Origin of the sequence: Bacillus sp. FSL P2-0099 (assembly GCF_038007445.1) — a bacterium.
Lineage (GTDB): Bacteria > Bacillota > Bacilli > Bacillales > Bacillaceae_G > Bacillus_A > Bacillus_A mycoides.
Genome location: NZ_JBBOXE010000001.1, coordinates 32501 through 80000, shown reverse-complemented (window position 1 = coordinate 80000; position 47500 = coordinate 32501). Strand labels below are relative to the sequence as shown.

Below are 47500 nucleotides of genomic sequence, written 5' to 3'. Positions count from 1 at the left end.
TTTTAAATACCAAGCTGCATGCTTTCTCATCTCTCTTACGGCAACATTTTCGTTCTTTAAATCGATAAGACGATCTAGATGCAACATACATACATCAATTTTCTCACGCACTGTTGGTTCCGGCATTAACTCACCTGTCTCTAAATACTTTACCGTACGATAAATCATCCACGGATCTCCAAGAGCAGCGCGACCAATCATAACACCATCTACACCAATTTCATCAAGCATACGCTTTGCATCTTGTGGTGTTTCGACATCACCATTTCCGATAACCGGAATATTCACAGCCTGCTTTACTTGTTTAATAATATTCCAATCCGCTTTACCTTCATACATTTGCACTCGTGTACGCCCATGAACCGCTATCGCTTGTCCACCAGCACGCTCAACAGCTCTAGCATTTTCTATTGCGAAAATATGGTCTTCATCCCAACCAATACGCATTTTAACTGTAACTGGCTTTTCAACAGCATCTACAACCGCCGCTACCATCTCATATATTTTATTTGGGTCTAAAAGCCACTTTGCTCCCGCATCACACTTAGTGATTTTCGGTACTGGGCACCCCATATTAATATCAATAATGTCTGCTGTCGTATATTTATCTACGTATTTCGCAGCATCTACAAGAGTTTCTTTCTCTCCACCAAAAATTTGTAAACTTAATGGCTTTTCTCTCTCATCGATATATAGCATATCTAATGTTCTTTTGTTATTAAGTAATATTGCCTTATCACTTACCATTTCAGCACAAACTAAACCTGCACCAAATTCTTTTACCGTCAAACGGAATGCAGAGTTACACACTCCCGCCATCGGTGCTAGTACAACTGGATTTTTCATCTCAATATTTGCAATCTTTAACACCCGACTTACTCCTTCCTTTACGGTCACTTTGGCATCAATTCGTCTATTGAAACGTTTAATGTTTTAGCGACTTCTACTACAAAATCTTGGGAAGGTGATCTATTGCCCCTCTCAACTTCACCTAAAACCGATACAGATACCCCTAATTCTTTCGCAAAACCTTCTTGCGTATAGCCTTTTAGCTTTCGAAAAGCACGAATGCGTCTTCCCCATTTTTCTGCTTCCATACCGTTACTCCCTCTCGCCTTTTCATTTCTTCTACTTGTGAACGTGAAATATCTTGTTTTATATCTTGATTGATTTCTAACAACGGAACGATAACAAAAGCTCTTTCGAACATCCGCGGATGCGGAACAATCAGATTCTCTGCTTCAATATTTTCTTGATTATATAGTAAAATGTCAAGGTCGATGGTCCTCGGGCCCCATCTAATTTCCCTTTTTCTTCCTAGGTCATTCTCTACCCTTTGTGTTACTTTCAATAATTCTTGCGGTGATAAATTGGTAGAAATTTTTATAACTAAATTTAAAAAGCAATTTTGGTCAGTATAGCCAACCGGATCAGTTTCATATACAGACGAAACATCATCAACTTGGATATGCTGGTTTTTATTTAAAAACTGAATTGCTTCAGTTAAATAAGTATAACGCTCCCCAATATTGGAACCTAATGCAATGTACGCTATATTATTCATGGACGCTCTCTCGTAATTTCTACCGCTACAGCACGATAATGTCCTGGTATCGGCGGATCCGGTTTAATTACCTTAATTGTACACCGTGAAATACTCTCATATTGTTTCAATATATCTGTAGCGATATTTTCAGCGATACTCTCTACAAGCTTATACGTTCTATCTTCAACAACTTTTCTACACAGCTCAAAAAGTTCCCCGTAATTGACAGAATGCTCTAAGTCGTCACTTTCTCCTGCGCGTTTTAAATCCAACTCCACCGTTAAATCTACTTTAAATCTCTGACCTAATTTATTCTCTTCTGGGAATACACCATGATAACCGTAAAACTCCATATCATGGATATAAATTTTATCCAATTACTTTACCCCCTTACCAATCATCGCGTCCATCATCTTAGCCATACGCGCCATTTCTTTCACATCATGAACACGGATAAACTCACAGCCCTTTTCAATACCAAGACAAACGGTAGCTCCCGTTCCTTCAAGACGTTCCTCCACTGGTAAATCTAACACATGGCCAATAAAGGACTTTCTTGAAGTACCTAAGAGAACTGGGTAACCCAGTACATTTAACTGTTCTAAATTGCGCATCGCTTCTAAATTTTGCTCAGGTGTTTTCGCAAAACCGATACCTGGGTCTAAAATAATATTCTCATCTCGCACACCAGCATCTTTAGCAATTTTAATACTTTCATACAAATCAGCAATCATATCGGCCATTAAATTGCGGTAATTCATATTATCTCGGTTATGCATTAAGATAATGGGCACATCATAATAGGCTGCAACTTCAGCAATCCTCGGTTCCGCCTTCGCTCCCCAAATATCATTAATAATATGAGCACCAGCTTCAATCGCTTGTTTCGCAACCTCAGCTTTATACGTATCAATAGAAATAGGTAGCTTTACTTCTTTTGACACTGCCTGAATCATTGGAACAACTCGCTTTATTTCCTCTTCTACTGAAACTTTAGCGAAACCCGGACGGGTAGATTCGCCGCCAATATCAATAATATGGACACCTTCACTTTTCATTTCTTTCGCATGTCGCACCGCAGCATCTACTTCGTTGTAACTCCCACCATCAGAAAATGAATCTGGCGTTACATTTAAAATCCCCATAATTAATGTCTTTTCATTTAAGTTCAATGTATATTCGCCGCAGCGCAAATCATAATCCCACTTCAAACTACACATCTCCTCTTCGCAATTCATTTCTGCTCCACAATTTCTCTCTCTGCACTCCATAAAGATCCATAAGTCTTTTTGTAACCACTCCCACTTTACCCGGGAAATCTTTCTCCTCTATACGATAAAGGGGGACAATCTCTTGAATAGAGTTCGTTACGAACACTTCATCCGCTGAAAGCAATTCATCTTTTGTAAAGAAACCTTCCTTTACTTCTATATCTAGCTCTTCAGCAGCCTTTATAATAAACGCACGAGTGATTCCGTTTAAAATCCCTGTTTCTAATGAAGGAGTATATAAAATATCTCCTTTAACAAAAAAGAGATTCGAAACAATACCCTCTGCAACATAACCTGTTTCGGTAAGAAAAATACCTTCCTTATTCACAACATTTCCAATTTCGCGTTTCCCTAAAATATTATTTAAATAATGATGGGACTTCAAGCGAAATGCACCCTCTGGTGTATTTCTCACTTGCTTTAAAATAACTCCTTCTTTTTCCACTACATTCCCTGGAGCTGCTAAAGGTTTTATAAAAACAATAACAGACGGTTCTTCATATACTTCCGTTTGTAATCCTATTTCATCTATACCCGCCGATACATTTAAGCGCACATATGCATGCTTTAACCCATTCTTAACAAGTAGATTCTTTAAAATAAGCATCACTTCATCTTTTGTCATTGTCCATTTGATTTGCAATATATCGAGCGCATCCATTAAGCGTTCATAATGATCATCCAATAAAAAGAGATGACCATTATAAATACGAAATGTCTCAAAAACCCCAAGTCCATATAGGTAACCGTGGTCATAAGGAGAAATTTTCGCTTCACTCGCTTCTACATACGCGCCATTTACGTAAATTAACACGATGTCACACTTGGGCTATATTTGCGAATGAAATTCTGTAGCAATTCTTTCCCGTGAGAAGTCATAATAGATTCCGGATGGAATTGTACCCCTTCAATCGGCAACGTTTTATGACGAAGCGCCATAATTTCACCTTCTTCAGTCCAAGATGTTATCTCTAAACAATTCGGTAACGTCTCTTTTTTAACGATAAGAGAGTGATAACGTGTCGCGGTAAATGGATTTGGGATATCAGAAAAAATCGTCTGCCCATCATGATGCATTAAAGATGTTTTTCCATGCATCAAACGCTCTGCCCTGACAACATCCCCTCCAAATACTTGTGCAATTGATTGATGTCCAAGACAGACCCCAAAAATCGGAAGCTTACCTGCAAAATATTTAATAACATCCATACTGATTCCCGCCTCATTAGGACTACATGGACCTGGCGAAATCATTAAAAAATCCGGTTTCATATTCTCAATATCCGAAATAGTAACTTCATCATTACGCTTAACAACAAGCTCTTGTCCAAGTTCTCCAAGAAATTGCACTAAATTAAATGTAAAAGAATCATAATTATCAATCATTAATATCATTTCTCTCACCTAACCGTTTCTTCGCTACTTTCTTTTGCACGCCATAAAGCGATTGCTTTTTTTAACGACTCTTTATATTCATCTTTTGGATTTGAATCAATTACAATACCCGCTCCAGCTTGCACATGCGCTTGTCCATCTTTAGCAAGTAGTGTTCGGATTACAATATTCAATTCCGTATCTCCAGAATAACCAATCCAACCAATTGAACCCGTATAAATCCCTCGGCGAACAGGTTCTAATTCTTCAATGATTTCCATCGTACGTATTTTCGGGGCACCGGTAATTGTCCCACCAGGAAATACAGCCTTCACCAAATCGAAAGCATCTTTATCTGCTTCCACCTCACCACGCACATTAGAAACAATATGCATAACGTGTGAGTATTTTTCAATCACCATAAATTCATCTACTTCAACAGTGCCATATTTACAAACCCGGCCCAAGTCATTTCGTTCTAAATCCACAAGCATTACATGCTCTGCTCTTTCCTTTTCATTTTCAATTAATTCTTTCGCTAATTCTTCATCCTCTTGCTCACTTGCTCCTCGAGAGCGCGTACCAGCAATCGGTCTTGTACTCACTTCTTTTCCTTGCTTTTTAATTAGCAATTCAGGCGAAGCACTAACAATTTGAAAATCTCCAAACTCCAAGTAACCCATATATGGAGATGGATTAATTTCACGAAGACTTGTATATATTTCTAGTGGATGTGTTTGTAATGTTCTTTCTTGTCTTGTCGACAAGTTTACTTGAAACACATCACCCGCTCCAATATATTCTTGAATACGTTCAACGGCCTTCATAAAGCCCTCTTCCGTAAAAGCGACTGCTTCATTTTTCTTTTCAGGAGATTCAAACGGCATAGTCACTTCGGGGGCTTCTTTCATCCAAAGACCCTTCCATTCATTTAATCGTTCTTCTGCCTCTTCACACTCATCTACATAATGCGTAATAATCCATAATACTCTCTCCTGTTGATCATACACAAACACGTCATCAAATAACAAAAAGAATATGTCAGGTATATTAATATCATCCTTCGCAAGAGAAGAAAGTTTTTCAATATAACGGATACAATCATAACTAAAGTATCCAATTGCCCCACCCTGAAAAGGTGGGTACTCCGGATTATAATCCGTTTTCCATTTCTCCATATACGCTTGCATTAAATCTAACGGATTCCCTCGCTTTATTGTTTCCTTACCACTTTCACTTATATGTAACGTCTCATTCTTACCCTGAATTACCGCTACTGGATCCAGCCCAACAATATTATAACGACCACCACGTCCACTTTCTAACAAAATATGTTGCGGCTTATCCTGAGAAAGAAATTTATATTGCTTAAAGAAATCTAACTGATATGGAATAGAAAGCGCTAAAGATTTTCTTCGTTGCATATCAACACCCCGTCTTCTGTTATCCCACCCTCTTAAGCCAATCAAATCAAACTACATAAAATTATTTATATAGAGAATGATTATACTTGAGGGCTAGTGAAAATAAATTAATTATACTACTTCTTATTTTACATGAAGTTTTCTAGTCATTCACTCTTTTCCTTTTTCCAATCAAAAAAGAAAAAGCATCCTTTTTTAAGGATGCTTTTCAAATCACATTCACTTATGACTCAAATTGATAAAGTGGTGTACTTAAATATCGTTCACCGTTACTTGGGATAATAACAAGTACCTTTTTCCCTTTACCTAATTTCTTCGCAACTTCTGTCGCTGCATAAACGACCGCTCCCGAAGAGATACCAACTAAAATACCTTCTTCTTTAGCCACTCTTCTCGCATATTCGAACGCTTGCTCCGTTTTCACTTGAATAATTTCATCATATACCTCTACATCCAATGTCTCCGGAACAAACCCCGCTCCAATTCCTTGGATCTTATGTGGTCCTGGCTTTCCACCAGATAATACTGGTGAATCCGCAGGTTCTACCGCGTAAATTTTGATATCTTTATAAGCCTCTTTCAGCACTTCACCGGCACCTGTAATTGTTCCACCTGTACCAATACCTGCGATAAAAGCATCTAATTGATCCCCCATCTGTTCAACAATTTCTGGACCTGTTGTTATACGATGGATTTCTGGATTCGCTTGATTTTGGAACTGTTGTGGTATAAAGTACCCATGTTCTTCTGCTAATTCAGTTGCCTTTCGAATTGCTCCGCCCATTCCTTCAGGTCCTGGAGTCAATACTAATTCAGCACCGTAAGCGCGTAATAAATTACGACGCTCAATACTCATTGTTTCTGGCATTACTAAAATTGCCTTATATCCTTTAGCAGCTGCTACCATCGCTAAGCCAATACCTGTGTTACCACTTGTCGGCTCAATGATTGTATCGCCCTCTTTTAATAATCCTTTATTTTCAGCATCTTCAATCATAGCTAACGCGATACGATCTTTAACACTGCTCCCCGGATTCATAAATTCTAATTTTAAATATACATCTGCGCTGCCTGATTCTACGATGCGGTTCAACTTAACGATCGGCGTTTTCCCGATTAATTCTGAAACTGATTGTGCCACTCGCATTCCTGTCACTCCTAACACCGAGTATTTTTATTGGTTTTATCTATATTTAGATTTTGTCAGAAAATTCCCTATTTGTCAATCTATTTGGGCGGCTGATTCTCCACCTAAACTTCTTTATTACAGCTTCTCAATTAGACTTGTAATATCTTCTTTAGCGAATTTATGTCGTTCATTACAGAAGTGACAGTGAACTTCCGTCTCTTCTTCTTCTGCACGAATTTGTTCTAACTCCGCTTTACCTAAACTAATTAGCACACTTTCAATACGCTCACGTGAACATGTACAATTAAATTGAACATCCATTGTTTCTAGCACTTTCACTTTATCTTCTCCAAGCACTTCATACAGTAATTCTTCTGGAGAAAGACCTTGTTCGATTAATTGTGATACTGGCGGGATTTGTTGAAGACGCTCTTCAATAAATGAAATTGTTTCTTCCTGCGCACCTGGCATAATTTGAAGAATGAATCCACCCGCCGCTAATACGCTATCATCTCCATTTACAAGAACACCAACACCTACAGAAGAAGGCGTCTGCTCAGAAACCGCGAAATAATATGTGAAATCTTCCCCTAGTTCTCCTGAAACAATGGGAGATTGACCAATAAACGGTTCACGCATACCGATATCTTTAATTACCGTTACAAATCCTTCTGTACCTACCGCTTGATATACACGTAATTTCCCTTGTTCCGTTCCTTCAAAATCAACATGCGGATTCGTTACATAACCACGTACATCCCCATTTGCATGAGCATCGACTAAGATAGGACCAATCGGGCCGTTACCCTCTACTTTAATCGTTAACTTCTGCTCGCCTTTTAACATAGCACCCATCATTGTACCCGCAGTTAAAGAACGACCAAGTGCCGCTGAAGCTGTTCTCCATGTATCATGACGCTTTTGCGCCTCACTTACTGTATTTGTTGTACGTACACTATAAGCACGAACCTCTCCATTAAACGCTAACGCTTTTACTAAATAATCTTTCATACTTATTTATTCACCCTTCTCATGTTGTAAATTTGCATTACGCTCATATAACATATACAAACCTTTTAACGTTAAAAACGGATCTACAATATCAATTACATTTGATTCTTCTGAAATTAATTTTGCTAATCCACCTGTTGCAATAACTTTCGGTTCTTGCTTAGCTTCTTCCTTCATACGCTTAACAATACCTTCCACTTGTCCAACGTATCCATAAAGAATACCTGATTGCATTGCACTTACTGTATTCTTCCCGATAACACTACCCGGTTTTGTAATTTCAATACGAGGAAGCTTTGCTGCCCTGCTATATAAAGCCTCTGCCGAAATCATAATTCCCGGCGTAATGACGCCACCCATATAATGCTTCTCTTCGTTAATATAACAATATGTAGTAGCCGTACCAAAATCAACAATAATAAGCGGACTTCCATATAAGTGGATTCCTGCTACTGCATTTACAATTCGGTCCGCGCCTACTTCACGTGGATTTTCATATTTAATATTCAAGCCAGTTTTTATCCCAGGCCCCACTACAAGCGGTTTAATTTTAAAATACTTTTCACACATACGCTCTAAAGCGAACATAATTGGCGGTACAACTGAAGACACAATAATACCTTTCACATCTTCAAAAGAAAGACCTTCATGCTCAAGTAACTGCTTTACAAGCATCCCATACTCATCTTCTGTTTTATGACGATCTGTTTCCATGCGCCAATGCTGACGAAGTTCCCCCTCTTCAAACACACCTAGTACCGCATTTGTGTTCCCTACATCCAATACAAAAATCATATTCTCACCACTTATCTTATTTAATCTATATTTGCGCAGTATGTATAAAACTTACAAAAACATCATATCACACATACTTATATAATCAGTTTTTCTATACTCATCATTGTACAAAAAGATTACTCTCTATTTCAATTTTTAATAATAGTTTCATTCAATTTTTTTTGCCACTTAAATTCATTCCACAAAAAAAGGAGTGACTATTGTCACTCCTTTTTTTCTTACTTATCTTCTGTATCTTCATCGTCTTTCTTCATATTGATGTTTACTTTCACATCATCTGAAGATGTTGGACGCTCAGGTAATCTGCCATAATCATATAAATGATTAATTTGCTCTGCATCTAATGTTTCTACTTCAAGTAACGTTTTTGCGATAATATCAAGCTTATCTCGTTTTTCAGTAAGAATTTGTTTCGCGCGAGCATAACAGTCTTTAATAATTATTTGCATTTCCACATCAATTTCATGCGCGATTGCATCACTGTAGTTTTGTTCTGAATGGAAGTCTCTTCCTAAGAATACCTGACCACCTTGTGAGCTACCAAATTGCATCGGTCCAAGCTTATCACTCATCCCGAATTCTGTAACCATACGTCTTGCAATACCAGTCGCACGTTGGAAGTCGTTGTGAGCACCTGTACTTGCTTCACCAAATACAATCTCCTCAGCTACTCGACCACCAAGTAAACCAGTGATTTTATCAAGTAACTCTGGTTTTGTCATGAAGTAACGATCTTCCTTCGGAAGCATTACCGCATATCCACCAGCTTGACCACGAGGGACAATTGTTACTTTATGAACGATATCTGCTTCATCAAGAACAACACCAATTACAGTATGGCCAGCCTCATGGAATGCAACGATATTACGTTCTTTTTCAGAGATAACGCGACTTTTCTTAGCTGGACCTGCAATAACACGATCCGTCGCTTCATCGATGTCACTCATATCAATTTTCTTCTTATCTTGACGCGCAGCTACTAAAGCAGCTTCGTTTAATAAGTTTTCAAGATCGGCACCAGAGAATCCTGGTGTACGAGTTGCAATTGCTCTTAAGTTGACATTCTCATCAAGCGGTTTATTACGAGCGTGTACCTTAAGTACAGCTTCACGACCATTTACATCTGGACGATCTACTGTAATTTGACGGTCAAAACGACCTGGACGTAATAACGCTGGATCAAGAATATCAGGACGGTTTGTCGCAGCGATGATAATAATACCTTCGTTTGCACCGAATCCATCCATTTCAACAAGCAATTGGTTCAACGTTTGTTCACGCTCATCATGACCACCGCCAAGACCCGCGCCACGTTGACGTCCTACTGCATCAATTTCATCAATGAAAATGATACAAGGAGCATTTTTCTTTGCATTTTCAAATAAATCACGTACACGGGATGCACCGACACCGACGAACATCTCTACGAAGTCAGAACCACTAATAGAGAAGAACGGAACGCCTGCTTCACCTGCAACAGCACGTGCTAGTAAAGTTTTACCTGTACCTGGAGGTCCCACTAATAGAACACCCTTCGGAATACGGGCACCAACTTCAGCGAACTTACGAGGGTCTTTCAAGAATTCAACTACCTCAACAAGTTCTTGTTTCTCTTCATCCGCTCCAGCAACATCTCTGAAACGAATTTTTTTCTTTTCATCATTGTATAGCTTCGCCTTACTTTTCCCGAAGTTCATAACACGACTACCGCCGCCCTGAGCTTGGTTTAATAAGAAGAAGAATAAAATGAAGATAATGACAAACGGAATGATAGAAGTAAAGAACGTTACCCAAGCACTTGTTTCTTCTGCTGGTTGATACTTAACTTCAGCCCCTTGCGCTTTATCATTAATTTTCTTTTGTAATTCCTCAGTATTTGGTGCATAAGTAACAAATTGTTCTCCTTGGCTAGAAGTCTTGAATTGTCCCTTTACCTCAAACACACCATTTTTCGGTTGAAGCTGCACATTACGCACTTCACCTTTTTCAAGTTGAGTAATGAATTTATCGTAGCTAACTGATGTCGTTTTTTGCGTCGAACCATTAAAATAGCTCACGATTCCAATTACTACTAAGAATATCAGTAAATAAAAGATGGTATTACGGAAGATACGATTCATTCCTAACCTCCTCTCACGGCATAAACACTATAGTAAATCGTAACATAAAAAAAATTTCCTATACAATTGTAACGCCTATATTTAATTAATTTGAGTAAACACTTGGTTTTAATACTCCTACATAAGGAAGATTACGGTACTGCTCTTTATAATCTAATCCATATCCTACAACAAATTCATGAGGAACAGTAAATCCAACATAATCTGCTTTCAGATCAACCTTACGGCCTGTTGGCTTATCTAATAAAGTAACAATTTTTACAGATTTCGCTTTACGATATTTAAACAGATCCACTAAATAGCTTAGTGTAAGACCGCTATCAATAATATCTTCAACGATTAAAATATCGCGACCTTCTACCGAAGTATCAAGATCTTTTAAGATTTTTACTTCGCCTGTCGAAACTGTAGAGTGACCGTAGCTAGATACAGCCATAAAATCCATTTCAAGATATGTATCTGTTCTCTTTAATAAATCTGCCATAAATGGCATTGCACCCTTTAGTACACCAATCGCAAGAGGTACTGTATTTTTGTAATCCTCTGCAATAACTGCACCTAGTTCGCGCACCTTTTCTTGTATTTGTTCTTCAGAAATTAATACTTTTTCGATATCTTGATTCATCATTTCATTATCCTCCCGGAAGACTCCTTGCTTTTGTAGTGAATAATCATGTATTTACCCTTCTTTGCTAGCTCTTTCGAAGTAGCAAACGCAGATCGTTTCAACAAGGGTACCCAAATAATATTTCCACTTGCGTCACAAACGATCGGCCATTCTTCTCTTTTTTCTTTTGGTACTTTTGCTTCGATAAAAACAGCTTTTATCTTTTTTGTACCATCCATACCTTGCATTGACATGCGATCTCCATTTTCCCTAGACCGAATACGAAGTGGATACGATATATCATTATACTTAGCAACAAATACTGTTTCATTCATGTTACTCGGTATATCTTCGCTCACCTCTGTTACAAGTTTATCCCCATTCGGCAATATAATTGTCCCAGGTACTGATAAATCTTGCGAAAAAGGAGAAACAACTTCTTGTTTAAATCCAAAACCACATTCTTCGTATGTGCGAACAATTTTCAAACCACCTGGAAAATCTAGTGAACCTGAAGGTTGTGCCCGCTTAAAAAATCCAATCACCTTGTCAATATGTATAGAAGAAAGCGAAGATGGAATCTTATATTCATAAAGATAGTTTAATATTAGTTGAATCCCTCTTCTTTGTAAAGGCATAGACATGGATTCAAAGGCAGGAATTGATAAGCTAATTTGTTTATCGCTTTTTTTTGTAATTACTTTATTCATTTTCTCAAAAGCTAATTCCTGCAAATAAGCCTCATCCTCTTGCATCTGCACGCTAAATTTTTGAAATTTCTCATGCATTTGTGGATTTTCTTCTTTCAAATAAGGAAGGACATATTTACGTAATCGATTCCTTGTATATACTTCTTTTTTATTACTCGGATCTATACGCGGAATAACTTTTAATTTATTACAGTAATCAACAATTTCTTCCTTAGTTACCCCAAGTAACGGCCTAATTAAATATCCATTATGAAAAGATCGCTTCACTGCAATTCCTGCGTATCCTTTCGGAGTACTCCCTCGTACAAGGCGCATTAAAATCGTCTCTACTTGATCATCTCCATGGTGACCAAGAGCTACATATCTCGCATCATATTTCTTCATTATTCTTTCCAAAAATGCATATCTGCATTCTCTAGCTGCAACTTGTGCATTCATTCCATATTGCTGTTGATATTGCGACACATTAATCCTTAGCGTTTCACAAATAACTCCTAGCTCTTTGCAAATACCCTGTACAAACTGTAAATCCTCATAAGATTCGTTACCTCTAAACATATGGTCCACATGTGCTACTACAATTTCTAGCTGTTTTTCTGCCCTTTTTTCTAACAAATAATATAAAAGAGCCAAAGAGTCAGGACCACCAGAAACCCCTACAACAATTGTTGAATGTTTCTTTAATACATCATGCTGCTTTACAAAGTCATCTACTTTTTCAACAAATGCATCTTTCAACTTCGCAATCACCTTTCATTAAACAAGAATAACATTAGTTACCTTGTATATAATGGTACAACTTTTACAAACATTGTGCAAAAAAAAGATGTACAAAATCCATATTTTTATCTTACATCCCTCCTGTATATTTAACAAAGTAATCACATTACCTTTTTAATCAAAAAAACCTAGGCATCTACCTAGGTTTTTTGATTATTTTATTGCGCCTGCATTCCTACTATTGGAATCGTAGCCCACTTCGGCATATTTTTCTTTACTTTCGCCACCACAATAGTCATATCATCATTTATATAACCATCACCAGAGCGAATTACTTCTTCCATAATAATATCAGCGATTTCCTGTGGGTCCTCTGTTTGTAGTTCTTTAATTTTACGTTTTATCCATAATTCGTGATTCTCCACATGTTGCGCTCCCTCAAAGATGCCGTCACTCATCATGATAAGAAGATCACCCGTTTTTAATTGCTCACCAACCACATCAACTTCAACATCTTCAATGATTCCCATCGGCAAATTACTTGCCTCAATTTTCAAAATATTATTTCCGCGTTTAACAAAACTCGGCGTCGATCCAATCTTTAAAAACTTCGCACTCGCATCACGTAAATCTACCATAGCCAAGTCAAGCGTTGTATACATCTCCTCTGTCGTCCTTAAAGAAAGAATCGAATTGATGGACTTAATCGCTATTTCTTCATCAATACCTGATTGAAGTATCTTTTGTAATAATTTTACCGTTTCCCTACTCTCCATATGAGCCCTTTGTCCATTTCCCATACCATCACTAATCGCAAGTGCATATTTACCAACGCTCAAATCCATCATCGCGTAGGAATCACCTGAAATAAACCCACCACCTTTTGCAGCTGTGGCCAATCCTGTATCAAGAGAATACGTCTTCGCTGAACCAAATGATATTAAACTGTGCCCATTTGGATATGAGGATTTCTCTTCATGCTTAACGACGATATTCTCTTTTAAAATATCTGAAAGCATTGGAGCAACCAACTTCTCACATTCCCCATGTTCATTAGATGCAGCCGGAATCAACATTTCAATATCAATACTTCCTCTATCTAAACAATAAATATCAACATGCTCCACTTCGACACCAAAATCACGAAACGCTTGTAAAATTTGCTCCTCCTGCGCTTGATGGTTCTCTCTTTCTCGTTGTATCTCCTTAGCGAAATCCTCCATCACTTTTGATACACCTAGTAATTGCTCCGCTACAATTCTACGATTTTCCTTCATTTGTTTTCTTAATTTCTGCCCCTCATAGAAGTGATCTAATTCACCTGCTACTAAATCCGTTACTTTCTTCCCTCTCACACAATGCTTGTCCCATTCACGAACTAACTTCCGATTATGCTGCAGCGTTCCTTCTTCTGTTTCACTCATTATTTGTTTCATATAATCGTATGTTTTATCAAAATTAACTACCCAACATTGATCCTTCTTAAAGCATGTTTGACATGTTTTTGCAGTAATTGTACTTAAAAATAAATCAGCTTCTGTTTCTTTATCTTCCTCCTCCACATACCCGTATACAGAAAAGCTATTAGACAAAGCAGCAAATACATTAGCAAATTGATTGATTTTGTTTGCTGTAACATCGCGCACTCTTCTTAAATATTGTTGTTGATCCTGTGAATGTTCCTGTGTACCCGGCATAAATTTAGCAATACGATCCATAACAAGCTTCGGTGTTAATAAGAAGAAAACAATCGCTACACCAGATTCAATTAAAGTTGTTACAATACTTGTTTGCTTGTCTACATATAATGTAATTAAGCTTGTACCAATTAATAAACCTAAACTAACTCCTATACGCTTCCCTTCTTTTAACAATCCCCCAAGCAATCCTGAAAAGGCAAGGAGACTAAGTTGAGACAAGCTCGCCACATTTGCTAAACTTAATATTAACCCAGTGACAACTCCTACCGTGGACCCTGTAGCTGCCCCTGCAATAAAGGCAAATACTAATACTAAATATCTAGTGAAAATATGTTGAATAGAAGCATCATAAACAAACCAATCCGTTGTGCCCGTTAAAACAGATGCTAGTAATATAATTAAACAAACAATTTCTTCTGTTTCTAACGCTTGTTGCTTCCCTTTCCTTTCCACTAAAAGCGGAACACTTTGTAAAAATATCATCGTTAATACGAAGCTAAGCCCCGCTTCGATCGTACTGACGAGCAGATCATACATGGTGACGGTTTGCTGTGCAAAATATACAACAACTAAATGTGCGGTTAATGCGGAGATAAATACTTGGAATGGTACAAGTCCAACAGTTTTACGTGTAAACCGACTAAAGAAGATATTATAAATAAAGAAGGTAAAGATAGATGCAAAAGTAAAAAATAAATTATCTATTGAAACTGAAAGTGCTCCCCCCATTAGGGCTAAGAACGCGAGCGGCATTTTATCTCGCTTCATAACATAAACAGCAGCAAAAAACGGCAATGCAAACGGTAAAATGTTTGTTAATATATATGCTCGTCCCAAAAGAAAACCAATAACAGCAATAATGAATCCCCATCTAAAGAAAACTTTTTCAAACTTCATTCGCAACTTACTCGTCCACTTTATTGTTCCAAGCTGACTTTCATTCATCGCCAATGCACTTGTATTCATAGTATTCCTTCCTGCTTTAGGCATATTTTTAACACCACCTGCATAGTTTAATTACTGTTATTATAAAAGATGATTATTGGTTTTTTTGTCAAAACAACAGTTTTGACTTTTATAATCGTTCGACTTTTTATTCGAAATAAATCTACATATATACATAGTATTTAATTTATTTAAAGAGAGTTGAAAGAATGTTCAGAAAATATAGGGTGATTTTGTAGAAGTATTGTACGTCTTAATTTATATTTAACAAAAAAAGACCATGCAAATTTGCATGATCTTTTTAGATGACCCGTACGGGATTCGAACCCGTGTTACCGCCGTGAAAGGGCGGTGTCTTAACCACTTGACCAACGGGCCGTTAAATTAAATATAGCGGCGGAGGGGATCGAACCCCCGACCTCACGGGTATGAACCGTACGCTCTAGCCAGCTGAGCTACACCGCCATGTCGTCGTATTTAACGGACAATTAGTATATTACATCAGATATATTTTAAAGTCAACACATCTCAAAAACTTTTTTAAAAATATATTCTCTCACATAAAAAAGTACCCGAGTAATTACTCTGGGTACCTCTCTATATGTTAAGAATTAAACGGACTTATTATCCGCGACGTGCGCCACGGCCACCACGTTTAGATTCTGTGTTACGCTTTAAAGAAGTTAAACGATCTTCACTATCTTTTAAAAAGCGTGCCATCTTTTGCTCAAATGTTTCTTTTGGAGCTCGTTCGTTACCGCCACCGCGGTTATCTCTGTTGGAAGAACGATTATTACGTTGTGGACGTCCAGAACGTTGTTGATCACCACCACGTTGGTATTCACCGCGTGGACGATCTCCTTCTGTTTTTTCACGTTCTTTCGCTTTCTTAATAGATAGGCCAATTTTGCCATCTTTTTCAACATTGATAACTTTTACTTCTACTTGGTCGCCTACTTTTAAGTGATCGTTAATATCTTTCACATAATTATCAGCAACTTCACTAATATGAACAAGACCTGTTAAGCCTTCTGGCAGCTCCACAAAAGCCCCAAAATTTGTAATACCTGTTACTTTACCCTGTAACTTGCTGCCTACCTCGATTGACATAAAAAAAATGCTCCTCCTTAGTGGTTAAAAAGTCAAATTTTACTTTATTATATATAATCCTAAAATACAGTGTCAATAAGACATACTCTACTTAGAAACAGGAAAAATTATCTCCCCTTTTCCGGAGAAGAAATAATCCCTTCTAGCAATCTTTAAAACGTACTCTTCATCATTCAACTTTTGAACTTCATCTTTTAGATTCTTTTCTTTTTTCGTTAATGAATCCAGTTCTTTTTTCATGTCCTTAACTTTTGCTTCTTTTGCTTTAATGGAACTGTTTTGTTGATAAAACGTCACACTAATACTAGCAATAATTGTAAAAGCAAAGACAAGAAAAACCGCTAAACGGCGATAAAGTCGCTTCCTGTTCTCATCCGTTTGTATTATATGTTCTTTAACAGGATTTGGACTCTGTTTGTCGATTGTTCTTTGTCTCAGTTCCCTCATTTCCGAGGTCCCCCTAACTTCTTTTTTATACGCACCCATAATTGGAAGATATGTCCCTTCAATTTTGCTACATATTGCAGGAACCCTACATGCTTCATTATAAAAAGTTTAACACGATTAGGGAGAAGTTTCCATATGAGCGAAGCAATAAACCGAACAGGCGAGAAAAAAACTTTCCATATGAAAAGTAATATCCAAATCACCATTTTCCATAACACATGTCCAATTGAAAGCAGTATACGAAATAAGAATAATATAAATGCAATAAATAGCTGTGCTATAATAATAACAGGTTTTATCATGAGTAGCTGTATAATTCGAACAAAAAATTGTGTTGTTTGTACAAAAATATAGATGAGAAAATTTAACATCTTCATGTATAGTGCTTTCAATAAGCTTTGATATGCTGCAAAACCACATAGTAACGCCAAAAATACATATATACGTAGTTCGGCTTCATTTACACGCAGTAATACATAAAAAACGAATAATGCTTGGACAATCCAAAATAGTATATCATGTATAAATACAAGCCAACGTTTACGCTCTTGGCGTTTTAAAAACCGTTGGTATGTATCTAAAGAAGCACCAATCCAAGCACCCATTCCAATCATCGAAAGCATTGTATACAACTGAATTGTTAGGCTCATTTAAACAGCTTACTAAAGAAACCTTTAGTTTTCTCCCCTTGGTTCTCATCAATATACAGCATTTCATGAACTTTCCCTTTAATTGATACAACACCCTTTTCTACATCTAAATTCTTCATTTGCAAATTTTGACCACGAATTGTTAAAAAACCCATTACAGTCTCGAGTAAAAACTCTTCGCTATCAAAACTCTCTACTTGCTTTACACCGGTAATATCAATTACACGCCTGCCACGCATAATAATATCATGCTCTACAGAAACATTTTGTTGATTAGAAGACATAGGTGAGTAACCATTATTCACGAAAATCCCCCCATAGCTTTATACTAGCTAATAGTAATGTATGAAGGGCTAACCTATTTTAGAACAAGCCTTCTTCCGCTTTCACTTTTTCCTCACGAACGAGACTATACATGTTTGCTGCATCTTCTTTTTTAGTTGTTTCTTTCAATTCATTTACTTTCACAGTTACTATTTTTTGCCCGAAACGAATTGTTAATTCATCCTCTACCTTCACATCTGAACTCGCTTTTGCCACTTGGCCATTAATCGAAATTCTTCCTTGGTCAGACACTTCTTTTGCTAATGTTCTTCTTTTAATTAAACGTGATACTTTCAAAAATTTATCTAGACGCATATCAAATCCCCCTATTAACGCTCTGTTTGTTTTGCCTCTTCCCATAAAATATCTAACTGTTCTAATGATAAATCTTGCATTTCCTTATTCATTTCAGCTACTTTTGCTTCCATGTATAAAAAGCGATCCATAAATTTCTCATTAGTTGAACGTAACGCTTCTTCTGGATCTAATTTATAATGACGAGCTATATTCACAAATGCAAATAGTAAATCACCAAATTCACCTAGCATCTTTTTCTCATCCATGTTTACAACTTCTTGTTGGAATTCTTGCCATTCTTCTAAGGCCTTCTCTATCATCGGCTGCACATCAACCCAATCAAATCCAACCTTTCCAGCTTTCTTCTGAATTTCATAAGCACGCATTAGTTGTGGCAAGCTTTTTGGAATACCCGCTAAAACAGATTCTTTCACGAATCCCTTTTCTTGTTTTTTAATTTCTTCCCAATTTGCAATCACTTCATCAGCATTATTTACATCCGTATCCCCAAACACATGCGGATGACGACGAACCATTTTCTCAGCTAAAGTCCGAATAATATCATCTATAGAGAACCAACCTTCATCCTCTCCAATTTGGGCATGAAGCATAACTTGTAATAATATATCACCTAGTTCTTCTACTAAATGATCATCATCCTCTTCATCAATTGCTTCTAGCACTTCATACGCTTCTTCAATTAAGTATTTCTTTAAAGATTGATGAGTTTGCTTTTTATCCCATGGGCAACCATTCGGTCCACGAAGATCAGCAATAATTGCTCTAAGCACATCAAACTGCTGATATAAGGACGCACGTTCCTTAACTGGCGGTACATACACACTCGTTAAATTATTTAATTCTGTTTCGTGATCTAACATGTATAACGATACCTTTTTCACTTGCTCGAATGAAGTCCCTGCAGCTGTTACGATATACACTTCGTAATCATCTGGCAAAATCTCCATTAACGTTAGCTTCACATCTGAAGCAACGAATGCATCATACACTTGGCAAAAGATTAAATGTTGACGTAATTCTAATTGTCCTCTTTCAAATGATGTAGCATCAATTAATTGGAACCCTTCAATCGGATCAATTTTTAGACTTGCAAACATCGGATCAAGGAAACTTTGTCCACCTTCAATTCGCACTTCAATATTTGCTGCTTCTCCTTTTTCCAAAAGTAGCTGAACTGTTCTTTCTGCTACAAGCGGATGACCTGGAACAGCATAAATAATTTCTGCGCCTTTAGCTTGTTCTAGCAATGTATTCGCAATTGTTTCATATACGATTTCAAATGTATCATGTGCCTCATATACATTATCAAAGGCCGTATACTTTATAGCTTCTTTCTCCAATTCTTCTATAACTGGGTGCTCCTTCGTTCTAACAAACATATGGTCTGCTTCTTTTATCTTTCGATATACACCCATTGTTAACTGATCTAACTCACCAGCACCTAATCCTAAAATAGTAATGATTCCACTCACAACCAGTCACCTCTATCCACTCTTCTTCAATGAACCTTCTTTTTTCTCTTGTTTCATAACGGTTCCTAATTCTTCTTTTGTAAATACACGTAATTTTAAAATTAAAAACATATATGCTAATCCACCGATAGCTACACCTAACAGCGCTTCAAGCGTCGCAATTCCTCTATGTCCTGTATCAATTACTAATCCGGACATTCGTAACATACGCATAAAGATTATTAATACAAACCCCATACCGATACCACTAATAGCTACACCTAACATATTCCGCCTATCAATAAGCGGCTCCGATACAGCTCGCATAAGTAACACACTATTTAGCAAGGCAATCACAATAAGCGCAACTAAAGTTGCAATTGCAGCTCCCTTTACACCAAAATACGGCATTAATATATAGTTTAAAACTAACTTCAAACAACCTCCAAATACAACGAATATTGCTGGTTTTAATGTTTGTCCCACTCCTTGCAAAATGGAAGCAGTTGTAATTGACAATGAACTAAATAAAATAGATAAAGATAAAATCGATAACACATCTGATCCATCACTATTTTCAAACAACATAATATTTGTAGGTTGAATAATACAAGTTAATCCAATAGCAGCTGCAGATCCAATAACAAATGTTATTTTCATTGCTAACTTTACCTTTTCTTGAATAAATGAAAGATCTCCTCTTTCTTTCGCCGCTGTAATAATAGGAATAAGTGACAATGAGAAAGAAGTTGTCACAACAGTACCTAATTGCATAAGCGGGATACTTCTATCATAAACACCTTTTAGTACCTTTGCATTTTCAACTTGCTCTCCCGCACGAATAAGCAAAGTATACAAGGAAATAGAATCCGCCATTTGTATAAAAATAAGGACTAAATTACTAACACAAATCGCTAATCCCTGCCAAAAAAGGATTCGAACAATCCCTTTTTTATTTCTAATTCCCTTCCATCTTTTGAAGAAAATAGCATGGAAATCATGACGCATATAAAGTAAAAGTACGATAATCCCAATAAGCCCGCCTGCAATTGAACCTAGCATGGCACCCGCACCAACTGTATATAAATCAAATCCATGAGCAATAAGGAATAGTGATAAAAATACAATAATAGAAACACGAATCGTTTGTTCAATTACTTGCGAAACAGCCGTCGGCATCATATTATTGAAACCTTGAAAATATCCTCTCGCTACAGATAAAAACGGCATTAGTAGGAATGAAAACGAAATAACACGTAATAATTTATCTAAATGTATATCGCCCATAGCCGATGCAATTGTTTCGGCCCCAAAGAATAATGTGAAAAACCCTATAAATCCAATTCCTAATAAAAACCAAAAAGATACACAAATAATTTCTTCTGCTTCTTTTTGTTTTCCTCGTTCTAATCTTTCTGCGACCATTTTTGAAATAATAATGGGAAACCCATAAGTAGCTAAAATCAAACAAAATCCATAAAACGGATAAATTTGTTGGTAAATATAAAAACCAACATCACCCGCTATATTTTGATATGGAATACGGTAAAAAGCGCTTAATACCTTCGTAACAAAACTTGCGATTGTTAATATAATAGCCCCACGCCAAAAGGCTTGGTACTTCTTCGCTTCCATACAAGAAAACTCCTTTTTCTATTCTCACCCCTCGTATTATATCACAAAGAAAAACTGGCTCTCCTTCATATTCCTTACATTCACTGACTTCTTTCAACAGCAAAAATATTCAATGAAAAAAGGTAGCAAAGCGCTACCTTCGTTCAATATACTTATATCTCCAAGTAGTTAATTTCTCAAATAGAAATATCATAATTAGGAAAGATTGCTACTTATAGAAATTACACTTCGCTACTGCTCCATTTGTTTCGCTAAAAAGCTTGCAGCTGTATTTACTGATTTATGCTCTACTTCACTTATAATAGCCTCTTTAGAGAAGATAACGACAGCTCCGATTGGATCTCCATTTGCAATAATCGAGCCAATTGTATAAGAGCTCACTTTTTCTGTTACTCCATCAATAATTGAAATTTCGCTTTCATCTGTCATAATTACAGACTTACGCTCTTCCATTGTCTTCTCAATTAAATCGCCAACACTTTTATTTAAGTATTCTTTTTTAGATGCGCCTGCTACTGCGATAATAGAATCACGATCGCATACAAGCACATTATGTCCTAAGCTATCGTATAAAGCTTCCGTATATTCCTTTGCAAAATTACCTAGTTCACTAATTGGAGAATATTTTTTCAAAATCACTTCTCCATCGCGATCAACAAATATTTCTAGTGGATCTCCCTCACGAATACGTAAAGTTCTACGAATTTCCTTCGGAATTACTACCCTGCCTAAATCATCAATTCGACGTACGATTCCAGTTGCTTTCATTCTAATGCTGCCTCACTTTCTACTGATGATCAAAGTGGTGAATTTACCTGTTCATGTAAAAATCACCAACTATTAAACATAGTATTTTACACATTAGTTCTTCTATGCACGTCGAATTGTATTTTTTATCTTATATTAGGCATTTATTACTTCTTTTTTTACATCTGGCAAGCCTTTTAATAAATTTTCAGCAATTGTTAACCATTTCGACGTCTCTAATCCATTCGTTTTCATCACAATTTTCAATTGTGACCCCTCCATACCAAGACCGATCATACGGCCAAAACTACTTCCTAGCATGAATAATTTTCCACCATCTATATTTTGGCTCGCTTGTTCAGAAAACAGGAATGTTACTTCAAATTTATTTTGCTTAATTAACTCAATTTGTTCTTTCATTGCCAACACTTTAATGTTTGCAATTTGTAATAAATAACCAACTTCTTGTGGATAATCACCAAATCTGTCGATCATCTCTTCCTGCAACTCTTCAATATCTTCAATTGCAGAAATACCTCTAAATTGTTTATACATCATAATTTTTTGTTTACTATCTGAAATGTACGCATCCGGTAAATATGCATCTACTTCTAAATCAATTTCAACATTAACGGTATTTTCAACTCCGTCTGTTCCTCTACGTTGCTCAATTGCATCTTTTAACATTTGAGAATATAGATCAAATCCGACAGAATCAATAAATCCATGTTGTTCTGCCCCTAACAAATTACCCGCACCACGAATTGATAAGTCTCTCATCGCAATTTTGAAACCAGATCCAAGCTCTGTAAACTCTTTAATTGCTTGCAGACGCCTCTCTGCAACTTCCGATAACACTTTATCACGTTTGTATGCAAAGTATGCATACGCGACGCGATTAGAACGCCCAACACGACCACGAAGCTGATACAACTGCGATAATCCCATACGATCTGCATCAAATACAATTAATGTATTTACATTCGGAATATCTACACCCGTCTCAATAATTGTTGTACTTACAAGAACATCATGCTGCCCTTCTAAAAACGATAGCATAACAGACTCTAATTCACCTTCATTCATTTTCCCATGTGCGTATGTTACACGAGCATCTGGAACTAACATCGAAATTTCATCTGCTTTTCTTTCAATATCCTCCACACGGTTATATAGGAAGTAAATTTGACCGCCTCTTGCTAACTCTCGCTCTATCGCTTCTCGCATTAACGCTGGATTATACTCTACTACATATGTTTGTACTGGGAAACGATTCTCTGGTGGTGTCTCAATAACAGATAAATCGCGCACACCAAGCATAGACATATGAAGTGTACGTGGAATCGGAGTTGCCGTTAATGTTAACACGTCAACATTTGCTTTCAATTGTTTAATTTTTTCTTTATGTGTAACGCCGAATCTTTGTTCTTCATCAATAATAAGAAGTCCTAAATCTTTATAAGTAACATCTTTAGATAAAATACGATGCGTTCCGATTACAATATCCACCGTTCCATCTTTTAAACCTTTAATCGTTTCATTTTGTTGTTTTCGTGTACGGAATCTACTTAGTAACCCTATATTAATCGGATAATCTTGAAAACGCTCTCGAATTGTTTCATAGTGTTGTTGTGCAAGGATTGTTGTTGGTACTAAAATCGCAACTTGTTTTTCATCCATAATTGCTTTAAATGCCGCACGAATAGCTACTTCAGTCTTTCCATATCCTACGTCACCACAAAGAAGCCTATCCATCGGACGTCCGCGTTCCATATCTTTCTTAATCTCTTCAATAGAACGTAATTGATCCTCTGTCTCTTGATATGGGAATAAAGATTCAAACTCTTGTTGCTCTGCCGTATCTGGTGTATATGCATAACCTTTCGAAGCTTCCCGCTCGGCATATAATTTAATTAGGTCATCTGCAATGTCTTGTACAGATTTTTCAACTTTCGTTTTGACCTTCTTCCAATCATTTCCGCCTAATTTATAAACTTTTGGTTCCTTACCTTCAGACCCTACGTATTTTTGCACTTGATCAATTTGTTCAATTGGAACGTATAACTTATCATTACCTTGATATTTAATATTTAAATAATCTTTATGAACACCATTAATCTCTAATGTCTCAATACCTAAAAATTTACCTATACCATGATTTACATGAACTACATGGTCTCCAACTTTTAATTCTGAATAACTTTTAATACGTTCAGCGTTAGATAACTTTTGCTTACGTTGTGATTTTTTAACCTTCTTATGAAAAAGCTCCTTTTCAGTAATGACAACAAACTTTTGCATCGGCATTTCAAAGCCTGCATGTAAATCACCTACAGCAATTTGTAACCTTCCAGGCAATAAGATATCTGTCGCCTCTACAATGTCTGCATCAATATCATAATCACTTAAAATATGTTGTAGTTTTTTTACACGTTCATCATCTGTTCCAAGCACAACGGTCGTAAAATTACCTTCATTCCATCTATCAATTTCAGTTTTTAACAAATGCATCTGTCCGTGGAAATCTTGCATCGTTTTACATGTCACATTTACAATATTTTGAGGATGCGTGTGTGCTATATGGCGTAAGAATAACGTTAAATATACAAAACTTCTTTTTTTATTATGAAGAAACTCCTCAAACGAGTGGGAGAAAGATAAATCCTGAATAATTGTTCCTTCGCCAAGAAGTGAGATATACCATTCCGCTTCTTCTGTTTCAAGATGTGATGCTGTTTCTTGAATACGGGAAATCTCATCTAAAATCACAACACCATTTTCTGGTAAATAATCTATCAGACTAGCAGGTTCTTTATAGAAAATAGATAAATATTTAAACATTTGTTCTATACTCTGCCCGTTTTTCAACATTTCAATTTCATGACTAACCGTCTCAAGCACAGTAGTCTTTAATTTATCATCGGAAAGCTTTTGCATCGTCTTAGTCAAACCTTCTTCAAGATGCTTAATTCCCGATTTCAATTCTTCCTGTGAAAATAAAAACTCTGTTGCTGGACCGAACTTAACACTTTCCTTTTTATCTTGAGAACGCTGTTCATCCACATCAAACAATCGAATAGAATCGACTTCTGTATCGAAGAATTCAATACGAAACGGTAATTCTTCCGTTAATGGGTAAATATCTAATATTCCCCCGCGTAAACTGAACTCTCCTGGAGCTTCTACCATTGACTTACGCTCGTAGCCAATATGATGTAAAGTATGCAAGAGTGCATCTAAATCAATCTCTTGCCCTAGATTGATTTCAATTTGCCTTTGCTTCCATAATTCTTTTATTGGTAAAAACCTACGCAGCCCTGCAACTGGCGCTACAATAATCCCATTCTCTCCTGCAGCTAAGCGATTTAACACTTCAATACGCTGTGCCTTCAATTCTGGACTTGCAACACCAACCTCCGATGCTATCAATTCATTTACCGGATATAGCCAAACATCTTTTTCACCAAGTAACGCCACTAAATCTTCATGTACTTTTTGTGCTTGGTATAAATTGTGCGTCACGATAAGTTGTGATTGCTTTGTCTTTTTATATAAAGCTGCCATTAATAATGAACGAGAGGATGTTGCCATACCCGATACAAGTTGTTCTTTCAACCCATCTTCTAGCCCATTAATAACCGATTGTATTTCTTCATTTTTATAAAATTGCTCTAATAAACCTATCATTTTCAAAACTCCTCTCAACATAAAGAGCAAGTTACTATATTTTATGCAAATATTTTGGAAAAAGAAAACAGAAAAATGCTTTGGACATGCCAAAGCGACAACATTTTATTGCAGAAATTTTTCATATTCATAATACTCAGGATAAGATGCGAGCGTTTCTTGACACGATTCACAAATCGTTTTTATATATATATTTCCATTCTCATGAAAATGAATCATATCCACTACTTCTTGCTCTGTTAGTTGAAACAAAACGTCGCTATATACTTTTTCTGCGATAATGGAGCCCACATTACTTCCACAATGTCTACAGTAATAATAACCTTCCATACTAGCCTCCTAAATATCCAATTGCTACTAGTATGGGATAAAACAAAATAAAATATTCCAGATTGTGCGCTTAACTATTAAAAGTATTCATGATTTGGAGAAAAGGTTTATTTAACCATTCCTCACATGCATCTGCTGCATTTTCAATGGATTGATTAACGCCAGATATTTCTTCAGATGTAAAACGTCCTAATACGTAATCCACTACTTTCATCCCATTTTTCGGACGATCGATTCCCATGCGGATACGTTGAAATTCTTGTGTTCCTAAATGTGAAATTGTTGATTTCACACCATTATGTCCACCCGCACTACCTTTCATGCGAAGGCGTAATTTACCTACAGGAATATCTAAATCATCGTACATAACAATGAAGTCCTCGACATCAATTTTATAATAATCCATGAGTGGACGGATACTTTCCCCAGATAAATTCATATATGTAAGTGGCTTTAGTAAGATTACTTTTTCCCCATTAACAAAACCTGCGCCAAATACCCCTTTAAACTTTTGTTCATTCAAAGAAATACTCCAACGTTTTGCAAGTTCATCGATTGCCATAAATCCAATATTATGCCTTGTTAATTCATATTCTCTACCTGGGTTCCCAAGTCCTACTATTAATTTCATTCTTGTACCACTACTTTCTTTTTTCGATACGAAAAGACGTAACCAAGCTTGGTTACGTCTCATTCTATCCAATTAATTGAATAATACACTTACAGATTCTTCTTCGTATACACGAATGATTGCTTCTCCGATTAATGGAGCAACTGAAAGTTCATGTACTTTATCAATTTTCTTCTCTTCTGGTAATACGATAGAGTTCGTTACAACTAACTCTTTAATATTCGAATTTTGAATACGCTCAATTGCTGGACCAGATAATACTGGGTGTGTACAGCAAGCATATACTTCAGAAGCACCGTTCTCAACAAGAGCGTTTGCCGCTAATGTAATTGTACCAGCTGTATCAATGATGTCATCAATTAAAATTGCTGTTTTGCCTTCGATGTTACCGATAATGTTCATTACCTCAGATACATTCGGACGAGGACGACGCTTATCAATAATAGCGATTGGCGCTTTTAGGCGATCTGCCATTTTTCTAGCACGAGTTACACCACCGTGATCAGGAGATACGATTACGATATCTTTAAGGCCTTTTGCTTCAAAGTAGTCTGAAAGAATCGGTACACCCATTAAGTGGTCGATCGGGATATCAAAGAATCCTTGAATTTGTGGAGCATGTAAATCTAGAGTGATTACACGAGTTGCACCTGCTGTTTCAAGCAAGTTTGCTACAAGTTTCGATGTAATTGGTTCACGAGAACGCGCTTTACGGTCTTGACGCGCATAACCATAGTAAGGAATAACAATATTAATTGTTTTTGCAGATGCACGTTTTAATGCATCAATCATAATAAGTAATTCCATGATATGTTCGTTTACTGGGAAGCTTGTAGATTGAATAATGAATACATCGCAACCACGGATACTTTCTTCAATGTTAATTTGAACTTCTCCATCACTAAAACGATCAACAGAACATTTTCCTAGTCCTACTCCAATATGCTTTGCGATTTGCTCAGCAAGTTCCTTATTAGAGTTTAAAGAGAATACTTTCAAATTAGAATTTAGATATTGAGTCGACATCTAGATTAACCCTCCACATTATGATTTTTTCTTATTCAGCAATTGATCAACATAGTCTTCTTTGTTAACTTGACGTGCACGTGCTACTGATAATGCTTTTGATGGAACATTCTCTGTTATTGTAGAGCCTGCTGCCACATAAGCACCATCTTCAACTGTTACAGGCGCAACAAGGTTTGAATTACATCCAATAAATACCCCGTTACCAATTACAGTTTTAAATTTATTCTTGCCGTCGTAGTTCACCGTAATTGAACCACAACCAAGATTCACGTCTTCTCCAACTTGTGCATCCCCGATATAACTTAAGTGTGAAGCTTTACTTCTATTACCAAAAACAGTTTTTTTGATTTCTACGAAGTTTCCAACGCGCACTTCATCTCCAATAACTGAATCTGGGCGAATATGTGCAAATGGACCAACTGATACTTCTGTACCAAGTTTGCTGTCATGTACAGTAGATTGACGAATTACCGTACGATCTCCAATTTCACTATCGCGAATTACTGTATGCGGTCCAATTTCACAATCAGAACCAATTACAGTGTTCCCCTCAATAACCGTTCCTGGGTGAAGAACTGTATCACTACCAATAACTGCATCCGCAGAAATGTATGTGTTACTTGGATCAATAATTGTAACACCATTTACCATGTTCTTTCTGTTGATACGATTTTTCATAATAATTTCCGCTTGCGATAGAGCGACTCTGTCGTTAACACCTAACGTTTCATCGAAGTGCTCTGTTTGATAAGCTGATACAATATGACCTTCATTTTTTAAAATTTCAATAACGTCCGGAAGGTAATATTCGCCCTGTACATTATCATTTGAAACTTTAGAAAGTGAAGCAAATAAAGCTTTATTATCAAAACAATACGTACCTGTATTGATTTCTTTAATAGCTAATTCTTTTTCATTCGCATCCTTATGCTCAACAATCTTTTCAACATGACCATTCTCATTACGAACGATACGGCCATATCCAGCAGGCTCTTCTATGTACGCTGTTAGTACCGTCGCCATTGCTCCCGCTTCTTCGTGTTGCTGAAGCAATGCTTCCATCGTTTCAGCAGTTATTAGAGGTGTATCACCACAAATAACTAAAGTTGTTCCCTCTTCATTTGCAAGTACACTTGCAGCTTGATCGACAGCATGAGCTGTACCAAGTTGTTCTGCTTGTAATGCAAACTCACTTACGTTTCCTAGCTGTTCTTGTACCTTTTCAGCACCATGTCCAACGACTGTTACAAGTTTCTGCAATCCTAATTGAGATACTTCATTGACTACATGTTGTACCATTGGTTTTCCACATACAGGATGCAGCACTTTGTATAGCTTGGACTTCATACGTGTGCCTTTACCTGCAGCTAGAATCACTGCAAATCTGTTTGACATATAGACCCTCCATCGCAACCTATTTATCCATTAACGATATTATCCTAAATCATCATATATTTCAAGAAACACATTATAACTATTAAATTTTACCATAATTCTTATAAGATGTTTTACTCTTTAGTATCTTTTTTAAGGAATAAGCTATACTATTTTAAATGATTTTGAAAAAATTAGAAGTTTTTCATCTTTATTTTTTCAAAATATGAATTTTTATAATTAGAAACGTGTATTATTCAAAAAAAAACAAACTCCTGTAAATGCTTACAGGAGTTTGCTACAAAATTATAAGACTTTCTTTCAAAAGCCCTTTTCATTCGAATTTTACGAAGCGCCTGCTTCTTCAAACTCAACCTCTTCTAACTCGCCTAAACGATGATACTCTGTTAAAACCGCATCTTGAATTTTAGAGCGTGTATTAGAATTAATTGGGTGTGCAATGTCACGGAATTCTCCATCTGGAGTACGTTTACTTGGCATTGCTACAAATAATCCATTATTACCATCAATTACACGAATATCATGAACAACAAATTCATGGTCTAGAGTAATAGAGGCAATTGCTCTCATGCGGCCTTCTGTGTTTACGCGGCGTAATCTTACGTCAGTCACTTCCATCTTGTGTTCACCACCCTTTTCTAAATAAGCGATATATTTGTATAAATTCCACAAAATTTCTATTTTTCCTTTAATTTTTTAAAAATTTTTAAGATAAAAATTTTTATTGTAGTTGAATATAAGGATTAGTAGAGGTTATCGCTTACAAAGAGTTACTTAACTAGGGCAATTACTTCGATTTCAACAGAAACATCTTTCGGTAATTTTGCTACTTGTACACAAGAACGCGCTGGTTTATGAGTAGAGAAATAAGAACCGTATACTTCATTAACAGCATTAAAATCATCCATATCCTTCAAGAATACTGTTGTTTTTACCACTGTATCAAATGAAGCACCTGCTTCTGCTAATACCGCTTGTAAATTTTCAAATACTTGCTCTGTTTGTACTGTTACATCTCCTGTTACAAGTTCTCCACTTGCCGTTAACGGAATTTGTCCTGAACTATAGAACATATTATTTACAATAATCCCTTGTGAATATGGTCCGATTGCCTGTGGTGCTTTGCTTGTTTGAACAACTTTCATACTTTTCACCCTTTTATTATTTATTTTTACTCTTTAAAAATAGTGTACCAAAGGCAGTTTGTCCATCTATTTTGTAATTTATAAATAGGAATAAAAAAAGGTAAAGCTATCTGCTTTACCTTTTTACTCAGCCTCTACAAGCCCTTTATCAAATGGTGCAAGTGCATAATTCCCCTTTTCCACTTGAATTGCTTTTTCTTTCACATCAACTTCTGACAGACGAATTAATGATACAAAGTTATTAATAAGTCTTTCTTCAATATCCGTAGACTCTACTAATACGCCAATCCCAACAACATTAGCTTTAAACTCTTCTAGCATGCTCATCATACCTTGAATGGTTCCGCCTGCTTTCATAAAGTCATCAATAATTAAAACATTGGACCCTTCTGGAAGGCTACGCTTTGCTAAAGTCATCGTTTGGATTCGCTTAGAGGAACCTGATACATAGTTAATACTAACAGTGGGTCCTTCTGTTACCTTATTATCTTTTCTCGCAATTACTACCGGTACATCTAAGTAGTTCGCTACTGCATAAGCAAGCGGAATTCCTTTTGTCGCTACCGTCATAACCGCATCAATTGGTTGCCTAGCAAAAACAGAAGCAAATAAACGACCTGCGCCATTAATCTGGCGAGGATTACTTAAAAGATCCGTCATATATAAGTAACCGCCAGGCAAAATACGGTCTGGGTTTTCAAATAAGCTACAAAGCTCGTTAATAATCAGATTTGCCTCTTCTTCACTTATATAAGGAATATATTTCACTCCTCCTGCTGCTCCTGGTACCGTTTGCAATGTGCCGACACCTTGTTGTTCAAACGTTTGCTTAATAATAACTAAATCTTCACTAATGGAAGATTTAGCCGATTGATACCTTTCAGCAAAAAAAGTGAGAGAAACTAGCTGACGAGGATTTTGTAACAAGTAATACGTCAAATCGACCAATCTTGTACTTCGTCTAATTTTCATACTCTCACCTCAAATCACGAATATTCTAAACAAATCATAACGTATTATACGTCTTTATTCAAGCGTTTCTCGCTCTCCTAATAAACGCACTGCATATACTTGCTCGCAAAATCCTTTTAACCCGTTATATATGCGGTGCATTCGCGAATCATGGTGTACAAGACCAAATACAGTTGGGCCACTTCCACTCATTAATACGGCATCTGCCCCAAAGCGTTTCATCTGTGATTTAATACGTGCAACCTCGGGATGCATCGCAAACGTCACATCTTCTAAAACGTTACCAACAGTATCACAAATTCCTTTATAATCGCCATGGTTAATGACTTCAACCATTTTATCTACATTTGGATGAGTAACACGATTTAATTTTAAATTTCCGTACACGTCAGCAGTAGATACACCAATGTGGGGCTTTGCTAAAACAACCCAACAAGAAGGCGGAGTCTTTATATGTTCAATTTCTTCTCCTCTTCCAGTGGCAATAGCAGTTCCACCATATACACAGAACGATACATCTGACCCAATTTCTGCGCCAAGCTTTGCTAATTCATCGATTGTTAGCCCTAAATTCCATAACTTATTAAGGCCACGTAATGTCGCTGCTGCATCACTACTTCCACCTGCTAATCCAGCGGCTACTGGAATCGTTTTTTCAATAGTAATAGACACACCTTTTTTTACATTAAACTTCACTTTTAATAATTTCGCTGCTTGATAAGCTAAATTGCGTTGGTCGTCTGGGACATACCGATTATGGGACAAAATTTCAATACGGTCTTCTGCTAATTCCGTAAGCTCTAAACGATCTGCCAAGTCGATTGTTGTCATAATCATTTTCACTTCATGATATCCATCTTGTCTTTTTCCCAGTACATCTAACGACAGATTAATCTTTGCTGGTGCTTTCACTAGTAGCTTCAATCTATTCACCCACTCTATGTACTCAATCTTTTATCGTTTATTTTACCATAAATTTATAGTAAGACGATGACACTTCCCTAATTATATCGAAAAGCATTCAGAATGAAACTACTTATGTCAAATGATGGCACCTTTTAGCGTGCAAAAAGCCGAGGAATCTCTCCTCGGCTACCGCAGCATAGAAAGTATCTTACAACTACTGGTTTCGTTTCATTAATTGCTGTTCTGCAATTTCTATAGCACGTTTCACCATATTACCAGCATCTTTCGCACGAATTCCGCCCCATCCTTCTTTCTGAACAACATCATAAAAGCCAAGCTCTTTTGCAAGCTCTTCTTTAAATTGATTTGACATGACTCCTCTTCGTCTACTCAATGCAGAGTCCCTCCTTATTTTGCTACGGTATAATTAGTATGCAAAATAATATAGCTTTTCATTTATGGGAATATATGTAACAAAAAAATACATTAATTATAAAATACTTCATTTTGAGATTCATCGTAAAATGTTAGCTCTACTGTCTCTGTTAAAACATCTGCATAACTATAAGATACACGTTGCAATGCATCTTCTTGCTGGTCTAATTGTACAACAAACACAGAACGATACGTTTCTGCAAGTACACCTGATTGCTCCACAGTTTTTCTTCTCCCACTATTTGCCTTTAACATAAGTCGCTGTCCAAGATGGTGATCTAATTCGCTTTTAATTTCATCTAAACGTTTTGACATATACTTTGCTACACCTCGCTGTAATTTAGATTGAACACTTAAAACACGATATATCTATCCCAATTATTAACCGCAATTCACAGACAATATCATTATAAAAGCATCGTGCGTTCAAATAGATAGAAGAAATACTATATTCTAAAAGTATCATTGTATAGTCTGCACGTTCTTGCCGCTTTTTATCCAGACTCATTTAAATCATTTCCATATAAAAAAGCAAGATACGTATGTACCTTGCTCATTCGTCATAATGTTGAAAGGGCAATCCTGTTCGTAAAATCCCTCTTGTTTCAATTCCGCCTAGTCCCTTTTCGCCAGTAATTGTATTACGCACAACGTCCCATACATTTACTCTTTCCATAAATGAAGTGAAACTAATTTTGCCAACTACATATACAGGATCTAGAGCATGAATATTAATTCTAGACGGTGAACTAGCAAAATTAGCACCTGCCCGAATCAACGCCTCAAAGTGTGATTGACAAGCCCCAGCAAAAATAACGAGTTGATCTAACGATGGATACTTTTTCCGCACTTCTCGAACGGCCTGTACAAAATGTCTAGAATGTCTATATGCTGCTAAATCTCCCATAACTCCTTTTGACTTTGTATATGCATCATGTCCTGTAATAACTAAAATATCTGGGCGAAAATGATCTATTAAGTCTACTACCTTTTCATGCATCTCCGTTTCCTTACAATGAATACCTTGAACAGGAACGCCTATTTTATTATATAAATCTAAGCACTTGCGCAAATATAAAGGATCTCCATCTATATGCAATACACGTCCTGGCATTTGAAAATAATTCACTTCACTTGTATATCCACCAGTTGAATTATGTTCATGTCTTTGTTTCATCAACACGTAATCTTGCTGAAACAACCGGTAAGTACGCTCCATCGTTTCTTTTTCACGCTTCACTCTATTTTTATGTTCTCGTTGATCTATACTAACCAAATCTGCAAGTGGTGCATCCGCCACAAGTCTAATTTCCTCTCCAAATAATATTGCCATATCGCCTTTTATTTCTATAATACGAAAAAGAATATCCCTATTATGAGAATATCGTTCAACTAATTCTCCAACATGTAAATCCATTCTCCTACCTCCAAACTCCAAACTCGTTAGGCCATCTTACCTGTTTTTAAAGTATGAATTTAGGAAAGGAAAGGTGACAAAAGGGACAGCTCAAGTTGAACTGTCCCTTTCATATCCTTATGACAATTTATGAAGAATTAATGCATTACTTAATGTTGCAAACTCTTCGATAGATAGCGTTTCGCCTCTTCGCTTCGGATCAATTCCTACTTCTGTCAAAATTCGATCCAACAGCTCTTTATCTTTCGGGAAACCATTTAAATTATTTGATAAATTATTCATTAAAGTTTTACGACGCTGTGCGAAACTCGCTCGTACTACTTCAAAGAAGAAAGTTTCATTTGTCACTTCTACAACTGGTTTAGGACGCTTTAGAAGACGAATAATCGCAGAATCAACATTTGGTTGTGGCACAAACACTGTACGCGGTACAGTCATAACTGTTTCTACCTCTGTATAATACTGAATGGCAATTGATAAAGAACCATACTCTTTCGTTCCTGGTTTAGCAGCTAAACGATCCCCAACTTCTTTTTGCATCATAACCACAAATCCACGAACAGGTAATTTTTCTTCAAGCAATTTAAATAAAATTGGCGTTGTAATATAGTATGGTAAGTTAGCTACTACCATTACATCTTGTCCTTCTTCAAATTGCTCACTAAACACTTCATGTACATCTGCTTTTAGTACATCTTTATTTATAACTGTAACGTTGCTATATGGAGCTAACGTCTCGTCTAAAATTGGTAATAATCTCTGATCAATTTCAAAAGCCACTACTTTTTTAGCACGCTTTGCCAATTGCTCTGTTAATGCACCGATACCTGGTCCAATTTCAATTGCACCACTTTCTGAACCGATTTCTGCGTGATCAACGATACGATTTAATACATTCGTATCAATTAAAAAATTTTGTCCTAAACTTTTTTTGAATGAAAATCCATACTTTTCAACAATGTCTTTCGTACGATTTGGTGTTGCGATATCCTTCATTTTTTTTCCTCCTGTATTACTTGCTTATAAGCTTCTGCAAATGATTCCTTTGAAACCTGAAACATTTGTAAACGTTTATGTAACTGTTTTGCGTTTGTATAACCAATCTTTAATAGCTTACCCACTCTTTCTCTGCGACTCTTTGCCATTTCTCCGCCCACTAAGCCCGCATCGACTAGATCACTCCAACTAATTTCACTTGTGTAAGCTTCCATTTCTTCATGTATATTCTCTAAAGCACGGCGAATCGACTCATTAGAAGCATGTTCGATTCCAACACCTTTTTTCCTTTTAGCAAGTGCTTCTTCCTTCGTTAAAAAAGCATGCTTACATCCAGGAACCTTGTCAGAAATAATTTTTCGAATACGCTCTCCAGGATAATCCGGATCTGTGAAAATAATAACGCCTCGTTTTTGCTGCGCTAATTTAACTTGCTCAATAACGTGATCACCGATTGCTGAACCGTTCGTTTCGATTGTATCCGCATCAACAGCACGTTTAATCGCAACTGTATCATCTTTACCTTCTACAACGATAATCTCTTTAATTTTCATGCTTGCCTCCACACTCTTTTCATCTCTACTTAGTAAAACAAAAAAATGACGACTTTTCCATTATTATTTTCCCAATCGTACATTTTAAAAAGTAGAAGAGAAAAATCTTTGTTCACTATCCTTATTGTAACACTTCTATCTCCATCTTAATTTATCCGCAATATTTCTACACTTATGTTATGAGTAAATAGTGGGTTCTTATCACTTCTACTGTCTCTCTTCTCAAAAAACAAAAAAAGAATGGGACTCCCCATTCTTTTTTATTCAACACCAAATAAGGATTTGGCATTCTTTGTTGTTACTTGTGCTACTTCGTCATAAGAAATTCCTTTTAAATTCGCAATTTCTTCTGCTACCAGTTTTACATAACTAGGTTCATTTCGTTTCCCTCGAAATGGGTGTGGTGTTAAATACGGGCAATCTGTCTCTATCAATAATTTTTCTAACGGAATCTCCATAGCAACTTCTTTCGGTTTCTTGGCATTTTTAAATGTTACTGGCCCACCTAATGAAATTAAAAAGTTCATATCGACACATCGCTGCGCTACTTCTACACTACCGCTAAAGCAATGCATAATGCCCCCTACTTCAGCTGCATTCTCTTCCTCTAGGATATCAACAATATCTTGAGTTGCATCGCGGTTATGTATAATAATCGGTAATTTCACCTTTTTCGCTAATGCAATTTGTTTACGGAATACTTCCTTCTGTATTTCTTTTGGAGACTTATCCCAGTGATAATCTAATCCCATTTCCCCAATTGCAACTACTTTAGGATGAGCCGCTAATTCTTCTAACCAAGCTAAATGTTCTTCTTTCATATCGATTGCATCAACAGGATGCCATCCAACTGCAGCGTAAATAAAATCATAACCCTCTGCTAATTCAATTGCTTTCTTTATCGTTACTTCATCAAATCCAACAACAACTGTATATGTAACTCCCGCTTCTTTCATTCTCGCGATAACTTCTTGTAAATCTTCTTCAAATTGCTCTGCATTTAAATGTGAATGTGTATCAAACAACATAATAAATAACTCCTTTTATATTGAAATCAATTCTCTCATAGAAAAACTACACTCTTTCTAACTTAACGATAACAATACTTCAATTTTAATGCAAAAAACGGAATGTAAAAAGAAAAAAGACGCTTCACCAATGTTACACGTGAAACATCTCTTTTCTTGTCTCAATTACTTGATTTTTGTACCATTTGGTAAATTCTGGTCAATTGACGCTAATGACAATACGCCATTCTCTTCACCTGCTAAAATCATACCTTGTGATAATTCACCACGTAATTTTACAGGTTTTAAATTCGTTACACAAATAACCTTTTTACCTTTTAGTTCTTCTGGGGAATAGAATTTAGCAATCCCAGAAACCACTTGGCGCTTCTCTGTACCTAAATCAAGCTGAATTTTTAACAACTTATCTGCTTTTTTCACAGGTTCAGCGGATATTACTTCAGCTACTCGTAATTCTACTTTAAAGAAATCATCAATTGTAATTTCTTCTGCCTTTGGTTCTTCTGCTTTTTTCTCTTCTACTTTAGGAGCAGAACCTTGCATTTGTTCTTTAATATACCCCACTTCTACTTCCATTTCCAAACGAGGGAAGATTGGGTTTCCTTTTTCTACTTTTGTTCCAGCTGGAATACATCCAATTGTAGATAGGCTTTCCCAAGATTTATGCGCCTCTTCAGTAAGTCCAAGTTGAGCAAACATCTTACTTGGTGCTACTGTTAGGAATGGCATAAGCATAATACCTGTTTGACGAAGTACCTCAGCTAAGTGGGCCATTACAGACGCAAGTTTTTCGCGATCATTCTCATCCTTCGCTAATACCCACGGCTGCGTTTCATCAATATATTTGTTCGTACGGCTAACTAATTGCCAAATGGAACTTAGCGCTACAGAGAATTCCATATTCTCCATTGCCTCTTCTACTTTTTTCAATGTATCTTTGGCAAATGTCACTAACGTTTCATCGAACTCAGTTACATTTGCTTTAAATGCAGGGATTTCCCCGTTAAAGTATTTATCAATCATAGCTACTGTACGATTTAATAAGTTACCTAAATCATTCGCTAAATCAAAGTTGATTCGTTCAACAAATCCTTCTGGTGTGAATACTCCATCCGATCCAAATGGAACTTCGCGAAGTAAGTAGTAACGCAATGCATCTAATCCGTAACGATCAATTAGTGTAACTGGATCTACTACGTTTCCTTTTGACTTACTCATTTTTCCATCCTTCATTAAAATCCAGCCATGAGCAAAGACTTTCTTCGGAAGTGGTAAATCTAAAGCCATTAAAATAATTGGCCAATAAATTGTGTGGAAACGAACGATTTCTTTCCCAACTAAATGGACATCTGCTGGCCAGAATTTTTTATACTTCTCTTCATTTTCTGTTCCATATCCTAATGCAGTAATGTAATTAGACAACGCATCTACCCATACGTAAATAACGTGTTTTGGGTTACCTGGAACACGAACTCCCCAGTCAAATGAAGTACGAGAAACAGCTAAATCTTCTAATCCTGGTTTAATGAAGTTATTAATCATTTCATTTTTACGGGACTCCGGCTGAATGAAATGTGGGTTATCTTCATAGAACTTTAATAGTCGGTCTACATATTTACCCATTCTAAAGAAATAAGACTCTTCGCGAACAAGTTCTACAGCGTGACCACTATCTGGGCTTTTTCCACCAACTACTTTGTCACCTTCCATAATTGGATCTACTAATTGATGCGCTGTATAGAATGTTTCATCTTGTACAGAATACCAACCTTCATATTCATCAAGATAAATATCGCCTTGATCTACTAGCTGCTTGAAGATTTTCTCAACAACATCTTTATGACGATCTTCAGTTGTACGAATAAAATCATCATAAGAGATATCCATCTTCTCCCAAAGTTCTTTAATCCCTGATACAATGTTATCCACATATGCCTGTGGTGTAACATTTAGTTCTTCTGCTTTCTTTTGGATCTTCTGTCCATGCTCATCAGTTCCTGTTAAATAATGAACATTGTATCCTTGCATACGCTTATATCGTGCCATCGCATCTCCTGCTACTGTCGTATAAGCATGTCCAATGTGTAACTTTCCACTTGGATAATAAATTGGGGTAGTAATATAAAAGGACTTATTTTCCTCTTTCATCGTTTTGGACCTCCCGAATAACCTCATATGTATTTATAAACAGTATATCAAAAACTCATATATAAAGTGAAACTTTAATCCGTGGGGAGGGTTCACCCCCATGGATTATTAGCCCACACCAATCGGGCTTTTACGAGCAGCCCGACTCCCACTTAACTTCTTTGCTCCGGCTAAATTTTAAAGTGGGAGTCTTACTGCTCGCAAATAGCGGGATAAAAACGAGTTAATGCTCGATATCTTTATCATCTATTACTCATATTCAAAAAAAATATACAATATATTTACCGAAAAGTATAAACATTACAAAAAATAACACAAAACAATTGTAGAAATGACTTACATTCTATCATATATAAGAAGTATAAAAATCTATAAATCTTTTTTAAAAATATAGAATTTAATAATTGACGGAAATGTAAATGATTGGTATCATATGTCCATAGGGTATTTTGTCGAAAAATGACGAATCAAAAAAATAGACTCGAAACTTATAAACTATTTATTTAGGAGGAAAAGAATTATGAAATCTACTGGTATCGTTCGTAAAGTTGATGAATTGGGTCGTGTAGTAATTCCAATCGAATTACGCCGTACTTTAGGTATTGCAGAAAAGGATGCTCTTGAAATCTACGTTGATGATGAAAAAATCATCTTAAAGAAATATAAACCAAACATGACTTGCCAAGTAACTGGTGAAGTATCTGATGGTAACCTATCTTTAGCTGAAGGTAAAATTATCTTAAGTAAAGAAGGCGCTGAACAAGTCTTAAACGAACTTCAAGATTATATCGAAACAGCAAAATAAGCTTCTCAATTATGAGAAGCTTATTTTTTATCCACATGATAGATTTGATATACGTCTCGTTTCGACAAATCTCGATCTTTAGCGACTGTTTTTATCGCTTCTTTTGAATTCATACCTTTTTCATTTATATAATGTTCAATATGATTATATACTGAAATAGCTTCCCACCATTGTTCTTCTGGAGTAGGTTCTTCTGTTGAACCTGCTACTAAAATACAAAACTCACCACGAACTTCATTTTGCTTCGTCCACTCAATCGCTTCTTCAATTGTTCCACGAATAAATTCTTCAAATTTTTTCGTTAGCTCACGACATAATACGATTTCCCTATTTCCTAATACTTCTTGCATAGAGATTAAAGTATCATCTAAACGATGTGGCGCCTCATAAAACATCATTGTAGTTGGAATATAGCGTAGTTTTTCTAATTCAAGCTTACGTCCCTTTTTATTTCTTTGCAGGAAACCATAGAAATAAAAATGTTTTGTCTCAAGTCCTGATGCAATCAATGCTGTAAGGGCTGCATTTGCCCCAGGAAGCGGGATAACATGATATTGTTCTGCTACAGCCTCTACAACGATATCATAACCAGGATCTGAAATACATGGCATACCAGCATCGCTCACAATGGCTACAGTCTTACCTTCTTCTAACTTATCTAAAATTTTCCGTCCACTTACTCCTTTATTATGCTCATGATAACTCATAACTGGTGTTTCAATTTCAAAGTAATTACAAAGTTTCTTCGTTTGCCTTGTATCTTCCGCTGCAATAATGTCTGCCTCTTTTAAAATTCGGATTGCACGAAATGTCATATCCTCTAAATTTCCGATTGGAGTCGGTACTAAATATAAAACTCCCTTTTCATTTTGCTGAAAGCTTTTTTGCTGCCACATAGCGTTCTCCTTTTTGCATATATTCTTCTTTTTTTTTCCTCGTTAACTGCTTAAAGTGATACTCAGCTTGCATAGCCGTTCGTTTATCCTCATGATCCTCTACATATTTTAAAACAACTGGAAGTCTAGCGCGTGTATATCTAGCACCTTTTCCACTATTATGGGTCTGAATCCGTTTTTCTATATGATTCGTGTATCCAGCATAATAACTTCCATCAGAACACTCCACCACATAAAAACAATGCTTATTCTTCTCCATATAAAATTGAACGAAGCTCCTTTGTATATTCATTGTTTTCTTCATATACAAAAAGAGGTGGTAAGATTTTTAAATCAGCATTCCCATCCTTAATTCCTTCAATTAACAATGTATTCGCTTCTTTACCAGCCTTAGGATAAACAAATCGCACACGTTTCGGTTCAATTTTGTATTTACGCATTAATGTGACGATGTCGAGCAAACGACCTGGACGATGTACAAACGCTACTTTCCCACCCTGCTTCACTAGCTGACTACTTGCGTATACAACATCTTCTAGTGTGCACATAATTTCATGACGAGCTATCGCTAAATGTTCATTCATATTCTTCTCAGAAGTTTGTGGTGTTTGAAAATAAGGAGGATTACATGTTACAACATCATATTGATGACGTCCAAGTTTCTCAGGCATATCTTTCAAATCTCCATGGATTAAATGAATTCTTTCTGCTAAATTATTGTATTGAACGCTTCTTATTCCCATATCATATAAGCGCTCTTGAATTTCTACACCTGTAATTTTCCCTTTTGTCCTTGTACTTAATAAAAGAGGGATAACTGCGTTACCTGTACACAAATCAAGTAAATTACCTTTTTGAATTGGCACCCAAGCAAAATCTGCAAGTAAAACAGCATCCAAAGAAAAATTAAATACTGATGGACTTTGTACAATCTTCATATCTTGCGCTAATAAGTAATCTAAACGCTCATCTTCATATAAATTCATATATTGCTCCCTTTCTTACACTTAACCTACCCTATTTCATCTTCTATTAATGTAAAAATAAATTTCATTCTACTCTCATGTATAAAAAATTACCTTTCCAATTATATTGGAAAGGTAATCTCACTTTTTATTTAAAAATGACAGACAGAATAAACAATCTCCCTCTTTACGTACACTTCCATAATGTAGATTGCAAATATGAAAACCTTCTTGATATAGTCTCGCTAGATTATCGTAGCCTTCACCAATATCTGTCTTCGCCTTCATTTCTTTGCGTTTTTGAGTTTTTTGCTTTTCCTTGTTCTGCACTTCTTCAAAACGATGTCGCAAATTTTCATTTTCCATTTTTATATGTTGGTTTTCTTCCAATAATTCTGCAAGATGTTGTTTTAATTCTCCCAACTGTTTGTATAAATGTCCAATTTGCTCTTCCATACTAGAAACCGATGCAAAAATATCCTTTTTCTCCACAAGCACCCACCTCATTAATCTGTGGTTTGACTCGAAACGACCCCTTTATTCATTAATTCATCTAACGTATATTCTACTATCCGTTCCTTGTCTACTAGTTCCACTTGAATTAATCTTTCTAAAATATTTAATCCGATAACACGGCCAGTACCGTGCGGTGTTTGTATACGTTGATCTAAATCAGGAAGTTGTTCCTTTGCTGCCTCATATTCATCATTCTCATATTTTAAGCAACACATTAAGCGACCACATAAACCAGAGATTTTTGCAGGATTTAATGATAAATTTTGATCCTTTGCCATTTTAATGGATACAGGTTCAAAATCTCCTAAAAAAGTAGAACAACAAAGCATACGACCACATGGACCAATACCACCAAGCATTTTTGCTTCGTCACGAACGCCGATCTGTCTCAGCTCAATTCTTGTCCTAAAAATTGCCGCTAGGTCTTTCACTAGTTCCCGGAAATCAATCCGACCATCCGCAGTAAAGTAAAAAATAATCTTATTACGATCGAACGTATACTCTACATCTACAAGCTTCATATCAAGATTATGTTCTCCTACCTTTTGTTGACAAACTTGATATGCTTCTTTCGCAGCATGCCTATTCTCTTCAACAATGGTACGATCATTTTCATTTGCAATACGAATAACTTTTTTTAGCGGTAATACAACGTCATTTTCATCAACTTGCTTTTTGGTAATAACTACTTTTCCGTACTCAATACCTCTTACCGTTTCTACAATTACAAACTCATTTTCTGAGATATCGAACTGATTCGGATCAAAGTAATATACCTTTCCGGCCTTCTTAAAGCGAACACCTACTACATCATACAAAACGGTCATCCCTCCTGCAACCGCAACACTAACTGTTCGAACACAAGCTGCGCATTTACATTAGCGTTGATTCTATTTTTTGCCTCTAATATATTAAAGAGAGCTGATACAATGCGCTTCTGAGCATAAGAAAAGGATTCAAACATCTCTTTCTGCTCATGAAAAACAAGACGATCTTCTTCTCCAAGTTGAACATATAATAAATCCTTATAAATAAGGAGTAACATATCTAAGCCTTGCTGTAATTGTTCTTTCTCTCCAAAGTGCTTCCCCCATTTTTCTTGTACAAAAAAAATAGAGGCCTTATCTTTTTCGAGCGCTTCACATAATTTTATCACTAAAGCTCTCGCTTGTGCAAACCATTCATCATTACACATTAATAAAGCTTCTTCAAAACTATTTGTAAGCTGCGCAGCAAGTGTAGATAAAGAAACTGTAATACCTTCTTCCTCTAACCTCTTAATTAAAGATTCTGTAGGCAACGGCCTAAACGTAACAACTTGACAACGAGATAAGATTGTATTTAAAATCTGATGACTTTGTTCAGTAAGTAAAATAGCTGTTGTATCACTACTTGGTTCTTCTAAAAACTTTAAGAGCGTATTCGCTGCATTTGCTGTCATACGATCTGCATGCTCAATAATATATACTTTTTTATTTGCTTCTAATCCTGTTTTTGAAAACTCTTCTTGTAAATCATGAATTTGCTGTTTTTTAATAGATAATCCATCTGGTTTTACAATATGTAAGTTTGGGTAGTTACCTGAATCAATTCGGCGACAATTCGTACATACATGACAAGGCTCTACACCATTTCTTTGTGAACAGAGAAAACTTTTTGCCATTTGAATTGCTGTGGCGAACTTCCCAGTCCCTTTCCCTCCCTCTAACAAGTAAGCGTGGGATATACGCTCTTTTGCAATGCTATTCATCAACATTTTGACACCGATGGGCTGTATAGCAGAAAGCTGCTCCCACGTATTTATCATACTGCATACCTCACTTATTTCATTCTTTCCTTCTATTATAACAATTTACCTTCTATAATCTGAACAACTTCTTCTATAAGTTTTTTCATTGGTTGATCAGCATTTACTAATACAATGCGATTAGAGAAACGCTCTACAACTTGTAAATACCCTTCACGCACACGTTTATGGAAAGAGATATCTTCCATATCTAGTCGATTTACTTCACGTCCTGCATCTTTTCCAATTCGTGCTAAACCTACCTCTGGCTCAATATCTAAATAGATTGTTAAACTAGGCATACAATCTTCCGTTGCGAAACGATTAATTTCAAATACTTTATCCATACCTAAGCCTCTTGCATATCCTTGATATGCTAAAGAGCTATCTATAAAACGATCACATAGTACAAGATAGTTTTCCTCAAGTGCTGGCATAACTTTTTCCACTAAATGTTGTCTACGTGCAGCAGCATATAAGAGCGCCTCTGTACGTGCTTCCATCATCGTATACTCTTGTTTATGTAAAATTGTTCTAATATCTTCAGAAATTGCAATACCACCCGGTTCTCTGGTCGCCATTACCTTTTGTTCCTTTTGCTCAAAATATGGTAATAAACTTTTAATTAATGTTGTTTTACCCGAACCTTCTGGCCCTTCAATTGTTACAAATAATCCCTTCATCCTAAAACCTACTTTCTATATCATACACGTTCATATATTGCGTACTACCTTGAAAACGAGCCCCTGTTTTCTCTAAATGAGTAATTTGCTTTGTATGTTCTTGAGTAATTCTCTCTCCATACATGATCAATGGAATTCCAGGTGGATACGGAATCACCATTTCTGCAGCTATCATACCAACGGCTTCTTCTATAGATACTAACTTCGTTTCGTATCTCTCTAATTGTTTATACGTATACGGTAAAGGAGAAATCTCCCCTTTATAAGTATAACGAATTGATACTGTCTTGTCTTTTACCTTATATTGCTGCATAGCTAATCGAATGATCTCTATAGCTTTCATATACCCCTCATTTACTTGTAACGGTAATATAAATAGGACGTTATATGGATCTGCCATTTCCGTATATATACCGACTTTTTCAAATACAGACTGTAATTCATACCCCGATAACTGACAGCGAGTTTGCACCGTAACTTTTAATTCATCTTGCGATGGATATTGCAAAATGGCTATTTGTGGGATAGATCGCAATCCTTCTTTAAATCGGCGTAAAAACTCAACGATTTCATCATGACCCTCTTCCTTTATAACTGCTATTGCAAAACGTGCTATATCAAGAGAAGCCATAATTGGATACGATGGGCTACTAGATTGTAGCATACTTAAATAGGAGGAAACTTTTTCTTCGCTCACCAAACGGCTATTTATATGTAAATAAGATCCCATTGTCATCGCAGGTAATGTTTTATGTGCGGAATGAACCACAATATCCGCACCATAAACTAATGCTGACTTCGGGAAGGGGTCCCCTATACAAAAATGCGCCCCATGGGCTTCATCTACTAGAACAGGAATTTTATGTGCATGTGCGTAAGCGATACTTGCCTCTAAATCAATTCCCATACCATAGTAATTAGGATGTGTTAAAATAAGTGCTTTTGCATTTGGATACTTTGTAATTGCCTCCTTAATAATTTCATCATGAACACCTACTGGTACGTTATGTACTTCATCAATCCATGGATTTAAAAAGACCGGATTAGCCCCTGCTAATTTCAAACCATTAATGATCGATTTATGACAATTTCTTTGTACGAGGACAATATCATGTTCGCCGCAGCAAGACAAAATCATTGCTAAATTTCCAACTGTTGAACCATTAATTAAAAAATAACTTTTGTGCACGCCATATACTTCAGCTAATAATTGCTGTGCTTCATCTATACATTCAAACGGGCTATGTAAATCATCTAATCCTGTTAACTCTGTTACATCAATTGATAATATGTCCTTAAACCCCCCTGAAGCTTTCTGAGGGAAGTTTAAACCATTCTTATGACCCGGAACATGAAAAGATAGTAGTCGCCTTTCTTTAAATTCCATTAGCGCCTCATATAAAGGCATACGATTTTGATTCATATATATCTCTTCCTTATTATTCATTCTGTATCTATTATACAGATATTAGGGCAAAAAAAATAATAGGCATAATGCCTATTTAAAAATATGATACTTCTAATTTTCGCAGTTGTTTTAAATAATGTATATACTTCGGGTCAGTTGTCTCAGTATTCACCAGATTTCTTTCGCACTCGTAACATATTAAATTATTATATACATATATTCCTTCCCCTCTTTTTGTCTCACAAACGATGCAAATTTCACTTGGTAATTTCATAATCTTTCCTCCCTTTTTAAATAAACATATTATATACCTCTATTCCTTAACAAATTTCCGGAAAATATACATCAATTTTTTATATAATATGATTTATTCTTGGGCAACGTGTTTGTATTACTTATGTATTCCCTTTACTTCTTTCATGTACTGTTTAAAAACAAAAAAACACAAGTCAAAAGACTTGTGTTTTAGCTTGCTTGGCGACGTCCTACTCTCACAGGGACAAGGTCCCAACTACCATCGGCGCTAGAGAGCTTAACTTCCGTGTTCGGTATGGGAACGGGTGTGACCTCTCTGCCATCATCACCAAACTATGAAGGTATATTCCTTCAAAACTAGATAACATTTGCTTCATATTATATGGTTAAGTCCTCGATCTATTAGTATTCGTCAGCTCCACATGTCACCATGCTTCCACCTCGAACCTATCAACCTGATCATCTTTCAGGGATCTTACTAGCTTACGCTATGGGAAATCTCATCTTGAGGGGGGCTTCATGCTTAGATGCTTTCAGCACTTATCCCTTCCGCACATAGCTACCCAGCTATGCCCTTGGCAGAACAACTGGTACACCAGCGGTGCGTCCATCCCGGTCCTCTCGTACTAAGGACAGCTCCTCTCAAATTTCCTGCGCCCACGACGGATAGGGACCGAACTGTCTCACGACGTTCTGAACCCAGCTCGCGTACCGCTTTAATGGGCGAACAGCCCAACCCTTGGGACCGACTACAGCCCCAGGATGCGATGAGCCGACATCGAGGTGCCAAACCTCCCCGTCGATGTGGACTCTTGGGGGAGATAAGCCTGTTATCCCCGGGGTAGCTTTTATCCGTTGAGCGATGGCCCTTCCATGCGGAACCACCGGATCACTAAGCCCGACTTTCGTCCCTGCTCGACTTGTAGGTCTCGCAGTCAAGCTCCCTTATGCCTTTGCACTCTACGAATGATTTCCAACCATTCTGAGGGAACCTTTGGGCGCCTCCGTTACACTTTAGGAGGCGACCGCCCCAGTCAAACTGCCCACCTGACACTGTCTCCCGGGTCGATAAGACCCGTAGGTTAGAATTTCAATACAGTCAGGGCGGTATCCCACCAGCGCCTCCACCGAAGCTAGCGCTCCGGTTTCAATGGCTCCCGCCTATCCTGTACAAACTGTACCAAAATTCAATATCAGGCTACAGTAAAGCTCCACGGGGTCTTTCCGTCCTGTCGCGGGTAACCTGCATCTTCACAGGTACTATAATTTCACCGAGTCTCTGGTTGAGACAGTGCCCAAATCGTTACACCTTTCGTGCGGGTCGGAACTTACCCGACAAGGAATTTCGCTACCTTAGGACCGTTATAGTTACGGCCGCCGTTTACTGGGGCTTCAGTTCAGAGCTTCGCTTACGCTAACCCCTCTCCTTAACCTTCCAGCACCGGGCAGGTGTCAGCCCCTATACTTCGCCTTACG

General features: G+C 36.7%; 49 protein-coding genes, 2 tRNA genes and 2 rRNA genes (2 of these 53 cut by a window edge). 1 reads left to right on the top strand and 52 read right to left on the bottom strand.

The features are described from left to right. From dusB to metG, 41 genes are all read right to left on the bottom strand, one after another. Positions 1-870 carry the 5' portion of a tRNA dihydrouridine synthase DusB gene (dusB, locus tag MKY90_RS00425; protein WP_341090078.1) on the bottom strand. It extends 129 nt beyond the left edge of the window, so the window shows 870 of its 999 coding nt (coding positions 1-870); the start codon lies at positions 868-870; its stop codon lies off the left edge, out of view. Between the two features lie 23 nt (positions 871-893). Continuing rightward, positions 894-1097 carry a helix-turn-helix domain-containing protein gene (locus MKY90_RS00420; protein WP_002009706.1) on the bottom strand — a complete coding sequence of 68 codons (204 nt, stop codon included), beginning with the start codon at positions 1095-1097 and terminating at the stop codon, positions 894-896. Further along, complete coding sequence (folK, locus tag MKY90_RS00415; protein WP_002138868.1) at positions 1049-1564, bottom strand: 2-amino-4-hydroxy-6-hydroxymethyldihydropteridine diphosphokinase; 516 nt, start codon at positions 1562-1564, stop codon at positions 1049-1051. The genes MKY90_RS00420 and folK overlap by 49 nt, the downstream gene beginning before the upstream one ends. Beyond that, positions 1561-1923 (bottom strand): dihydroneopterin aldolase, encoded by a 363-nt coding sequence (folB, locus tag MKY90_RS00410; RefSeq protein WP_000358063.1) that lies wholly within the window; start codon positions 1921-1923, stop codon positions 1561-1563. The genes folK and folB overlap by 4 nt, the downstream gene beginning before the upstream one ends. Continuing rightward, positions 1924-2784, bottom strand: coding sequence for a dihydropteroate synthase (gene folP / locus MKY90_RS00405; RefSeq protein WP_061689485.1), 861 nt, complete (start codon positions 2782-2784; stop codon positions 1924-1926). Beyond that, positions 2759-3631, bottom strand: a complete 873-nt coding sequence (gene pabC / locus MKY90_RS00400) for an aminodeoxychorismate lyase (protein WP_002091560.1) — start codon at positions 3629-3631, stop codon at positions 2759-2761. The genes folP and pabC overlap by 26 nt, the downstream gene beginning before the upstream one ends. Further along, positions 3625-4212 carry an aminodeoxychorismate/anthranilate synthase component II gene (gene pabA, locus MKY90_RS00395; protein WP_002113273.1) on the bottom strand — a complete coding sequence of 196 codons (588 nt, stop codon included), beginning with the start codon at positions 4210-4212 and terminating at the stop codon, positions 3625-3627. The genes pabC and pabA overlap by 7 nt, the downstream gene beginning before the upstream one ends. Positions 4213-4217: 5 nt before the next feature. Beyond that, positions 4218-5615, bottom strand: a complete 1398-nt coding sequence (trpE, locus tag MKY90_RS00390) for an anthranilate synthase component I (protein WP_002130223.1) — start codon at positions 5613-5615, stop codon at positions 4218-4220. Between the two features lie 223 nt (positions 5616-5838). Then, positions 5839-6762 (bottom strand): cysteine synthase A, encoded by a 924-nt coding sequence (gene cysK / locus MKY90_RS00385; RefSeq protein ID WP_341090075.1) that lies wholly within the window; start codon positions 6760-6762, stop codon positions 5839-5841. Positions 6763-6879: 117 nt separating this feature from the next. Continuing rightward, on the bottom strand, positions 6880-7755 hold the full coding sequence (hslO, locus tag MKY90_RS00380) for a redox-regulated molecular chaperone HslO (protein WP_002009693.1): 876 nt from the start codon (positions 7753-7755) through the stop codon (positions 6880-6882). A gap of 6 nt (positions 7756-7761) precedes the next feature. Then, positions 7762-8550 carry a type III pantothenate kinase gene (locus tag MKY90_RS00375; protein WP_002009692.1) on the bottom strand — a complete coding sequence of 263 codons (789 nt, stop codon included), beginning with the start codon at positions 8548-8550 and terminating at the stop codon, positions 7762-7764. A 221-nt stretch (positions 8551-8771) separates the two neighbouring features. Next, on the bottom strand, positions 8772-10673 hold the full coding sequence (gene ftsH / locus MKY90_RS00370; RefSeq protein ID WP_002091565.1) for an ATP-dependent zinc metalloprotease FtsH: 1902 nt from the start codon (positions 10671-10673) through the stop codon (positions 8772-8774). A gap of 85 nt (positions 10674-10758) precedes the next feature. Continuing rightward, a complete protein-coding gene (gene hpt / locus MKY90_RS00365) occupies positions 10759-11301 on the bottom strand; it encodes a hypoxanthine phosphoribosyltransferase (protein ID WP_000981846.1) in 543 nt (180 codons plus the stop codon). Continuing rightward, positions 11298-12728 carry a tRNA lysidine(34) synthetase TilS gene (gene tilS / locus MKY90_RS00360; protein ID WP_098168778.1) on the bottom strand — a complete coding sequence of 477 codons (1431 nt, stop codon included), beginning with the start codon at positions 12726-12728 and terminating at the stop codon, positions 11298-11300. The genes hpt and tilS overlap by 4 nt, the downstream gene beginning before the upstream one ends. Before the next feature lie 200 nt (positions 12729-12928). Further along, positions 12929-15400, bottom strand: coding sequence for a stage II sporulation protein E (gene spoIIE / locus MKY90_RS00355; protein ID WP_002091571.1), 2472 nt, complete (start codon positions 15398-15400; stop codon positions 12929-12931). 261 nt (positions 15401-15661) lie between these two features. Next, a tRNA-Glu gene (locus tag MKY90_RS00350) sits at positions 15662-15733 on the bottom strand. A 13-nt stretch (positions 15734-15746) separates the two neighbouring features. Beyond that, positions 15747-15820 (bottom strand) — tRNA-Met (locus tag MKY90_RS00345). A 159-nt stretch (positions 15821-15979) separates the two neighbouring features. Next, positions 15980-16465: a S1 domain-containing RNA-binding protein gene (locus tag MKY90_RS00340; protein WP_002009683.1), complete on the bottom strand. Its 486-nt coding sequence runs from the start codon at positions 16463-16465 to the stop codon at positions 15980-15982. Positions 16466-16552: 87 nt separating this feature from the next. Next, on the bottom strand, positions 16553-16912 hold the full coding sequence (gene divIC / locus MKY90_RS00335) for a cell division protein DivIC (RefSeq protein ID WP_002091572.1): 360 nt from the start codon (positions 16910-16912) through the stop codon (positions 16553-16555). After that, complete coding sequence (gene yabQ / locus MKY90_RS00330) at positions 16909-17562, bottom strand: spore cortex biosynthesis protein YabQ (protein WP_002091573.1); 654 nt, start codon at positions 17560-17562, stop codon at positions 16909-16911. The genes divIC and yabQ overlap by 4 nt, the downstream gene beginning before the upstream one ends. After that, positions 17559-17867, bottom strand: coding sequence for a sporulation protein YabP (gene yabP, locus MKY90_RS00325; protein ID WP_001059101.1), 309 nt, complete (start codon positions 17865-17867; stop codon positions 17559-17561). The genes yabQ and yabP overlap by 4 nt, the downstream gene beginning before the upstream one ends. Before the next feature lie 58 nt (positions 17868-17925). Beyond that, positions 17926-18201 (bottom strand): RNA-binding S4 domain-containing protein, encoded by a 276-nt coding sequence (locus MKY90_RS00320; protein ID WP_002009677.1) that lies wholly within the window; start codon positions 18199-18201, stop codon positions 17926-17928. 14 nt (positions 18202-18215) lie between these two features. After that, positions 18216-19676 carry a nucleoside triphosphate pyrophosphohydrolase gene (gene mazG, locus MKY90_RS00315; RefSeq protein ID WP_002009675.1) on the bottom strand — a complete coding sequence of 487 codons (1461 nt, stop codon included), beginning with the start codon at positions 19674-19676 and terminating at the stop codon, positions 18216-18218. 12 nt (positions 19677-19688) lie between these two features. Then, a complete protein-coding gene (locus tag MKY90_RS00310) occupies positions 19689-21290 on the bottom strand; it encodes a putative polysaccharide biosynthesis protein (RefSeq protein WP_016119037.1) in 1602 nt (533 codons plus the stop codon). A 231-nt stretch (positions 21291-21521) separates the two neighbouring features. Beyond that, positions 21522-22058 carry a stage V sporulation protein T gene (gene spoVT, locus MKY90_RS00305; RefSeq protein WP_002009670.1) on the bottom strand — a complete coding sequence of 179 codons (537 nt, stop codon included), beginning with the start codon at positions 22056-22058 and terminating at the stop codon, positions 21522-21524. A gap of 135 nt (positions 22059-22193) precedes the next feature. After that, complete coding sequence (gene mfd / locus MKY90_RS00300) at positions 22194-25724, bottom strand: transcription-repair coupling factor (RefSeq protein WP_016102352.1); 3531 nt, start codon at positions 25722-25724, stop codon at positions 22194-22196. A gap of 105 nt (positions 25725-25829) precedes the next feature. Continuing rightward, complete coding sequence (locus tag MKY90_RS00295) at positions 25830-26054, bottom strand: anti-sigma-F factor Fin family protein (RefSeq protein ID WP_002091576.1); 225 nt, start codon at positions 26052-26054, stop codon at positions 25830-25832. Positions 26055-26124: 70 nt separating this feature from the next. Continuing rightward, on the bottom strand, positions 26125-26685 hold the full coding sequence (gene pth / locus MKY90_RS00290) for an aminoacyl-tRNA hydrolase (RefSeq protein WP_002144538.1): 561 nt from the start codon (positions 26683-26685) through the stop codon (positions 26125-26127). 72 nt (positions 26686-26757) lie between these two features. Then, entirely contained in the window at positions 26758-27711 is a 954-nt protein-coding gene (locus tag MKY90_RS00285) for a ribose-phosphate diphosphokinase (protein ID WP_002091580.1), read from the bottom strand. Positions 27712-27729: 18 nt separating this feature from the next. Further along, a complete protein-coding gene (glmU, locus tag MKY90_RS00280) occupies positions 27730-29109 on the bottom strand; it encodes a bifunctional UDP-N-acetylglucosamine diphosphorylase/glucosamine-1-phosphate N-acetyltransferase GlmU (protein ID WP_002166365.1) in 1380 nt (459 codons plus the stop codon). Between the two features lie 324 nt (positions 29110-29433). Then, positions 29434-29727: a septation regulator SpoVG gene (gene spoVG, locus MKY90_RS00275; RefSeq protein WP_000454042.1), complete on the bottom strand. Its 294-nt coding sequence runs from the start codon at positions 29725-29727 to the stop codon at positions 29434-29436. A gap of 152 nt (positions 29728-29879) precedes the next feature. Further along, positions 29880-30254, bottom strand: a complete 375-nt coding sequence (locus MKY90_RS00270; RefSeq protein ID WP_000869819.1) for a RidA family protein — start codon at positions 30252-30254, stop codon at positions 29880-29882. A 123-nt stretch (positions 30255-30377) separates the two neighbouring features. Continuing rightward, the gene (purR, locus tag MKY90_RS00265; protein ID WP_002091587.1) at positions 30378-31226 is read right to left on the bottom strand and encodes a pur operon repressor; all 849 of its coding nucleotides are present in this window, start codon (positions 31224-31226) and stop codon (positions 30378-30380) included. A gap of 54 nt (positions 31227-31280) precedes the next feature. Next, on the bottom strand, positions 31281-32150 hold the full coding sequence (gene ispE, locus MKY90_RS00260) for a 4-(cytidine 5'-diphospho)-2-C-methyl-D-erythritol kinase (RefSeq protein ID WP_012260164.1): 870 nt from the start codon (positions 32148-32150) through the stop codon (positions 31281-31283). 196 nt (positions 32151-32346) lie between these two features. Beyond that, positions 32347-32526, bottom strand: coding sequence for an acid-soluble spore protein SspF (gene sspF / locus MKY90_RS00255; protein ID WP_002094215.1), 180 nt, complete (start codon positions 32524-32526; stop codon positions 32347-32349). Between the two features lie 92 nt (positions 32527-32618). After that, complete coding sequence (gene veg, locus MKY90_RS00250) at positions 32619-32882, bottom strand: biofilm formation stimulator Veg (protein ID WP_002009653.1); 264 nt, start codon at positions 32880-32882, stop codon at positions 32619-32621. Positions 32883-33120: 238 nt separating this feature from the next. Beyond that, positions 33121-33984 carry a sporulation peptidase YabG gene (yabG, locus tag MKY90_RS00245; protein ID WP_002009651.1) on the bottom strand — a complete coding sequence of 288 codons (864 nt, stop codon included), beginning with the start codon at positions 33982-33984 and terminating at the stop codon, positions 33121-33123. Between the two features lie 117 nt (positions 33985-34101). After that, positions 34102-34980 (bottom strand): 16S rRNA (adenine(1518)-N(6)/adenine(1519)-N(6))-dimethyltransferase RsmA, encoded by an 879-nt coding sequence (gene rsmA, locus MKY90_RS00240; protein ID WP_098168779.1) that lies wholly within the window; start codon positions 34978-34980, stop codon positions 34102-34104. Beyond that, positions 34977-35534: a ribonuclease M5 gene (rnmV, locus tag MKY90_RS00235; RefSeq protein WP_002029323.1), complete on the bottom strand. Its 558-nt coding sequence runs from the start codon at positions 35532-35534 to the stop codon at positions 34977-34979. The genes rsmA and rnmV overlap by 4 nt, the downstream gene beginning before the upstream one ends. Before the next feature lie 260 nt (positions 35535-35794). After that, positions 35795-36562, bottom strand: coding sequence for a TatD family hydrolase (locus MKY90_RS00230; protein ID WP_098168780.1), 768 nt, complete (start codon positions 36560-36562; stop codon positions 35795-35797). A 165-nt stretch (positions 36563-36727) separates the two neighbouring features. After that, complete coding sequence (gene metG / locus MKY90_RS00225; RefSeq protein ID WP_002029324.1) at positions 36728-38710, bottom strand: methionine--tRNA ligase; 1983 nt, start codon at positions 38708-38710, stop codon at positions 36728-36730. 520 nt (positions 38711-39230) lie between these two features. Between metG and MKY90_RS00220 the strand changes: the two genes are divergently transcribed. Then, positions 39231-39515 carry an AbrB/MazE/SpoVT family DNA-binding domain-containing protein gene (locus MKY90_RS00220; RefSeq protein WP_000843037.1) on the top strand — a complete coding sequence of 95 codons (285 nt, stop codon included), beginning with the start codon at positions 39231-39233 and terminating at the stop codon, positions 39513-39515. A 20-nt stretch (positions 39516-39535) separates the two neighbouring features. Here the strand turns inward: MKY90_RS00220 and rsmI are convergent, their stop codons facing one another. From rsmI to MKY90_RS00165, 11 genes are all read right to left on the bottom strand, one after another. Beyond that, positions 39536-40411 (bottom strand): 16S rRNA (cytidine(1402)-2'-O)-methyltransferase, encoded by an 876-nt coding sequence (gene rsmI / locus MKY90_RS00215; protein WP_002143972.1) that lies wholly within the window; start codon positions 40409-40411, stop codon positions 39536-39538. Beyond that, on the bottom strand, positions 40380-40670 hold the full coding sequence (locus MKY90_RS00210) for a GIY-YIG nuclease family protein (protein WP_002130207.1): 291 nt from the start codon (positions 40668-40670) through the stop codon (positions 40380-40382). Before MKY90_RS00210 ends, rsmI begins: the two co-directional genes overlap by 32 nt. Continuing rightward, positions 40657-41397, bottom strand: a complete 741-nt coding sequence (locus MKY90_RS00205; RefSeq protein ID WP_002029328.1) for a tRNA1(Val) (adenine(37)-N6)-methyltransferase — start codon at positions 41395-41397, stop codon at positions 40657-40659. Before MKY90_RS00205 ends, MKY90_RS00210 begins: the two co-directional genes overlap by 14 nt. Before the next feature lie 120 nt (positions 41398-41517). Continuing rightward, entirely contained in the window at positions 41518-41868 is a 351-nt protein-coding gene (yabA, locus tag MKY90_RS00200; RefSeq protein WP_002009639.1) for a DNA replication initiation control protein YabA, read from the bottom strand. Positions 41869-41882: 14 nt separating this feature from the next. Beyond that, positions 41883-42710, bottom strand: a complete 828-nt coding sequence (locus MKY90_RS00195) for a PSP1 domain-containing protein (RefSeq protein WP_002009637.1) — start codon at positions 42708-42710, stop codon at positions 41883-41885. Between the two features lie 5 nt (positions 42711-42715). Next, complete coding sequence (holB, locus tag MKY90_RS00190) at positions 42716-43699, bottom strand: DNA polymerase III subunit delta' (protein ID WP_002009636.1); 984 nt, start codon at positions 43697-43699, stop codon at positions 42716-42718. Positions 43700-43734: 35 nt separating this feature from the next. Continuing rightward, positions 43735-44361 carry a dTMP kinase gene (tmk, locus tag MKY90_RS00185; protein ID WP_063219521.1) on the bottom strand — a complete coding sequence of 209 codons (627 nt, stop codon included), beginning with the start codon at positions 44359-44361 and terminating at the stop codon, positions 43735-43737. 1 nt (position 44362) lies between these two features. Then, positions 44363-45784, bottom strand: coding sequence for an aminotransferase class I/II-fold pyridoxal phosphate-dependent enzyme (locus MKY90_RS00180; protein WP_033708702.1), 1422 nt, complete (start codon positions 45782-45784; stop codon positions 44363-44365). Between the two features lie 79 nt (positions 45785-45863). Further along, complete coding sequence (locus MKY90_RS00175; protein ID WP_002130199.1) at positions 45864-46043, bottom strand: sigma factor G inhibitor Gin; 180 nt, start codon at positions 46041-46043, stop codon at positions 45864-45866. 198 nt (positions 46044-46241) lie between these two features. After that, a 5S ribosomal RNA gene (rrf, locus tag MKY90_RS00170) occupies positions 46242-46357 on the bottom strand. A gap of 49 nt (positions 46358-46406) precedes the next feature. Further along, positions 46407-47500: ribosomal RNA gene (locus tag MKY90_RS00165) — 23S ribosomal RNA — on the bottom strand (it continues 1828 nt past the right edge of the window).

What these genes read in the sequence shown, in the direction of transcription:
- cysK (WP_341090075.1), bottom strand. Translation starts at nt 6,762, where the DNA reads ATGCGAGTGGCACAATCAGTTTCAGAATTAATCGGGAAAACGCCGATC.
- trpE (WP_002130223.1), bottom strand. Translation starts at nt 5,615, where the DNA reads ATGCAACGAAGAAAATCTTTAGCGCTTTCTATTCCATATCAGTTAGAT.
- mfd (WP_016102352.1), bottom strand. Translation starts at nt 25,724, where the DNA reads ATGATAGGTTTATTAGAGCAATTTTATAAAAATGAAGAAATACAATCG.
- MKY90_RS00230 (WP_098168780.1), bottom strand. Translation starts at nt 36,562, where the DNA reads ATGTTGTTTGATACACATTCACATTTAAATGCAGAGCAATTTGAAGAA.
- folP (WP_061689485.1), bottom strand. Translation starts at nt 2,784, where the DNA reads ATGAATTGCGAAGAGGAGATGTGTAGTTTGAAGTGGGATTATGATTTG.
- MKY90_RS00420 (WP_002009706.1), bottom strand. Translation starts at nt 1,097, where the DNA reads ATGGAAGCAGAAAAATGGGGAAGACGCATTCGTGCTTTTCGAAAGCTA.
- MKY90_RS00375 (WP_002009692.1), bottom strand. Translation starts at nt 8,550, where the DNA reads ATGATTTTTGTATTGGATGTAGGGAACACAAATGCGGTACTAGGTGTG.
- MKY90_RS00220 (WP_000843037.1), top strand. Translation starts at nt 39,231, where the DNA reads ATGAAATCTACTGGTATCGTTCGTAAAGTTGATGAATTGGGTCGTGTA.
- MKY90_RS00320 (WP_002009677.1), bottom strand. Translation starts at nt 18,201, where the DNA reads ATGCGTCTAGATAAATTTTTGAAAGTATCACGTTTAATTAAAAGAAGA.
- MKY90_RS00270 (WP_000869819.1), bottom strand. Translation starts at nt 30,254, where the DNA reads ATGAAAGTTGTTCAAACAAGCAAAGCACCACAGGCAATCGGACCATAT.
- rsmA (WP_098168779.1), bottom strand. Translation starts at nt 34,980, where the DNA reads ATGAAGGATATCGCAACACCAAATCGTACGAAAGACATTGTTGAAAAG.
- MKY90_RS00310 (WP_016119037.1), bottom strand. Translation starts at nt 21,290, where the DNA reads ATGGAAGCGAAGAAGTACCAAGCCTTTTGGCGTGGGGCTATTATATTA.
- MKY90_RS00285 (WP_002091580.1), bottom strand. Translation starts at nt 27,711, where the DNA reads ATGTCGACTCAATATCTAAATTCTAATTTGAAAGTATTCTCTTTAAAC.
- MKY90_RS00205 (WP_002029328.1), bottom strand. Translation starts at nt 41,397, where the DNA reads ATGAATTTATATGAAGATGAGCGTTTAGATTACTTATTAGCGCAAGAT.
- pabA (WP_002113273.1), bottom strand. Translation starts at nt 4,212, where the DNA reads ATGATATTAATGATTGATAATTATGATTCTTTTACATTTAATTTAGTG.
- MKY90_RS00210 (WP_002130207.1), bottom strand. Translation starts at nt 40,670, where the DNA reads ATGGAGAAGAATAAGCATTGTTTTTATGTGGTGGAGTGTTCTGATGGA.
- spoIIE (WP_002091571.1), bottom strand. Translation starts at nt 15,400, where the DNA reads ATGCCTAAAGCAGGAAGGAATACTATGAATACAAGTGCATTGGCGATG.
- ftsH (WP_002091565.1), bottom strand. Translation starts at nt 10,673, where the DNA reads ATGAATCGTATCTTCCGTAATACCATCTTTTATTTACTGATATTCTTA.
- rnmV (WP_002029323.1), bottom strand. Translation starts at nt 35,534, where the DNA reads ATGAAAATTAAAGAGATTATCGTTGTAGAAGGTAAAGATGATACAGTT.
- spoVG (WP_000454042.1), bottom strand. Translation starts at nt 29,727, where the DNA reads ATGGAAGTGACTGACGTAAGATTACGCCGCGTAAACACAGAAGGCCGC.
- MKY90_RS00340 (WP_002009683.1), bottom strand. Translation starts at nt 16,465, where the DNA reads ATGTCAATCGAGGTAGGCAGCAAGTTACAGGGTAAAGTAACAGGTATT.
- MKY90_RS00295 (WP_002091576.1), bottom strand. Translation starts at nt 26,054, where the DNA reads ATGGAAGGTTATTATTACTGTAGACATTGTGGAAGTAATGTGGGCTCC.
- purR (WP_002091587.1), bottom strand. Translation starts at nt 31,226, where the DNA reads ATGAAAATTAGACGAAGTACAAGATTGGTCGATTTGACGTATTACTTG.
- MKY90_RS00175 (WP_002130199.1), bottom strand. Translation starts at nt 46,043, where the DNA reads ATGAAATTACCAAGTGAAATTTGCATCGTTTGTGAGACAAAAAGAGGG.
- divIC (WP_002091572.1), bottom strand. Translation starts at nt 16,912, where the DNA reads ATGAGGGAACTGAGACAAAGAACAATCGACAAACAGAGTCCAAATCCT.
- folK (WP_002138868.1), bottom strand. Translation starts at nt 1,564, where the DNA reads ATGAATAATATAGCGTACATTGCATTAGGTTCCAATATTGGGGAGCGT.
- hslO (WP_002009693.1), bottom strand. Translation starts at nt 7,755, where the DNA reads ATGAAAGATTATTTAGTAAAAGCGTTAGCGTTTAATGGAGAGGTTCGT.
- hpt (WP_000981846.1), bottom strand. Translation starts at nt 11,301, where the DNA reads ATGATGAATCAAGATATCGAAAAAGTATTAATTTCTGAAGAACAAATA.
- MKY90_RS00180 (WP_033708702.1), bottom strand. Translation starts at nt 45,784, where the DNA reads ATGAATCAAAATCGTATGCCTTTATATGAGGCGCTAATGGAATTTAAA.
- metG (WP_002029324.1), bottom strand. Translation starts at nt 38,710, where the DNA reads ATGAAAGAGGAAAATAAGTCCTTTTATATTACTACCCCAATTTATTAT.
- tmk (WP_063219521.1), bottom strand. Translation starts at nt 44,361, where the DNA reads ATGAAGGGATTATTTGTAACAATTGAAGGGCCAGAAGGTTCGGGTAAA.
- yabG (WP_002009651.1), bottom strand. Translation starts at nt 33,984, where the DNA reads ATGGATTTACATGTTGGAGAATTAGTTGAACGATATTCTCATAATAGG.
- veg (WP_002009653.1), bottom strand. Translation starts at nt 32,882, where the DNA reads ATGTCAAAACGTTTAGATGAAATTAAAAGCGAATTAGATCACCATCTT.
- glmU (WP_002166365.1), bottom strand. Translation starts at nt 29,109, where the DNA reads ATGTCAAACAGATTTGCAGTGATTCTAGCTGCAGGTAAAGGCACACGT.
- holB (WP_002009636.1), bottom strand. Translation starts at nt 43,699, where the DNA reads ATGATAAATACGTGGGAGCAGCTTTCTGCTATACAGCCCATCGGTGTC.
- spoVT (WP_002009670.1), bottom strand. Translation starts at nt 22,058, where the DNA reads ATGAAAGCAACTGGAATCGTACGTCGAATTGATGATTTAGGCAGGGTA.
- yabQ (WP_002091573.1), bottom strand. Translation starts at nt 17,562, where the DNA reads ATGAGCCTAACAATTCAGTTGTATACAATGCTTTCGATGATTGGAATG.
- rsmI (WP_002143972.1), bottom strand. Translation starts at nt 40,411, where the DNA reads ATGTGGCAGCAAAAAAGCTTTCAGCAAAATGAAAAGGGAGTTTTATAT.
- pth (WP_002144538.1), bottom strand. Translation starts at nt 26,685, where the DNA reads ATGAAATTAATAGTAGGACTTGGGAACCCAGGTAGAGAATATGAATTA.